The 57,671-nt window shown below is 48.8% G+C and carries 49 protein-coding genes and 1 riboswitch (1 of these 50 running past the window's edge); of the genes, 6 read left to right on the forward strand and 43 right to left on the reverse strand.

What is annotated here, in order from left to right; genetic code table 11:
* Positions 1-583 precede the first annotated feature (583 nt).
* From M3202_RS15580 to M3202_RS22715, 23 genes are all read right to left on the reverse strand, one after another.
* Positions 584-1,489: a diacylglycerol kinase gene (locus M3202_RS15580; RefSeq protein ID WP_251194483.1), complete on the reverse strand. Its 906-nt coding sequence runs from the start codon at positions 1,487-1,489 to the stop codon at positions 584-586.
* 440 nt (positions 1,490-1,929) lie between these two features.
* Positions 1,930-3,360, reverse strand: coding sequence for an Asp-tRNA(Asn)/Glu-tRNA(Gln) amidotransferase subunit GatB (gene gatB / locus M3202_RS15585; RefSeq protein WP_251224234.1), 1,431 nt, complete (start codon positions 3,358-3,360; stop codon positions 1,930-1,932).
* 12 nt (positions 3,361-3,372) lie between these two features.
* Positions 3,373-4,830, reverse strand: coding sequence for an Asp-tRNA(Asn)/Glu-tRNA(Gln) amidotransferase subunit GatA (gatA, locus tag M3202_RS15590; RefSeq protein WP_251224235.1), 1,458 nt, complete (start codon positions 4,828-4,830; stop codon positions 3,373-3,375).
* A gap of 17 nt (positions 4,831-4,847) precedes the next feature.
* Entirely contained in the window at positions 4,848-5,138 is a 291-nt protein-coding gene (gatC, locus tag M3202_RS15595; protein ID WP_251194480.1) for an Asp-tRNA(Asn)/Glu-tRNA(Gln) amidotransferase subunit GatC, read from the reverse strand.
* Between the two features lie 208 nt (positions 5,139-5,346).
* Positions 5,347-6,855, reverse strand: a complete 1,509-nt coding sequence (gene putP / locus M3202_RS15600) for a sodium/proline symporter PutP (protein WP_251194479.1) — start codon at positions 6,853-6,855, stop codon at positions 5,347-5,349.
* A gap of 393 nt (positions 6,856-7,248) precedes the next feature.
* Positions 7,249-8,214, reverse strand: coding sequence for an ABC transporter permease (locus M3202_RS15605; protein WP_251224236.1), 966 nt, complete (start codon positions 8,212-8,214; stop codon positions 7,249-7,251).
* Positions 8,214-9,272, reverse strand: a complete 1,059-nt coding sequence (locus tag M3202_RS15610) for an ABC transporter permease (RefSeq protein WP_251194784.1) — start codon at positions 9,270-9,272, stop codon at positions 8,214-8,216. Before M3202_RS15610 ends, M3202_RS15605 begins: the two co-directional genes overlap by 1 nt.
* The gene (locus M3202_RS15615) at positions 9,265-10,800 is read right to left on the reverse strand and encodes an ABC transporter ATP-binding protein (RefSeq protein WP_251224237.1); all 1,536 of its coding nucleotides are present in this window, start codon (positions 10,798-10,800) and stop codon (positions 9,265-9,267) included. The genes M3202_RS15610 and M3202_RS15615 overlap by 8 nt, the downstream gene beginning before the upstream one ends.
* 327 nt (positions 10,801-11,127) lie before the next feature.
* Positions 11,128-12,252, reverse strand: coding sequence for a BMP family lipoprotein (locus tag M3202_RS15620; RefSeq protein ID WP_251224238.1), 1,125 nt, complete (start codon positions 12,250-12,252; stop codon positions 11,128-11,130).
* Between the two features lie 454 nt (positions 12,253-12,706).
* Positions 12,707-13,642, reverse strand: a complete 936-nt coding sequence (locus M3202_RS15625; protein WP_251194720.1) for an alpha/beta hydrolase — start codon at positions 13,640-13,642, stop codon at positions 12,707-12,709.
* Between the two features lie 105 nt (positions 13,643-13,747).
* Positions 13,748-14,923, reverse strand: coding sequence for a CamS family sex pheromone protein (locus M3202_RS15630; protein ID WP_251224239.1), 1,176 nt, complete (start codon positions 14,921-14,923; stop codon positions 13,748-13,750).
* Positions 14,924-14,941: 18 nt separating this feature from the next.
* Entirely contained in the window at positions 14,942-16,966 is a 2,025-nt protein-coding gene (gene ligA / locus M3202_RS15635) for an NAD-dependent DNA ligase LigA (RefSeq protein WP_251224240.1), read from the reverse strand.
* A gap of 75 nt (positions 16,967-17,041) precedes the next feature.
* A complete protein-coding gene (gene pcrA, locus M3202_RS15640) occupies positions 17,042-19,240 on the reverse strand; it encodes a DNA helicase PcrA (RefSeq protein ID WP_251224283.1) in 2,199 nt (732 codons plus the stop codon).
* Positions 19,241-19,299: 59 nt separating this feature from the next.
* Positions 19,300-19,995 carry a heptaprenylglyceryl phosphate synthase gene (pcrB, locus tag M3202_RS15645; RefSeq protein ID WP_251224241.1) on the reverse strand — a complete coding sequence of 232 codons (696 nt, stop codon included), beginning with the start codon at positions 19,993-19,995 and terminating at the stop codon, positions 19,300-19,302.
* Positions 19,996-20,358: 363 nt separating this feature from the next.
* Entirely contained in the window at positions 20,359-21,678 is a 1,320-nt protein-coding gene (locus tag M3202_RS15650; protein WP_251224242.1) for a CitMHS family transporter, read from the reverse strand.
* Positions 21,679-21,910: 232 nt separating this feature from the next.
* The gene (locus M3202_RS15655) at positions 21,911-22,624 is read right to left on the reverse strand and encodes a response regulator (RefSeq protein ID WP_251224243.1); all 714 of its coding nucleotides are present in this window, start codon (positions 22,622-22,624) and stop codon (positions 21,911-21,913) included.
* Positions 22,617-24,278, reverse strand: coding sequence for an ATP-binding protein (locus tag M3202_RS15660; protein WP_251224244.1), 1,662 nt, complete (start codon positions 24,276-24,278; stop codon positions 22,617-22,619). Before M3202_RS15660 ends, M3202_RS15655 begins: the two co-directional genes overlap by 8 nt.
* 113 nt (positions 24,279-24,391) lie before the next feature.
* A complete protein-coding gene (locus M3202_RS15665) occupies positions 24,392-25,420 on the reverse strand; it encodes a ribonucleotide-diphosphate reductase subunit beta (RefSeq protein WP_251224284.1) in 1,029 nt (342 codons plus the stop codon).
* A 28-nt stretch (positions 25,421-25,448) separates the two neighbouring features.
* Positions 25,449-27,641, reverse strand: a complete 2,193-nt coding sequence (locus tag M3202_RS15670; protein ID WP_251224245.1) for a ribonucleoside-diphosphate reductase subunit alpha — start codon at positions 27,639-27,641, stop codon at positions 25,449-25,451.
* Between the two features lie 175 nt (positions 27,642-27,816).
* A riboswitch (cobalamin riboswitch) is annotated at positions 27,817-28,007 on the reverse strand.
* A gap of 110 nt (positions 28,008-28,117) precedes the next feature.
* Positions 28,118-28,690 carry a hypothetical protein gene (locus tag M3202_RS15675; protein ID WP_251224246.1) on the reverse strand — a complete coding sequence of 191 codons (573 nt, stop codon included), beginning with the start codon at positions 28,688-28,690 and terminating at the stop codon, positions 28,118-28,120.
* 165 nt (positions 28,691-28,855) lie between these two features.
* Positions 28,856-29,176 carry a YbjQ family protein gene (locus M3202_RS15680; protein ID WP_251224247.1) on the reverse strand — a complete coding sequence of 107 codons (321 nt, stop codon included), beginning with the start codon at positions 29,174-29,176 and terminating at the stop codon, positions 28,856-28,858.
* Positions 29,177-29,535: 359 nt separating this feature from the next.
* A complete protein-coding gene (locus M3202_RS15685; RefSeq protein WP_251224248.1) occupies positions 29,536-29,865 on the reverse strand; it encodes a helix-turn-helix domain-containing protein in 330 nt (109 codons plus the stop codon).
* The gene (locus tag M3202_RS22715) at positions 29,769-30,020 is read right to left on the reverse strand and encodes a helix-turn-helix domain-containing protein (protein ID WP_432805978.1); all 252 of its coding nucleotides are present in this window, start codon (positions 30,018-30,020) and stop codon (positions 29,769-29,771) included. The genes M3202_RS15685 and M3202_RS22715 overlap by 97 nt, the downstream gene beginning before the upstream one ends.
* Before the next feature lie 232 nt (positions 30,021-30,252).
* Between M3202_RS22715 and M3202_RS15690 the strand changes: the two genes are divergently transcribed.
* Positions 30,253-30,657, forward strand: a complete 405-nt coding sequence (locus M3202_RS15690; protein ID WP_251224249.1) for a hypothetical protein — start codon at positions 30,253-30,255, stop codon at positions 30,655-30,657.
* Between the two features lie 156 nt (positions 30,658-30,813).
* Here M3202_RS15690 and M3202_RS15695 read toward each other — a convergent pair whose 3' ends face one another.
* Genes M3202_RS15695 through M3202_RS15740 form a run of 10 tightly spaced genes read right to left on the reverse strand, consistent with a single transcriptional unit; the run spans position 30,814 to position 40,674 of the window.
* Positions 30,814-31,839 (reverse strand): ABC transporter permease, encoded by a 1,026-nt coding sequence (locus M3202_RS15695; protein ID WP_251224250.1) that lies wholly within the window; start codon positions 31,837-31,839, stop codon positions 30,814-30,816.
* Positions 31,832-33,337, reverse strand: coding sequence for a sugar ABC transporter ATP-binding protein (locus tag M3202_RS15700; protein ID WP_251224251.1), 1,506 nt, complete (start codon positions 33,335-33,337; stop codon positions 31,832-31,834). Before M3202_RS15700 ends, M3202_RS15695 begins: the two co-directional genes overlap by 8 nt.
* A 37-nt stretch (positions 33,338-33,374) precedes the next feature.
* Positions 33,375-34,376: a sugar ABC transporter substrate-binding protein gene (locus M3202_RS15705; RefSeq protein WP_251224252.1), complete on the reverse strand. Its 1,002-nt coding sequence runs from the start codon at positions 34,374-34,376 to the stop codon at positions 33,375-33,377.
* Between the two features lie 36 nt (positions 34,377-34,412).
* The gene (locus M3202_RS15710) at positions 34,413-35,504 is read right to left on the reverse strand and encodes a Gfo/Idh/MocA family protein (RefSeq protein ID WP_251224253.1); all 1,092 of its coding nucleotides are present in this window, start codon (positions 35,502-35,504) and stop codon (positions 34,413-34,415) included.
* Positions 35,505-35,530: 26 nt separating this feature from the next.
* Positions 35,531-35,854: an L-rhamnose mutarotase gene (locus tag M3202_RS15715; RefSeq protein WP_251224254.1), complete on the reverse strand. Its 324-nt coding sequence runs from the start codon at positions 35,852-35,854 to the stop codon at positions 35,531-35,533.
* A gap of 29 nt (positions 35,855-35,883) precedes the next feature.
* On the reverse strand, positions 35,884-36,723 hold the full coding sequence (locus M3202_RS15720; RefSeq protein ID WP_251224255.1) for an amidohydrolase family protein: 840 nt from the start codon (positions 36,721-36,723) through the stop codon (positions 35,884-35,886).
* Between the two features lie 17 nt (positions 36,724-36,740).
* A complete protein-coding gene (locus tag M3202_RS15725; RefSeq protein WP_251224256.1) occupies positions 36,741-37,187 on the reverse strand; it encodes a MaoC family dehydratase in 447 nt (148 codons plus the stop codon).
* A 20-nt stretch (positions 37,188-37,207) separates the two neighbouring features.
* Positions 37,208-38,365: a CaiB/BaiF CoA transferase family protein gene (locus M3202_RS15730; RefSeq protein ID WP_251224257.1), complete on the reverse strand. Its 1,158-nt coding sequence runs from the start codon at positions 38,363-38,365 to the stop codon at positions 37,208-37,210.
* 12 nt (positions 38,366-38,377) lie between these two features.
* Positions 38,378-39,520 (reverse strand): CaiB/BaiF CoA transferase family protein, encoded by a 1,143-nt coding sequence (locus M3202_RS15735; protein ID WP_251224258.1) that lies wholly within the window; start codon positions 39,518-39,520, stop codon positions 38,378-38,380.
* Positions 39,517-40,674, reverse strand: a complete 1,158-nt coding sequence (locus M3202_RS15740) for an extracellular solute-binding protein (RefSeq protein ID WP_251224259.1) — start codon at positions 40,672-40,674, stop codon at positions 39,517-39,519. The genes M3202_RS15735 and M3202_RS15740 overlap by 4 nt, the downstream gene beginning before the upstream one ends.
* Before the next feature lie 206 nt (positions 40,675-40,880).
* Between M3202_RS15740 and M3202_RS15745 the strand changes: the two genes are divergently transcribed.
* Entirely contained in the window at positions 40,881-41,588 is a 708-nt protein-coding gene (locus M3202_RS15745; protein ID WP_251224260.1) for a FadR/GntR family transcriptional regulator, read from the forward strand.
* A gap of 269 nt (positions 41,589-41,857) precedes the next feature.
* Positions 41,858-43,081 (forward strand): PucR family transcriptional regulator, encoded by a 1,224-nt coding sequence (locus tag M3202_RS15750; protein ID WP_251224261.1) that lies wholly within the window; start codon positions 41,858-41,860, stop codon positions 43,079-43,081.
* 241 nt (positions 43,082-43,322) lie between these two features.
* Here M3202_RS15750 and ade read toward each other — a convergent pair whose 3' ends face one another.
* Positions 43,323-45,038 (reverse strand): adenine deaminase, encoded by a 1,716-nt coding sequence (ade, locus tag M3202_RS15755; RefSeq protein WP_251224262.1) that lies wholly within the window; start codon positions 45,036-45,038, stop codon positions 43,323-43,325.
* 135 nt (positions 45,039-45,173) lie between these two features.
* On the opposite strand from ade, the gene M3202_RS15760 reads away from it, so the two are divergent.
* On the forward strand, positions 45,174-46,007 hold the full coding sequence (locus M3202_RS15760; RefSeq protein WP_251224263.1) for a metallophosphoesterase: 834 nt from the start codon (positions 45,174-45,176) through the stop codon (positions 46,005-46,007).
* A gap of 209 nt (positions 46,008-46,216) precedes the next feature.
* Here the strand turns inward: M3202_RS15760 and M3202_RS15765 are convergent, their stop codons facing one another.
* The 3 genes from M3202_RS15765 to M3202_RS15775 are packed head-to-tail and all read right to left on the reverse strand — an operon-like array spanning position 46,217 to position 49,370.
* Positions 46,217-46,528: a YerC/YecD family TrpR-related protein gene (locus M3202_RS15765; RefSeq protein ID WP_251194787.1), complete on the reverse strand. Its 312-nt coding sequence runs from the start codon at positions 46,526-46,528 to the stop codon at positions 46,217-46,219.
* Positions 46,529-46,554: 26 nt separating this feature from the next.
* Complete coding sequence (locus tag M3202_RS15770; protein WP_251224264.1) at positions 46,555-47,577, reverse strand: DUF3048 domain-containing protein; 1,023 nt, start codon at positions 47,575-47,577, stop codon at positions 46,555-46,557.
* 53 nt (positions 47,578-47,630) lie between these two features.
* Positions 47,631-49,370, reverse strand: coding sequence for an adenine deaminase C-terminal domain-containing protein (locus M3202_RS15775; protein ID WP_251224285.1), 1,740 nt, complete (start codon positions 49,368-49,370; stop codon positions 47,631-47,633).
* 134 nt (positions 49,371-49,504) lie between these two features.
* Between M3202_RS15775 and M3202_RS15780 the strand changes: the two genes are divergently transcribed.
* Together M3202_RS15780 and M3202_RS22585 are read left to right on the forward strand one after the other, a co-directional pair.
* Positions 49,505-49,762: a YgaP family membrane protein gene (locus M3202_RS15780; protein WP_251224265.1), complete on the forward strand. Its 258-nt coding sequence runs from the start codon at positions 49,505-49,507 to the stop codon at positions 49,760-49,762.
* An 81-nt stretch (positions 49,763-49,843) separates the two neighbouring features.
* Complete coding sequence (locus M3202_RS22585) at positions 49,844-49,954, forward strand: EYxxD motif small membrane protein (protein ID WP_349775627.1); 111 nt, start codon at positions 49,844-49,846, stop codon at positions 49,952-49,954.
* Here the strand turns inward: M3202_RS22585 and purD are convergent.
* The 6 genes from purD to purL form a co-directional block, all read right to left on the reverse strand.
* Positions 49,929-51,200: a phosphoribosylamine--glycine ligase gene (gene purD, locus M3202_RS15785; RefSeq protein ID WP_251224266.1), complete on the reverse strand. Its 1,272-nt coding sequence runs from the start codon at positions 51,198-51,200 to the stop codon at positions 49,929-49,931. The two genes, M3202_RS22585 and purD, sit on opposite strands and share 26 nt — an antisense overlap.
* Positions 51,201-51,517: 317 nt before the next feature.
* A complete protein-coding gene (gene purH / locus M3202_RS15790) occupies positions 51,518-53,056 on the reverse strand; it encodes a bifunctional phosphoribosylaminoimidazolecarboxamide formyltransferase/IMP cyclohydrolase (protein WP_251224267.1) in 1,539 nt (512 codons plus the stop codon).
* Between the two features lie 55 nt (positions 53,057-53,111).
* Positions 53,112-53,681 carry a phosphoribosylglycinamide formyltransferase gene (purN, locus tag M3202_RS15795; protein WP_251224268.1) on the reverse strand — a complete coding sequence of 190 codons (570 nt, stop codon included), beginning with the start codon at positions 53,679-53,681 and terminating at the stop codon, positions 53,112-53,114.
* Positions 53,678-54,715: a phosphoribosylformylglycinamidine cyclo-ligase gene (gene purM / locus M3202_RS15800; RefSeq protein ID WP_251224269.1), complete on the reverse strand. Its 1,038-nt coding sequence runs from the start codon at positions 54,713-54,715 to the stop codon at positions 53,678-53,680. The genes purN and purM overlap by 4 nt, the downstream gene beginning before the upstream one ends.
* 20 nt (positions 54,716-54,735) lie before the next feature.
* Positions 54,736-56,148 (reverse strand): amidophosphoribosyltransferase, encoded by a 1,413-nt coding sequence (gene purF / locus M3202_RS15805; protein WP_251224270.1) that lies wholly within the window; start codon positions 56,146-56,148, stop codon positions 54,736-54,738.
* Positions 56,124-57,671, reverse strand: partial view of a phosphoribosylformylglycinamidine synthase subunit PurL gene (purL, locus tag M3202_RS15810; RefSeq protein WP_251224271.1) — the 3' portion only. It continues 678 nt past the right edge of the window; the window shows 1,548 of its 2,226 coding nt (coding positions 679-2,226); its start codon lies off the right edge, out of view; its stop codon occupies positions 56,124-56,126. Before purL ends, purF begins: the two co-directional genes overlap by 25 nt.

Below are 57,671 nucleotides of genomic sequence, written 5' to 3' on the forward strand. Positions count from 1 at the left end.
CCTTGATAAGCTCGAGTCAAACCATTGGCGTGTTTGTCAAGGGCGATTGCGTGGCCTTCCCACTAAATTCATGGAAAGAATCTGAACCATCTACCGACTTTTCATAGAACTTTTGACAGTACCTTTTCAATTAAATGTTATTCGTTTCGACATTGATATGATAGGGAGTGGTGCACTGGCGTTTCTCCATCTCATTGATCCCCGAGGCTACATTGGAAGGCTGCACAGCTTTATTTCCCAGCTTATAGGCCGGAGAAGAAAAAAGCTGTCGCCCCGTGTAAAGGACGCTACCTCTTCTCCACCCCGATCCCTGATAAAATAATCACGTAAGAAAAAACATAGCATCCTTTCTTAGAAGTGGCTTTCGGGACGCTACAATCATTTAAGGATCGCTTGAAAGAACCCCGCTTTCAGCCATCCGCGTAACGCGCGAAGCCGACGCCCCGAATTATCGCGAAAAGGTCGCCCGTCGTTATTCTACAGACAGCTTCCCCGCTGCGTTTCATTTTGCCAAAAGGTATTTTTCCTTTCAGCAATCCGGAAAACGGGGGTTTGGAGTCAGCCCATCACTCAAAAGAGACATTTATTTTTTCTTCAGCTTTCTTTCCTTAGGGGTGAGCATGTGAAAGTGGTGATACATATTGACGAATTCAGCAGGTAAAATACCACCATATTCGCCGTCTAAATTCAGCTGCATTTTTCCTTCCACCTGAATCTTGATTCTGTTAGCTTGGACATATTTTACTTTCGGATGATGCAGATGCTCTCCCCGCAAAGTCAAGGTTGCGAGGCGTAAGAGATCTGGAAAGGATAGTTTCTCCACGATAATAAAGTCAAACATCCCGTCCTGAAGGGAGGCGTCGGGGGCGAGCTTTTCAAATCCGCCGACAGAATTCGTATTGGATACGAGAAAAATCATAATTTCACCCTCGTATAGCTTGCCGTCATATTCGATCCGGACGTTTGTCGGCGCGATTTGCGGCAGCTTTTCGATCCCTTTAATATAGTAGGCAAGCTGCCCGATCGCGGTTTTCAGCTTGCTCGGCACTTCATAGGTCAGCTCCGTCAGCGTTCCGCCGGCAGCAATATTAATAAAGTAGCGGTCATCAATCCTCCCGACATCAATCGGTTCGATATGCTCGCCGGCCAGCACATCACACGCTTTCTCAATATCGCGCGGAATGCCGAGGGCCCGGGCGAAATCATTTGTCGTACCCGCCGGAATGAGGCCAAGTAGCGGGCGCTCCTCTAAATCGGCCAACCCGTTGACGACTTCAAACATTGTTCCGTCCCCACCGGCTGCGACGACAAGGTCATAGCCGTTTTCACCGGCTTTGCGGGCGGCCCTTTTGGCGCAGCCTTCCCCGGTCGTCGCGTGAGCTGATGTTTCGTAGCCGGCTCCTTCAAGCCGGTCAAGAACATAGGCGAGATTTTTACGGATCTGTTCCCGCCCTGAGGTTGGATTGTAAATGAGCCTAGCTCGTTTCATGTCGCATCCCCTACTTACAAAAAGTTAACATGATCCACTTTTTGTCATTATTTTTCTGTCCTTATTGTACCGCTTTTCACGAGGAACGACAAATGAATAAGAAAACCGCAGAGCGGCTTTTCTTAGAAGCGGCGTGCGGAGCCGTTACCATCTTTTACGGAGGGTTGAAAACGGGCTTTCTTCAGCCCTCCGCGTAACGCGCGAAGCCGCCGCCCTTCCTAGAATCAGCCCAAAAATCTTATCCTTTCTTATGTTTAAAAAAAGATCCTGAGACAAAACTAGCTTTGGACCTACTGGCAATGGCTTCACACGCCACAAGCCCGTTGTGAGAAACCCACTCACAACGGGCTTTAAAAGAGCGTGGCGGTTCCGCTCATTGCTTAGAGAGGCTGGGAAAAAGGTAAAAAAACAACCTTTTGTCCCAGCCTCCTTCTTTTCTCTTATCGTTTCGCGATTTCTTCAAGCAGCAGCTTGTTGACCATTGGCGGGTTGGCTTTTCCTTTGGAGGCTTTCATAATCTGGCCGACTAAGAAGCCAATTGCCCGGTCCTTCCCGTTCTTATAGTCGTCGATCGACTGCTGATTCTGGTCGAGAACCTCGATGACCATTTTGCGCAGTTCGCCTTCATCTGAGATTTGAACAAGGCCTTTATCCTTGACGATTTGTTCAGGATCTCCACCTTCTTCAATCAGGTCCTTAAAGACCTTCTTCGCGATCTTCGATGAAATCGTTCCTTTTTCGATCAGCTGAATCATTTTTGCCAAGCCTTCCGGCGTGAGCGCGACATCGGCAAGCTCTTTTTGTTCAGCGTTCAAGTAGGCGGATACTTCACCCATCAGCCAGTTCGAGGCAAGCTTCGCATCCGCTCCCTTGGCGATCGTCTCTTCGAAGAAATCAGACATTTCCTTCGTTAGTGTGAGCACCATCGCATCATAGGCCGGCAGACCAAGCTGTTCGACATAACGCTGCTTGCGCTCGTCCGGAAGCTCAGGAATCTCGGCGCGAATGCGCTCCTTCCACTCCTCGTCGATGTGAAGCGCCACGAGATCAGGCTCAGGGAAATAGCGATAATCATCAGAGCCTTCCTTGACGCGCATTAATACCGTTTTATTCCCGGCTTCATCGTAGCGACGCGTTTCCTGCTCGATGATTCCACCGGAAAGAAGGACCTGTTCCTGACGTTTTTCTTCATATTCAAGCCCTTTGCGGACGAAGTTAAACGAGTTAAGGTTCTTCAGCTCCGTCTTCGTGCCGAACTTCTCCTGTCCGACCGGGCGCAGAGAAATATTCGCGTCACAGCGCAGCGAGCCTTCCTCCATTTTACAATCAGACACACCCGTATATTGAATGATCGACTTCAGCTTCTCTAAGTAAGCATAAGCCTCGTCTGGAGTGCGAATGTCCGGCTCGGAGACGATTTCAATGAGCGGTGTTCCTTGACGGTTAAAGTCAACCAGTGAGTAGCCGTTACCGGAGTGAGTCAGCTTGCCGGCATCCTCTTCCAGATGAAGCCGCGTAATTCCGATGCGCTTCTTCTGACCGTCAACCTCAATTTCAATCCAGCCATGCTCGCCAATCGGCTTATCAAACTGGGAAATTTGGTAGGCCTTCGGGTTATCCGGGTAAAAATAGTTTTTACGGTCGAACTTCGTGTCGGTTGCGACTTCACAATTCAATGCCATCGCCGCTTTCATCGCAAACTCAACTGCCGATTTGTTTAATACAGGCAATACGCCTGGATAACCAAGATCAATGACACTTGTATTCGTGTTCGGCTCTGAACCGAAATGGTTCGGACTGGCTGAGAAAATCTTTGATTCTGTTTTTAGCTCAACGTGAACTTCAAGTCCAATAATCGTTTCAAAATTCATCGTTATCCCCCCTTACAATGCCGGTTTTTGTTTATGATAGTCTGTCGCTTGTTCAAACGCATGGGCGACGCGGTAGACGGTGCTTTCATCAAAATGCTTGCCGATAATTTGCAGCCCGAGCGGCAGACCATCCTGGAAGCCGCATGGAATCGAAATTCCCGGTACACCGGCAAGGTTAACCGGAATCGTCAAAATATCATTGGCATACATCGTTAGTGGATCATCTGTCTTTTCACCGATTTTAAAGGCAGGTGTCGGCGTCGTTGGTCCAACGATAACATCGTACTTTTCAAATACATCCTCAAAGTCCTTTTTAATCAACGTCCGGACTTGCTGGGCTTTTTTATAATAGGCATCATAGTAGCCTGAGCTTAAGGCAAATGTTCCGAGCATGATCCGGCGCTTCACTTCATTACCGAAGCCTTCGGCGCGCGTCTGCTTGTACATTTCCATCAGATTCGTTGCATTGTCGGTACGATAGCCGTAACGTACCCCGTCAAAGCGGGACAGGTTGGCAGAAGCCTCAGAGGAAGATAGCAAATAATAGGTGGCCAGTGCGTACTTCGAGTGCGGAAGGGAAACCTCTTCCCATGTCGCGCCCTGAGCTTCAAGCACTTTAAGTGCATCGAGCACCGACTGCTTCACGGATTCCTGAACACCTTCACCTAAATATTCTTTAGGAACGGCAATCTTCAAGCCTTTTACATCGCCGGTGAGAGCCGAAAGGAAATCAGGCACTTCGACATTCGCCGATGTTGAATCCATCGGATCAATTCCAGTGATGGCTTGCAGCAAATAAGCGTTATCCTCTACAGTACGGGTAATCGGTCCAATTTGATCAAGGGAGGAAGCAAACGCTACTAACCCGTAACGCGAGACACGTCCATATGTAGGTTTTAAGCCGACGACACCACAGTAGGCTGCCGGTTGGCGAATCGATCCGCCCGTATCCGAACCAAGGGCAAATGGCACTTCTCCGGCGGCGACTGTCGCCGCCGAGCCGCCGCTTGAACCGCCTGGTACATAATCGAGATTCCAAGGGTTTTTCGTTTCCTGGAAAGCGGAATTCTCCGTTGAAGAACCCATTGCAAATTCATCCATATTCAGCTTTCCAATCGTGATCGCCTGAGCTTCGGCAAGCTTTTGAACAACGGTCGCATCGTAAATCGGGTCAAAGTTTTCCAAAATGCGGCTGGAGCATGTTGTCCGCAAACCTTTTGTGACGATGTTGTCCTTCACACCGATCGGCATACCAAATAAAAGCCCACGTTCACCGCCTGAGCTAAGTGCCTCGTCCAGCTCTGCAGCATAAGCGCGCGCCTTTTCTTCGTTTAATGTGACAAACGCTTTCACTTTATCATCGACTTCTGTGATGCGCTTGTATGATTCATCAACAAGATCAGAGACCTTCACTTCTTTCTTTTGAAGCATCGTATGAAGCTCTGTCATCTTATGGTCAAATAATGCCATCTTGCTTTTCCCCCCACCTATTCTATAATTGACGGCACCCGTACTTGGCCATCCTCATGGTCTGGTGCATTCTTTAATACCTCTTCAACCGGCAAGCCTTTTTCCGGCTTGTCCTCACGAAGGACATTCTTCATATCGAGAACATGTGAAGTCGGCTCAACACCAGTGGTATCAAGCTCATTCAGCTGCTCCGCAAATGAGATAATTGCATCAAGCTGCTTTGTGAACATTTCTGCTTCTTCATCAGTAATCGCAAGTCGTGCCAGATGCGCTACATGCTTTACTTGATCTGCTTGGATTCGGGACATTTCTTCATTCACCTCCGCGTAAATTCGAACGTATTGACAATATCATTAATGATACCAAATTCCGCCCCTCTAGGCAACAAAGCCCAGTAGAGGAGGCCGGAATTCAGTACGCTGTTTGACTCAGGTATACGTTGAGTCATTACATAAATTAAAAAACAGGGGACAGTTTTTGTTCCACTCGAACGATTCTGTTTGTCCCAGCCCTGACTTAAATAATCGGTGTTTTTGCTTGCTCGTATTCTGCCTCGATTTCTTTAGAAGGCGCTTTGTCGAGCAGGCTGAAAAGAATAATCGCGAGCGAGGCGAAGACGAAGCCAGGAATGATTTCATACAGCTCTAGCAGCGGATAGTGGGCGCGTTCAATTCTAAACCAGGTGTCAAGCTCGGCCCAAATAATAACCGTCATACCGCCGACAATCATTCCCGCCAGTGCTCCATTACGCGTCATTCGCTTCCAAAATAATGCCAGCAGCAGCACCGGACCGAAGGCGGCTCCGAAGCCGGCCCACGCATAGCCAACGAGATCGAGCACTGAACTCTCGGGATGATAGGCAAGCCAGACTGCTACAAGGGCGATGAACACGACGCCGAAGCGGCCGATCCAAACAAGCTCCTGCTGGGAGGCATTTTTGCGTACAAATCCTTTATAAACATCCTCCGCCAGCGCGCTCGATGATACGAGCAGCTGCGAATCAATCGTACTCATGATCGCCGACAAAATCGCCGCTAATAAAAAGCCGGACACCCACGGATCAAATAAAAGCTGACTAAATACAATAAAAACCGTCTCATGGCTACCCTCAGCAAGCGGTTGACCGGCGATGCCATTTGCTGAAAAATAAGCGATCCCGACAAAGCCGGTGAAAATGGCGCCAAACAGGGAAAGGACCATCCACGTCATCCCGACAGCCCGCGCCTTCGGAATTTCGCGTACCGATTTCACCGCCATAAAGCGGGTAACGATATGCGGCTGACCGAAGTAGCCAAGCCCCCAGGCAAGCAGGGAAACAATTCCGATCACCGTCGTGCCTTGAAAGGCATCTAAATACGATGGATCGATTGCGCCAACGGCCTGAACGGTTTCATTCCAGCCACCCATCTCAGCCATCGCCCGCAGCGGAACGATAATGAGAGCGAGAAACATTAAAATCCCTTGAAAGAAGTCGGTCCAGCTCACCGCTAAAAAGCCGCCTAAAAAGGTGTAGGAAATAATGACGAGCGCCCCAATCCATAACGCCTGCGTATAAGGCATGTCGAAGGAAGCTTCAAACAGGAGTGCGCCACCGACGAGTCCCGAGGATGTGTAAAAAGCAAAGAACACGAGGATGACGAGTGCCGAAATAATCCGCAATGCCTTCGTACGATCATGGAAACGGTTCTCAAGAAATTCAGGCAAGGTGATTGAATCTTTGGCGACAGCCGTATATTGACGGAGGCGTGCCGCAAGAAACTGCCAATTCAAATACGCCCCAATCGCCAGTCCGACGGCGATCCAAATTTCCGTCATGCCGCCGAGATACATCGCCCCCGGTAAGCCGAGCAAAAGCCAGCTGCTCATATCGGAAGCGCCCGCGCTTAACGCCGCCACACTTCCGCCAAGACGCCGGCCCCCAAGTACATAATCTGATAAATTATTCGTCATCCGGTAGGCAATGAAGCCAATTAGCAGCATACCGGCCAAATAAACAATAAAGGTTAACAGCGTTGCCAGTTCCATCTTATTCTCTCCCTCCTCTTCGTAATGTGATAAGTGATAAGACGATTAATAATGGCATCGGTACAAATAACAAAATCCAAGTCGCTGTCGTCAGCTGATAGTCCACTTTCCCTCACCTCCTGTTATTCCATATGCATGAAGAGTGTATCGTAGTATTCCCGGAGAACGAGCGGACGATTACCACGATAACACAATATTATTATCTGAACATTTTTTTATTTATTTACGATTTTATAAGATGTATAACTATCCATTTCTTGTATGTAAGCTTTGCGGGTCAAAAACACAAAATGAATAATCATCCATACATATCATTAATTATTCATTTCTTTTCCCGACAAAAAGGACGATGTTTCAAAAGGTCACATTCGAAACATCGCCACAAATTTGTTATTAACGGGAACCTTTTATATAAGGCTTGCCGATTGCCTTTGGACCTTCAGCGCGACCGACGAAGCCGGCCAGCGCGAGAATCGTCAGCACATAGGGCGCGATCAGGAGAAAAACGGGCGGGACGTTCGCCAGAAGCGGAATCTGCTGACCTGTTATACTCAATGCCTGCGCCAATCCGAAGAAGAGCGCCGCCCCGAGAGCGCCGAGCGGATGCCACTTTCCGAAGATGAGCGCGGCAAGACTCATGAAGCCTTGGCCGACAATTGTCGTCCCCGAGAAGTTTCCGGAAAACGTCAGGGCAAACACGGCTCCACCGAGACCGGCAAAAGCGCCGCTGAGCATGACGCCGATATAACGCATTTTGTTGACGTTAATCCCCATTGTATCCGCCGCCATCGGATGCTCACCGACAGAGCGCAGCCGAAGTCCGAACGGCGTGTAAAAAATGATCAGATAGACAATCAAAGCCAACAGAATCGCCACAAAGGATGTAATATACACATTTGAGAAAAACAACGGTCCGATAACCGGAATATCACTTAAAACAGGGACATTAAAACGATAAATGCCATTTTGCACGGAATCGGTTTGTCCTTTGTTGTAAAAAAGCCGCACAAGGAAGACACAAAGCCCGACTGCTAAAAAGTTCAGCGCGACCCCGCTGACAATCTGATCCGCCCGAAAGCTGATCGAAGCGACCGCATGAAATAGTGAAAAAATCATGCCGACGATAATCGCCGCAAGGAGGGCAAGAAAAATCGATGTCCACCATGCTACACCGGCTCCTTGCAATGTCAGCGTAGTTACAATTCCGGTGAAGGCTCCCATTACCATCAGCCCTTCAAGCCCAATATTGACAACGCCGGCCCGTTCGCTGAACAAGCCGCCAAGTGCCGTCAAGATAAGAGGAGCAGCTAGGTAAATGGCTGCCGGGATGACAGCAGCTAGTATTTGCATGAGATCCATCATACATCCTCCTTCTTCACACGGTTAATCACCCAACGAATCATATAGCTTGAGGCGACGAAGAAAATAATAAGCGCAATGACGATATCGATCAGTTCACTAGGTACACCGGCCTGCGACTGCATCGTCAGGGCGCCAACCTTTAAGCCCCCGAACAAAAAGGAAGCGAGGGCGACTCCTATCGCGGTATTCGCGCCGAGCAGAGCAACGGCAATTCCATCAAAGCCGACGCCGGAAAAGCCGGCAAGAATGCTCATATATCCATAGGTTCCAAGCCCTTCCATCGCCCCGGCAACACCGGCAAAGGCGCCTGAGACGACCATCGAGAGGACGATGTTCTTCTGCACGTTCATCCCGGCGTATTGCGAGGCGTGCTGGTTAAAGCCGACCGCCCGTAATTCAAAGCCTTTGGACGTTCGCCAAAGCAGAAACCACATAATGAAACAGCCGAGCAGCGCGATGAGAAAGCCATAATGTAAGCGAGAATAATCGGTAATGGATTGCAAAAACGGCGAAGCGAGCGAGGCTGTCGAATGGATTTCCTCCGTCCGCTCACCCGGCACGATCAAATACGTCCGAATAATCGCATTGGCTGTATGTAACGCAATATAGTTCATCATAATTGTCACGATAACTTCATGAACCTGAAAGCGGGCTTTAAGCAAGCCTGGAATAAAACCCCAAAGCGCTCCCGCGGCCGCCCCCGCCAAAATCGAAAGAGGTAGATGGACAATCAGCGGAAGTTCAACTGCCAGTCCGACGTAAACCGCTGCCAGCCAGCCAACGATCAACTGACCTTCCACCCCGATATTCAGCAATCCGGTCCGGAAAGCAAAGGCTACCGCCAGTCCGGCAAGAATGAGCGGTGTCATCGCCCGGATCGTTTCGCCAATATAATAGCTTTCCCCGAAAATTCCTTTTACCAATGCCGCATAACCGGCAATCGGATTATATCCGGTAATCAGCATAATCAACGCACCAATGAGACCGCCGAGCAGAACGGCAATCAATGGCACGGCTAACGACAGCAGTCTTCCTTTAGGAAGCCATTTAGCTATCACGTCTCTCACCTGCTTTCTCTTTCTTCGCGCCTGCCATTAGAAGGCCCAGCTCCTGTTCATTGGTCGTTGCCGCGTCGACAATCGCCACAATTTCCCCTTCGTACATGACCGCAATCCGGTCGCTAACATTCAAAATTTCATCCAGCTCAAGCGACATTAGCAGGACGGCCCGTCCTTTATCACGCTCCTGGACGAGCCGCTGATGGATCGTCTCAATCGCCCCGACATCCAGCCCCCTTGTCGGCTGAGCGGCAATTAACAGCTCAGGTGAACGATCAACCTCACGGGCAATGATTGCTTTTTGCTGATTTCCGCCGGACAGCGCGCGCGCCGGCGTCAGTTCCGTTGGCGTGCGTACATCATAATCCTCAATCAAATGACGGGCTTTCTGATAAATTTCCCCATATTGCAAAATACCATTTTTGGAAAACGGCTTTTGATAATAGGTTTGTAGCACGATATTTTCGCCAATCGTAAAGTCGAGCACGAGACCATGCTTATGGCGATCCTGAGGAATGTGGCCGATTCCTGCCTCCGTCACTTCCCGCGGCTTCAAATTTTGCAGCGGCTGACCTTTTAACTGGATCGTGCCTGCTTCCACTTTGCGCAGTCCCGTAATCGCTTCGATCAACTCCGTCTGCCCGTTTCCTTCCACTCCGGCAAGCCCGACAATTTCCCCAGCTTTAATATCAAGGCTGAGGTTTTTGACAGCCTCGACACCGCGGCCGTCTTTGACTGTTATTCCTTTGACATCCAGCACAACATCCTGCGGCTTGGCCGGAGCTTTCGTAACCTTAAAGTTGACCTCGCGTCCGACCATCATCGCCGCCAGCTTATCTTCATCGGTTTCAGCGACATCTACCGTCCCGATCCCCTTGCCACGGCGAATGACCGTGCAGCGGTCACAAACAGCAAGAATTTCCTTCAGCTTGTGGGTAATTAAAATAATCGACTTGCCTTCGGCGACCAATGCTTTCATGATCGCAATCAGCTCTTGAATTTCCTGCGGCGTCAACACCGCCGTTGGCTCATCGAAAATCAGAATATCCGCCCCGCGGTACAGCGTTTTCAAGATTTCAACACGCTGCTGCATGCCGACTGAAATATCTTCAATCTTGGCGTAAGGATCCACTTTCAAACCGTAGCGGAGTGAAATTTGCTGAATTTCTTTTGCCGCTTTCTTACTATTAACCGTCCCGAACATCGTCGGCTCGCTTCCGAGAATAATATTTTCGGTAACTGTGAACTTTTCAACGAGCATAAAGTGCTGATGAACCATCCCAATCCCGAGTCGATTAGCGACATTCGGATCGGTAATCTTCTCCTTTTTTCCACGGACGATAATTTCGCCTTTTTCCGGCTGATATAAGCCAAACAGAATATTCATTAAGGTCGATTTACCAGCGCCGTTTTCACCGAGAAGGGCATGGATCTCCCCTTTTTTCACTTGGAGCGTTATATTATCATTTGCGACGATCCCCGGAAACTCTTTGCGAATATGATTCATTTCAATGACATAATTCATCTCGACTCACTCCTTGCTTCTCAGACTCAGCCGTAGTTCTTCCCCGGACTCCAAGCCTTGATTTCTTGAAAAAAGGGGCAATGATGGATTGGGGAACAGCAATCCGTCATTGTCCCTTTTTCTCCATAATTCACATCCTGTTAAGGAAAAAGAGCAACCTATGCACCCTCACTCCTCGTTAGATCCAATAGCAGGCGACAGGATGCGACGCCCAGACTATTCTACAACTTAAGTCAGAACAGCATAAGTCACCCTGAGTGATGGTGCTCCGAAGATCGCCATCGACCTTCGGAGCAGTCTCTTGCATGAATGATTTCAGTCTGCTTATTACAGGGAAGAAAGATATTCCTCATATTCTTCATCCGTCTGAGGTACGCTAATTTCCCCATCCTGGATTTGAACTTTGTATTCGTCGACCGCATCAAGTGCTTCCTGCGGCACATTGTCAGTTGTCGGCGCAATTCCAACCGCATCCTCTTCCAAACCATATTCGAGGATCTCTCCACCAGGGAAGTCTCCGCTCATCGTCCGCTCAGATACAAGGTAAACAGCCGTATCAACACGCTTTACCATCGAAGTTAATGTAACAGACACATCGCCGGAAACACCTTCCTCATGCTGATCACGGTCAACTCCGATGACCCAGACTTCCTCACCGTTACGCGCTCGGTTAATCGCTTCCTGGAAGACGCCATTTCCCGCTCCTCCAGCGGCATGATAAATAATGTCCGCGCCTTGGCCGTACATATTATTGGCAATTTGCTGACCACGCGTCGCATCATTAAAGCTTTCTGTATACTGCGTTAAAATTTCAGCATCCGGGTTGACAGCCTTTACACCGGCTTTAAACCCGCTTTCAAACTTTTTGATCAATTCACTTTCCACGCCGCCAACAAAGCCGACTTTATTTCCTTTTGTTTGCAATCCGGCAACAACGCCGACAAGGAATGAGCCTTCATGCTCTTTGAACGTAACATTGGCAACGTTGCTGTAAGGATTGCCATCCCCATCTGTAACAACAGTATCGACAATCGCAATTTGAGCGTCTTCAACCTGCTCGGCAATGGTCTTGACAGCATCCTCCATTAAGTAGCCGATCCCCCAAACAAGGTTGGCCTCTTCACGTACAAGTGTCCGAATATTAGGCTCAAAATCGTCCATTGTAGCCGATTGCAAATAACGATAGCCTGTCCCTTCTTCAAGACCCATTTCTTCACCAAATGCTGTTAAGCCTTCCCACGCCGACTGGTTGAATGATTTATCATCAATTCCACCGACATCGGTCACCATTGCGACAGTGAAATCTTCCGCATCCGGTGTAGCTTCGTTTTCCGCGGGCTCTTCACTCGGAGCCGCTTCATCGGTCGTTCCCTCTTCTTCTCCAGCCCCACACGCCGTAAGGGCGACAACAGCCGCCGCCGTCATTGTTAATGTGCGTAACCACTTCTTCATCTTTCTTTCCCCCTTTTTTATTCTACAATAAAAATGCTTAACAAATGTACGCAATAAACGGTTTTCAAATCTGCTCATTCCTTTCTTATGGTTTTCGGCACTCTACTCTCCTATACCCATCAAGCAGCATCATTCATCCCTTATTTTGTACATCGTCAAGCCGACTATCACGCTCGTTAGACATCAGACCTCTGAGGACAGTCCATTGTCTTGAACGACATAAATATATCATGTAATGCGGCAATAATAAACACTTTTTTCATCATTTTTGTCGTATGTAACATACTAATTGTTGTACTTTTACAAGATTTTATTGATTGTACAGCGCTATCATCTTCGGCAGGAAAAAACAGAAATGAGAAAAGGCCGGGCCAAAAGATTGTTACCTTTTGCCCGGACCCTATCAAAGCCAGTTTTCTTTCATCCTCTTCAGCCCTACTGCCTCTCCTTCAGATTATTCACCCGCAGAACGCGCCAGTCTAGTCAGGGTCGCAGCAATTTGCCGATGCAGCTCACGGCTCTGTTCAAACAGCCGCGTCATCCGGAAAAAGCCGTGTATCATTCCTTCATATCTTGTTACTTCCACCGGAACGCCGGCCTCCCTTAAACGAGCGGCGTACAGCTCTCCTTCATCACGATACGGATCATACTCAGCGGTGATCACAAGAGCCGGCGGAAGCTCGGCGTGTGACGCCGCCAAAAGAGGCGAGGCGAGCGGATCAGTCCGCTCCTCTTCCTGTAAATAGTGATGACTGTACCAATCAATCGCTTTCTTCGTAAACCCGTAACCTTCGCCATTTTCCTCGTAGGACGGCTTCGGCTCCGAAAAGTCCGTTCCCGGATAAATTAAAATTTGATAGTGTATAGCCGGCCCTTGCTTTTCCCGTGCCATTAAAGTCACAACCGCCGCCAAATTTCCACCGGCGCTGTCTCCGCCGACGACAAGAATACCTGGATTGCCGTTATAAGCGGAAATATGTTCAGCCACCCATTTTACCGCCGCATAACAATCGTGCGGCGCGGTAGGAAAGCGGTACTCCGGCGCTAAACGATAGTCAACGGACACGATCAGATACCCTGATAGATTGGTAAGCGCACGAAGCGGACGGTCAACAACATCCAGATCACCAAGCACCCAGCCGCCACCGTGAAAATAAACGAGCACCGGAAACGGTCCCGCTCCTTCAGGCGTGTAGATCCGCAGCTGTATCGTGCCGTCCTCAACTGGAATGGTCACCTCTTCCACCTTTGCCACAGCTTGCGGCTCCCCACTGACATCAATCGTTTCTCTCATTCGTTGGCGGTTTTCTTCCACCGTTAATTGTTCAATTGATTTTTGGCCCGCTGCCGCAGTCTCTTCCAAGTATTTTTTCACCTCTGGATGTAGCACACTGTCTCCCCCTCTTTTACATGAATATTCAGTTATTTTGTAGTCTAAGAAGACCTTGAAGACAGACGACTGCCTCCAAGACTTCACTTAGGCTACATTTTGAAACTAGTAAACATGGATAAACGGTTCTTCATTCGGATTTAAAATGACGATACTTTCCGTCTTGCCGGATACAGAGGTGATCGAAACACTGACCTTGTATCCTCCTTGAAAGCGTTGCTGCAGCTGACTCGCCGCAAATTGCGACAGCGCGACAATTTCCGCTTTGCCCTGATAGCGGATCGGGATTTCAATTGTTAGCTCCTGAATTTGATTGTTTTCATAACGACCCCTGGCGACAACACCGATGTACGTATCAAAGAATTCCTGGATATCATCCTTGAAGCGCTGGAACTGGTCGGCTTCATTACGCGCCTCTTCATTCGCTTCATTGGAAGGGAATAAATAATAGCGCTGATTCATTCGCTGCCACCGCTCCAAATTGCCTCCCGGCTCAGCCTCAGCCTGGGCGATGAAGTTTCCAGGAATTACGGATTCCTGCGGCTGCTCACGGAACAGGGCGACAATAATTGGAATTTCATCAAAGGCGCCGTTCTCCCGTTCTTCTGAACGCAATCGATTGACCACTTCCTCCGCGATCCGTCTGCCTTCCTGTTCAATCATTGCTTCTGAAAGCTCGGTTTCGTAGAAGTAGTAGCGGCCCTGTTCATCCTCCACACGGAAATTATACACGCTGTTCATTGAAAGACCGATGACAATCCCGCCAAGATTCAGTTGACCATTCTCGCCTTCGACCATATAGTTATGCTCCAAAATGTGCGACAGAGCACGCGGTCGATCCTCCTCCTGCTCACGCAGCGTATTTCCTTCTCCGAGCGGCGGGTTCAGACCGAGCGGATTATCGGTTTCATCATAGCGCCTCAGCCAACTATTTAATTCTTCACGTTCAATGAATTGACCTTCCCGAAAGAAATAATTCTCCGGCTCAAAATATTGCTGGGCGATGCGGGTCAAACCAATTTCAAGTTCATCCAAATCAAGCCGGTTATGAACGACGGAATTGCCGAATCCGCGCGATTCCCCGTGCAAATAAGTTCCGTCGTAAAGCACGCTTTGATAATAATTATCCGGCGTAATGACTTGCGGTACGACTTCAACACTCGGCTCCCCATCATCAACCGCTTCCTCTACTTCCGCTTCTTCCTCTTCCGGAGGGGTGATCGGTAAGCACCCTGCCAATAGCAGCAGGGCAAGCGACAATCCTGCCAGACGTTTCAACATGTCAACCCCCTCTCCTTTCTATTTTTCTAAATCATTCTCACGGAGCACGGCAACGAGCTCCTCCTCATTCCAGACAGTAATGTTCAGCTCAACGGCTTTCTCAAGCTTTGAACCGGCCTCTTCTCCGGCAATGACAAGATCCGTTTTCTTACTTACGCTTCCCGTCACCTTGCCGCCCAGCTGCTCAATTCTTTCCTTTGCCTCGCCTCTCGTCAGTTGCTCCAGCTTCCCGGTCAGCACAACCGTCTTACCGGCAAATGGACTCTCCTCAAGTTCAGATGCCCGCGGAGCCTTTGGCCCTGTATACGTAAAGTTCACGCCCAATTCCTTCAGCTTGGTGAGCAAGGTCGTCACTTCCGGCTTTTCAAAATAGCGGACGACCGAAGCTGCCATTTTTTCCCCGATTTCATTGACTGCCATCAATTCCTCTTCCGTTGCCCGCTGAAGGTTTTCCATCGTCTCGAATTCCATCGCCAGCGTTTTCGCCGCTTTCGCACCGACAAAGCGGATCCCTAAGCCAAACAGCAGACGTTCGAGCGAGTTATCCTTTGTTTTTTCAATCGCCGCAAGCAGATTGTCAACCGATTTTTCTCCCATACGCTCAAGCTTCAACAGTTCATCGCGCTCCAGCCGGTAAAGATCGGCGACATCGCGAATGAGTTGATGATCGAAAAGTTGCCCGATCACTTTTTCCCCCAGTCCGTCGATGTTCATCGCGTTACGGGAAACGAAGTGAATCAGACCTTCCTTGATTTGCGCCGGGCATTTCGGATTGATGCAGCGCAACGCCACTTCCCCTTCGAGCCTGACGAGCTCACTGGCACAGGCCGGGCATTCCGTCGGCATCGCAAATTCACGCTCATCCCCCTTGCGCAACTCAGTCAGCACATTGACGACTTCCGGAATAATGTCCCCAGCTTTTTTGACGACAACGGAGTCGCCGAGGCGGATATCCTTCTCCCGGATCAAGTCTTCATTATGGAGCGAGGCACGCTGGACTGTTGTTCCGGCCACAGTTACCGGCCGCAGAAGAGCTGTCGGCGTAATGACGCCGGTCCGTCCGACATTTAACGTAATATCCTCTAAAATCGTCACTACCTCTTCCGCCGGAAATTTGAAAGCAATCGCCCAACGTGGACTTTTTGCGGTGAAACCAAGCTCCAGCTGCTGATCAAGCGAATCGACCTTAATGACGATCCCATCAATTTCGTATGGAAGCTCAGCCCGCTTTTCGACCCACTCCTCCGTAAAGGCAATGACCTCTTCGATATCGTGACAAAGCCGGCTTTCCGGGTTGATCCGGAAGCCAAGCTCCTGCAAATAGCGAAGGCTTTCATGATGTGACGGAATCACTTTCCCTTCCAGATGGTTCATCGAATACACATAGATCGAAAGGTGGCGCTTCGCGGCCAGCTTCGGATCAAGCTGACGAAGGGAGCCGGCGGCGGCATTGCGCGGATTGGCAAAGCGCTCTTCACCCGCCTCCTCCTTCTCGACATTGAGCCTTTCAAAGGACGGCTTTGGCATATAGGCTTCACCTCTGACTTCCAGATCAACCTCTTCCTTTAAGCGTAAAGGGATCGCCGGAATCGTCTTTAAATTAGCCGTAATGTCCTCGCCTATCGTCCCGTCTCCTCTCGTCGCCCCTTGGATGAAGCGGCCTTTTTCATATAAAAGCGAAACAGCGAGGCCGTCTATTTTCAGCTCACAGCTGTAGCGGACCTCGTCATCAATCAACTGCCGGACCCGGCGATCAAAATCCCGCAAATCGTCTGCGGAAAAAGCGTTGCCCAGACTGAGCATCGGATTGCGGTGCTCGACCTTTCTGAAAAAAGGCAATGGCTCGCCCCCGACCCGGACAGATGGAGAATCATCGCTAATGAACTCCGGGTACTGCTCCTCCAGAGCGATAAGCTCCTGCATCAGCCTGTCATATTCAGAATCGGGTACAATCGGCTGATCGAGCACATGATAGTGATAGCCGTACTCTTCCAGCAGGGATCGAAGCTCTTCAATCCGCTGCTTTGCATCATTTCGCTCCATTTCGTTCGTTCCTTTCTTAGTATCAACCCAAAATTTTTATCTTTATTATGAAAAAACCGCGCAGCGGCTTTGCCCCTATTTCTTCGTAATTGGCGCAAATTTGGCGAACAGCCGCTTAATGCCGGTCGGGTTCGGAAAGGCAATATCAAGCTCAACCGCTTCGCCTTCGCCTTTTATGCTGACGACCGTGCCAACACCCCATTTTTTATGCTCGGCTTTATCCCCGACCTGCCAGGAAATCCGCTCTCCTCCTGTTTCCGTCGTCTGCGGCCGGCGCGCTGACGCTGAGAGCGCGGCCGGCTTCGGCCGTGACGTCTTCATCCAGTCGGGAACCTGCTTCTCTTCATTAAGCGACTCCAGGCACTTCTCCGGAATTTCGGCGATAAAGCGGGAAGGTGGATTCGTATTCGTGCGCCCGTATAACGTCCGCAGTCTGGCGTTTGTCAAATAAAGCTGCTTTTCGGCACGCGTAATCCCGACATAAGCGAGACGGCGCTCTTCCTCCATTTCCTCTTCCTCAAACAGCGAACGGCTGTGAGGGAAAATGCCTTCCTCCATTCCGATCAGAAAGACGACTGGAAACTCCAGTCCTTTGGCCGAGTGAAGTGTCATCAGCGTAATCGCCTCCTTCGGCTTCCCTTCCTTCTCCTCATCGAGCTGGTCAATATCGGCAACTAAAGCGAGATCGGTTAAAAACGCGACAAGCGACTTGTCCTCATTCTGCTTCTCAAATTCATTCGTTACCGTTAAAAATTCATCAATATTCTCTAGCCGGCTTTGCGCTTCAAGCGATTTGTCATTGCGCAGCATTTCGCGATAGCCTGTCCGCTCAAGCAGCTCCTCCACAAGCTCGGAAACAGACAAGTATTCCTGCATTTGCATCCAGTGGCGCAGCTGCTCCGCAAAATCGTGGAGCTTCGCTACCGCCCGTCCGCTCAGGCCGATTTGGTCAACCTCCTGCAAGGCGGCGAACATCGAAATCCCCTGCTCGGACGCAAAGGCGCCAATTTTATCAACCGTCGTCGCGCCGATTCCCCGTTTTGGGACGTTAATGATCCGCTGCAGACTAATATCATCATCGGGGTTGGCGATAAGCCGCAAATACGCGAGCACATCCTTGATTTCTTTCCGATCATAGAACTTTGTACCGCCGACGATATTGTAATCAATATTTGATTTGACGAAATATTCCTCAATCACCCGCGACTGGGCATTCGTCCGGTACAAAATCGCAATATCAGAGTAGGAATAGTTCTCCTGTCTCGTCTTTTCTCTAATTTTCTCAACGACGAACTGCGCTTCAGACTGTTCCGTATCCGCCGCAAAATAGCCGATGCCGCAGCCTGCCTCGTTATCGGTCCATAGATTCTTCTTTTTGCGCTTGGCATTGTTCGCAATCACATTGTTCGCAGCTTCAAGAATCGTTTTGGTCGAGCGGTAATTTTGCTCAAGCAGGATCACCTTCGCATTTGGATAGTCTTCCTCAAAGGACAGAATATTACCAATGTCGGCCCCGCGCCAGCGATAAATCGACTGATCGGAATCGCCGACGACACAAATGTTTTTAAAGCGGCTGCTCAGCTGCTGCACGAGCATATATTGAGCGCGGTTCGTATCCTGGTATTCATCAACGAGAATATACTGGAACTTGCGCTGATAAAATTCAAGCACTTCCGGCACAAGCTTAAACAGCTCGATCGTTTTCATAATTAAATCATCAAAATCAAGCGCATGATTCAGCTTTAGCTGCTTTTGATAGTCAACATATACATCGGCGGCAATTTGCTCGTAAGGTCCCGTCGCCGTACTGGCAAACGCATCCGGTTTTTTTAATTCATTTTTCGCGCTGCTGATCATTCCGAGAATCGTCCGCGGCTCGAATTTCTTGGAATCAATATTGCGTTTTTTGACAATTTGTTTGATCACCGATAATTGATCAGTCGAGTCAAGAATCGTAAAATTCCGGCTGTAGCCAATCCGGTCAATATCACGGCGCAAAATGCGGACGCACATCGAGTGAAAGGTCGAAATCCAAATATCCTCGGCAATTGGTCCGACAAGCTGGGCGACCCGGTCCTTCATCTCCCGCGCCGCTTTATTCGTAAACGTAATTGCCAGCACACTCCATGGCGCGATCGCTTTTTCCCTTAGCAAATAGGCGATCCGATGCGTCAGCACCCGCGTCTTGCCACTGCCGGCCCCGGCCATTAACAGCAATGGGCCTTCCGTATGCGTCACGGCCTCCCGCTGTTCCGGATTGAGCCCGGCGAGCATTTTTTCAACAATTTTTCCTTGCACAAATCCCACCACCAAATATTCGTCTTGTATTTATTCTACTTTTGCGTACGTTTTACAGCTTCGACTGTCGCCAGCGCCGCCCCGACATCCTCATAAATCAAATTCCCGACAACGACTGTATCAGCAAGGCCGGCCATTTCCCGCGCCTGCGCCGGTGATTGAATGCCACCGCCGTAAAACAGCCGCGTCTTCTCCAGCACTCGTGACACGTCCTCGACGATGCTGACGTCGCCATACACGCCGCTGTATTCGAGATAGAATACCGGAAACTGATACAGCTTCTCAGCCATACGGGCATACGCGACAATATCCTCACCTGACAGGTCTGTGTTTGCTTCGGTCAACGCAGCGACCTTGGCTTCCTGATTCAGCACACAGTATCCTTCCATCACAACCTCGTCCCAGTTCATAATCGGACCGAATTCCTTGATCGCGGCGTGATGATGACCGAGAACCCACTCCACTTTACTACTATTCATCACAGAGGGAATGAAAAAATAATCAAAGCCTGGCGTGATGGACTCGACATTGGAAATTTCCAGCGCGCAGGAAACGCTGAAACGGCGAACCCGGGCCAGCAGCTGCAATGTCTTATCTAATGTCACTCCATCCGTCCCCCCGAGCAGAATCCCATCCGTTCCCGATTCACATACGGCTTCAAGGTCTTGATCGGAAATCTCTTTATTCGGGTCCAATTTAAATACATGGCGCCACTCTTGATAGTCAAGCATTTTCTCTTCCACCTCTGCTATTGTTCATGTCATTTTCTCTGAACGTCATTATACCAAAGATAAGAGCTGTTGTCGCTTGACGATCTTGTAAAATAACAGGCAACACTTCGCCTTTCCCTTACTGGACATTCAAGTAATGACCGCCTTATACAGATACGGAGGAAGGAGAAGAGATCATTACGATGAAAAATTTCCTCTTGCCTACGATAGAAGATCGAGCCGTTACCCGCGGTTCTGAGGAAATGCAAAAACGCCCCAGCTTGAAACTGGAGCGCTATCGTTTCCTATTAAATAGTCCCTGAGGAAGCGAGTACCTGAAAGAAACCCTCCTCCTCATGAACAGGAGCTGAAACATCATACTGCTTACAGCGTAACAATGCCAATCAGCATCGCAATGACAATTAACACAATACTGAATCCCCACACCCAGAAGAAGGAATAACGGATATGCTTTCCCATCTCAAGACCTGCCAGCCCGAGCGCGAGCCATAATGCTGGTGAAAACGGACTGACGAAAGTGCCGATAATATTACCGATAATCATCGCATAGGCGATCGATGCCGAATCGACGCCATGAGCACTGACAATTTGATCGATTAAAGGTAATAAAGCGAAATAATAGGCATCCGTACTTAAAATCAGTTCAAAAGGCACTCCAAGAAAACCGATGATGACATGAAGATACGGGATGACGAACGCCGGAAGATAAAGAACGATATCCGTTGCCAGTGAATCGAGCATTCCCGTGCCATCAAGAATTCCGAGGAACGATCCGGCAGCAAGAATGATCGCCGCCATCAGCAGCGCATTTGGCGCATGCGCTTTGATCCGTTCCATTTGATCATTGACCTTTGGATAGTTAACAAGCAGAGCCACACTGAGACCGATCATAAAGATAAATCCAGCCGGAATGATGCCCCAAACGAGCAGCGTAATAACCCCTAACGTTAAAAGGAGATTCAGCCACAGCAAGCGCGGACGAAGGAGGCTTTCGTCTTTTTCTTTGATCGTTGCCGTTTCCACGGTTACTGCAACTTCATCAGCCGCTCCGCCTTGCGCCTCCAGCTTGGCAATCCGCCGTTTCTCACGGATGCCGAGAATGACCGCCAGCCCGACAAGCAGCACGAGAGCAATGAGCTGCAACGGAATAAGCGGCCGCCATAAATCAGAAGGATCGCCGCCAATAACCGCCGCCGTCCGGCCAATCGGCCCGGCCCACGGCACCATATTCATGATACTTGCACTAAGTCCGACAAGCAGCAGCAAAAGATATGGATTCATCCGTAGCTTCTGATAAAGCGGAAGCAAAGCCGGAATCGTAATTAAAAACGTTGACGCCCCTGAGCCATCGAGATGGGCAATCGCCCCGATCAGCACCGTCCCGACTGTAACCGCTATCACATTCCCGCGTGAAATCGCAATCATTTTATTAATAATCGGGTCAAACAGACCGGCATCCTGCATCACGCCAAAAAACAAAATCGCAAAGATGAACATAATCGCGACCTGAATGACCCGGTCAATTCCTTCATTAAATAAACCGCCGATTTCAGCAAGACCGAAGCCCGCTAACAGCGCGCCGGCGATTGGCACAAGCACAAGGCCGATAATCGGCGAAACCCGCCCCCGCAGCAATAAAAATACAATAATAAATATCGTCGCAAAACCGATCAAACTTAACATCATACTTCCCCCTTTTTTCCAAACAAGACAGAGGGATTCAAGCTCTCCGAAAACCATAAAGCGCTTACAAGCACCAACAAAAACCCCTCTATCAAAATGCTATTCCAACGGTAGCATAATTGATAAAGAGGATGAAGCTTTTGGAGAAAAAGCGTATATTGCGCATTATTTGCTTTTTGTTCATTATGCTCACAGAAGAAAAACGCCACGCCACAGACGTCTTTTCTTTCATTCACCCATCCTTATCCTGCAAGCGAAAATAGCGGCGCTCCGGCCGGCCGACCTCTCCATACTTTTGTTCCGCGGCAATCTCGTTAGTCGTCACCAAATATTCTAAATACCGTCTCGCCGTGGAGCGGCTTGCGCCGATCGTTTTGCCGACAGCGGCTGCGGTTAAGCCTTCTTCTTTATCGTCTTTCATTACCCGTCGGACTTTTTCCAAGGTCAGGCGGTCAATTCCTTTCGGCAGCTCACTGTAGTCCGCTTCCTGTTCCAGCCTTTTCTGACGTCCTGCAAATAAGCCGTCGATCTCCTCCTGCTCCAGCTCCTCGTTCGTCATAAAGGTTCGCCGCTGGTGTCGGTAACGCTCCAATGTTTTCTCCAGCCGGGCAAATTCCACCGGCTTGATAATATAATCAAACACCCCGCCGCGCAAGGTCTCCTCGATTGTTTTTACTTCTTTGGCAGCCGTCATCATAATGACATCGCATTGTCTTAGACGACGGATTTCCCAGAACAACTCGAGTCCTTCAACATCAGGAATAAAGACATCAAGCAAGATCAAATCCGGCTTTGCCTTCCCGCTTGCCAAATAGGCTTTTGTTGCCTCCCCTGTTTGCAAAGTCGCCACCACCTCAAACTCTGGCACTTTTTCGACGAATTGCCTTGTAATCTCCGCCACCCGAAAATCATCTTCAACAATTAACACGTGAAACCGTTCAGTCATCCGTCTTCCCTCCGTCCCTTTCTTTCGCTATTGTCACGACAAAGCAGGCTCCACCAAGCTCGCTTTCCTCAAGCGTCAGTTCACCATCTATATCCTCCAGCAGCCGCCTCGTCAACGCAAGACCGATCCCTCGATCAGCACCGTCCTTCGTCGTATAGCCCTGCTGAAAAACCTTTTCGATCTCCTCTTCCGCAATGCCCGGACCCGCATCGTCAACTTCAAACACGACCACATCACCAATATCTGTGAAAGACAGGGCGACCTCGCGCTGTGCTGTTTTGTCCTTGACCGCTTCAATCGCATTGCCGATCAAATTGCCCAGTACGGTTACCAATGCATCGCGCTGCTGGTCAGACAATGGATGCTGCAGCTGACTGTCCGGGTCAATCGTTAACGTCACACGCTGTTCCAAAGCCTGATTCAGCTTTCCGAGTAAAATCCCGCTTATCATCGGATCGGGCACCTTTTTCATCAAAAAATGAATCCAGTTCTGCTGAAGTGTGCTCTCACGCCTAATAAAATCAACCGCCTCCTGCTGCTTATCGAGCTGAATTAAACCGAGAATCGTATACATCTTATTGGAAAATTCATGCGTCTGGGCACGTAACGCCTCCGCATATTGTTTCACGCGCGTCAGCTCCTGTGAAAGCTGCTCCAACTCAGTTTTATTCCGAAAAGTCGACACGGCCCCGATCAAATTCTGCTGGTAATAAATCGGCAGCCGATTGACTAACACGATATGTTTGCCGACAAGCATCTCCTTATCATACTGGCTTTCTCCCGTCTGCAGCACTTCATGCAGACGCGAGTTCGGCAGGACGTCCAAAATCGGTTTTCCGATAAACGGATTCGGCTCCTGGGCCTTTGCCCCGAGAAGACGCTGAGCCGCTGTATTCATTAAAGTAATCAACCCATATCGATTAACGGCAATAATTGCTTCATGAGTCGACTGTAAAATCGTCTCCTTTTGTAAGAAAAGATGCGAAATTTCCTCCGGTTCCAACCCAAAGAGCAGCCTCTTAATATAACGGGCGATGAGAACAGCCCCGACGATACCGACGCCCACAAGGGCAACTAAGACATACCAGAGCTTGCGATGATAATTCATGACAATCGTCTGGACATCCTGCGTTAGAAATCCGACACTGACTACCCCAATCACCCCACCATCGGCATCGCGCACCGGCACCTTACCGCGAATCGAACGCCCGAGCGATCCGACAGCCTCCGATACATAGGATTCACCTAACAGCAGCGCCCTCTCATTGTCTCCTCCGACCATTTGCTCTCCAAGCCGCTCAGGCTGCGGATGAGCGTAACGAATCTCCTCCCTATTGCCGACTACAATAAATTGCGCCCCCGTCGCCGCCCGAATCGGTTCCACAAGCGGATGAATGACCGCAGCAGGATCCTCCAGCTCGTACGCTTGCCGCAATTCAGGGATCCGCGCGACGCTTTCCGCTACGGCAAGCGCTCTTTCGCCTACTTCATGTTTAAGAGTATCCGAGAAAAAGGCATGGAGAAACAGCCCCATAATCGCAAACATGCTGATAATCAGCAGCCCGATGATCAACGTCATTTTCATTTGCAGCTTCAATTTCACATTAGGGTTGCCAATGTACTTAAGATAGTCACCCTCTTTTATCGTCAGCATTTTCGCCCCGGCTCCTTTTCCCTTTCTTGTTCCATCTCGTATTGTTTCATATTGCCAACAATAAGAAAAGTCTGGCGACATGGTTTTTCAACCTGTTTGCCAGACTTATTTTCCTACAATTCATCAAAGCCGTTATCGCTTGATACTTTCGCATATTGTCGTGATTTTTGCTCAAAGAAATCGCTTTTGGCGGCATTGACATCCTCATAGGCTTTGATCCATCTCATCGTATTCGTCCGGTATTCCGGGTAAATCGCTTCATAGCCGAGCTGTTTGATCCGTTTATTTGCCATAAACTTTAAATAGGCTTCCATTTCCCCGGGATCGATGCCGTCGATCCGGTCGCCGATAATATAGCGGAACCAGTTCATCTCCAGCTCGGTCGCTCTGTGAAAAGCCTGCTCGACAAACTGCTTCATCTCCGCTGAATCAAGCTCTGGGTTTTCACGAAGCAGCTCTTTAAAGAGATTCGTAAAAAAGTAGACATGGAGCTGCTCATCCCGGTTAATATAATTAATCATCGTCGATGTCGAGACCATCTTTTGATGGCGGGCGAGGTTATAAAAGAAGGCAAACCCTGAATAGAAATTCAGCCCTTCGAGAATCACATCATAGACAATCGATTTCGCCAGCGTTTCGGCGCTTGGACGCTCAGTAAAATCCTCATAGCCATCGACGATAAATTCATTTCGTTCCCGCAGCACAGTATCATGCTTCCAATATTCATAGATTTCATCCTGAACCGCCTTCGGCACGAGGCTTGACAGCACATAGGAATAGCTTTGGTTATGAACGACTTCCTGGAAGGACAGAACGCTCATCAGCGCCGCCATGCTTGAATCGGTTAAATAGTCGGCCACCCGCAGCGTGTAATCGGTTTGGATGCTGTCAAGAAAAGCGAGCAGGCCGATAATTTTTTTGAACGCCTCCTGCTCGTGCTCCGTCAGCGAGGTGAACTGCTTGGCATCATGGGTCATATTGATCTCGAACGGCGTCCAGAAATTGGCGAGCATATTTTTGTACAGTGGATAAGCCCATGAGTAACGGACATCATCCCAGTTCAGCACGTTCGAGCTTTTGCCGTTGATCAGCGCGGTCGAGGCATTCGGTGCCTCGACATCGTATAGCTTTCTTTTTTCCATCATCGTTGATTCTCCCTCTTGTTCCAATTTAGCTGGAGCAGCTCTCACAATCCTCGACCGTCACCGAGGTTGAACGGACATAATAGGTCGTCTTCAGCCCTTCCTGCCAGGCGAGCAGGTGAAGCTCAAGCAGCTCTTTTGCTTTCACCGTATTCGGCACATACAGATTAAAGGAAATCCCTTGATCGACATGGCGCTGACGGCGGCCGTTCTGGCGGATGCTCCATTTTTGGTCGATCAGGTGAGCCTGCTTATAGAGCCAGGTCGTTTCCGCCGTCAAATCCGGTGCCACGACAGGGATTCGGTAATTTTTCTTTTCTTCAACATAAAACTTCGCAAAAATCGGATCAATCGAAGCAGTCGATCCGGCAATAAGCGAGGTCGTCGCATTTGGCGCGACCGCCATCATATAGCCGTTGCGCACGCCGTACTCTGCCACATCCTGCCGCAGCTCATTCCATTTGTCCGACGTGTAGTCCCTCTTCGCAAAATAGTCCCCCGTATGCCAATCAGAGCCGGAAAACGCCGGATAGGCGCCCTTTTCCTTTGCCAACAGCAATGAGGCTTTCACGGTGTAATAATGAATTTGCTCATAAATCTCATCCGCATAGTCGACCGCTTCCTCGCTTTCCCAGCGAATTCCTTTCTTCGCCAGCAAATGATGCCAGCCGAACGTTCCCAACCCGACCGCGCGGTATTTTTCATTCGTCAACTGCGCCTGTTTCACCTCAATCTGATTGAGGTCAATCACATTATCGAGCATCCGCACCTGAATCGTAATTAACCGTTCGAGCACATCATCTTCCACGGCATTGGCGAGCGAAATCGAGGACAGATTGCAGACGACAAAATCACCCGGCGTTTTCGTCGTAATAATTTTCCCGTCCTTCGTATGCTCTTCTTCAATGATCGTCGGGCTCATATTTTGCATAATTTCCGTACAAAGATTCGAGCCGTAAATCATCCCACGGTGCCGGTTCGGATTCATCCGGTTCACCGTATCGCGGTAAAACATAAACGGACTGCCCGTCTCAAGCTGGGAGAGCATGATCCGCTTCATGATCTCAATCGCCGGTACTTCCACTCTCGAAAGCGCCTCTTCCTCCAGACAGCGGCGGTAACGGTCGCGGAAGCTTCCCTCACCCTTTTTCTCGTCATAGCTGTCCTCCAGCGAAAAGCCCATCACCTGCCGTACTTCATGCGGGTCAAACAACGCCCAATTCTCACGCTTTTCTACCGCCTCCATAAATAAATCAGGAACGGAAACAGCGGTGAACAAGTCATGCGTCCGCTGCCGTTCATCACCGTTGTTCAGCTTCGCATCAAGAAAGGAAAAAATATCGCGGTGCCACACATCCAAATAAACGGCAATCGCCCCCTGGCGCTGGCCAAGCTGGTCAACGCTAACCGCGACGTTGTTCAATTGCTTCATCCATGGCAGCACACCGGATGAGACTCCTTTAAAGCCGCGGATCGAAGACCCTTTTGCCCGGATTTTGCCAAGGTAGATTCCAAGTCCACCGCCATTTTTGCTGACGGTCGCCGCATCGGTGCAGCTGTCGAAAATCGCCCGAAGATCATCCGCGACCGTATCAATAAAGCAGCTTGATAATTGCCCTCCCTTCTTTCCGGCGTTCGCCAATGTCGGCGTTGCCGTCGTCATATATAAATGAGAGAGCGCCCAATAGCTTTCCTTCACCAGCTCAAGGCGACGTTCGCGCGGTTCCTTGACCATCAGCAGCATTGCGATCACCATGAAGCGCTCCTGCGGCAGCTCCTGAAGCGTTCCATCATAGCTTCTCGTCAAATAACGGTCAGCCAATGTCTTAATTCCAATGTATGTAAAGCGCTGATCCTGAGAAAGGTCCAGCACGCCGGCCAGCTCAGCGAGTTCCTGTGACGAATAGCTCGCCAGCCGCTCATCGTACAGTCCGTCCGCGATTAATCGACCGACCTGGGCCGGGAATGTCGAAGCCCATTGCTCCACTGCTGTGCCACGCAAGCCTGTGACTTGCTCATAAATCGAGTACAGATAGCATTGCGCCGCGACATAGGTCCAATCCGGCTCATCAACGTCGAGATGATTCAACGCTTCAAGCGCCCGCTTTTCCCAGGAAATGTCTTTATCCATTTTCTCCAGCCACTCGGCGATCGGTAGATCGCTAAATCGACTGATTAGCTCGTCTATCCCATATCGTTCCACTGTTCCTGCTTTGCTCATCTTTCATCACTCCTTCAAAAATTTCGAGGCCATCGAATTCCATCAAAAAACGCCCTTTCTCGGGCTGAGAAAGGGCGTAAAACGGCAGATTGAGAGTGTAATGTTCAGCTTTAGGCATGGAATATTCCACCGCTTTAAAAGCTGTGCCGTCTCACTTCTCAGTCCCCGAAGATAGCTGACTTTGGAAAAAATGGCAGGTCTCCTGACTCGTGCTTCGTCCTACAATGAGCCTTCCCATACAAGAGCGATCTACCTGCTTGCACAGTGGTTTTCTCATTTCGTCACACTTACAGTTGCGGGGACAGTTCTGGATTTTCACCAGATTCCCTATTAAGCCGTATATGGCGCCATTTATCCACATCAATATATAGTTGTCATTCTCGTGACCAATCACGATATATTGTATATAGTAATGGATTTCTGTCTGAGTTGCAAGATTTGTTTTTGAAGAATGATAGGAAAGGATGAGGGCAGGGTCAGCCAACTTGCTCCAGAACATCTTTCAGACTGCATGATTCCACCGAGGACAAATGCTGTGAAAAATATCCCTCAACCCGGCCTTCATAAAGGAAAACAGCCTGCTTGCAAGCTGCTAAGTCATCAGGTTTTACAAAGCAGGGAAGCTTCCCACCGACAGAAATTCCGCCTCTCTGCAATACCGTCGCAACAAATTCCGAGCAGAAAAAAGCATACGGCCGCTTGATTTCCTTCGCAAACAAAACGCCAAAAAGTCCGAGGAAGTTATACGTATAGCTTGTCTGCTGCGTCTCGATTTCCCGGACGTAGGACAGCATTTTTTGATAGCTTTCCTCCGTTACAGAGCAGCGATAAATCGCGCAATACGCTTCTCCAAAAAAACGGTCTCTCATATTCTCTTTTACAAATCCACCGATGAAAGGATTATTCATTCGTTTCCGTCCAAAGCTGCAGGTCATCTCCAGTTCTTTGTCAAAAGACAGGGACGCATGGTTCAAGCGCTTTTTTGTAAACAACCTGATCAACCTTGTAAAAACCGTTCCGGTATCGGTAAGTATAATATAAACATCCATCCTCTCGCCTCCATCTTCTGACGCAGCTAAAGCAGCATCATTCTTTATAGATCATCCTATAAATTTGAAGATGGAAAAACGCTCCGAGGTTGCAAATCCTATCCGTCTTAAGGCTGATTATTTGCACACGATTAGGGCGCCCCTTTGCCCGCCCTCTCTTCCTCATCACTCTGCTTCAATGACGACCGCTGTCCCGTAGGCGATAATTTCTGCAGCTGCACTCATCAATGTAGCCGACTGCAACCTCATGCCGACGATCGCATTGGCTCCTTTCGCTTCAGCTTCTTCGACCATCCGGTGGATCGCCAGCTTTCTCGCTTCCGCCATCATGTCAGAATATCCCTTTATTTCTCCGCCGACAATTCCTTTTAAAGCCGCTGTAATATCCCGTCCAATATGCTTCGTCTGGATCGTGCTTCCTTTGACATAGCCCTTTACCTCTGTTATTTCATAGCCGGCCACCTGCTCAGTAGTCACAATCATCATAATTGATTTCCTCCTTTTTTTCGATGCGCCTTTCTCTGATGAAAATCAGAAGCAAGGCGACCAATGAAATTCCGTAAACGCCAAACAAAAGCAACGCCGTCGACATCTCGATAAATAAGAAAACCGCACAGCGGCTTTTCTTAGAAGCGGCATGCGGAGCCGTTACCATCTTTTGAGGATGTCTGAAAGTGGGTTTCTTTCAGACAGGCGCGTAACGTGCGAAGCCGACGCCCTTCCTCGAATCAACCCGAAAATTTTTATACTTTCTTATCTTTCAAAAAAACGATTCCTGCGACCTGGCCGACAACGGCAATCGTAATCAAGCCATACTTAAGAGCTTCACCCATCACTTTCTCCTTTCAATCCTGTGGAATCGAGATCACCGCGAATGTGTGCGCCTGCCGCTCTTCAGATGGAGAAAAAGAAAGATAGCGTTCCATTAGTTCACTTAATTCCGTGCTGAACTGCTTCATTTCATCCAGGGATAAATGTAAAATAGTTTGAGTATAGCTTAACCCTTTTTTGCTCCTATCATGCTGGGGGTGACGCTCGACAAAGCGCTCCATCTCCTTTAATAGGTTTGCCTGATAGCTCATAAAATAGCGAAGATGCTCCTCGGGTGAGGCATCACCCAACTCCTGCTCCGACAATGTAATGCTCTCTCTTTTGACTGTATATACGTTTTCCATTGTCCCCCTGACCTTACGCGTGTGGACAACCTCGACAACATCAGCGTCCTTAACACCTTCAAATGACGGTACATCGTCGCCTGCGGAACATCCTCAAGCTTTTCAAGCAGCTGCTGCACCGTCATTTCCTTATAGGAATGCAGCGCCTGAATCATCCGCTTTCTTACCGGGTGAAGAATAACATCAGCTTTATTAATCAGTAGCTCTCCTCTTTATTATTATCATTCTATAAAAATGATAATAATGATAATGAATTCTATCATAATCAGCAAGTTCATATTCAACAAGTCCTCAAGAAAACTAAAAAATAGCATTCTCGCTGTAATATTATGGTATATTCTTCCTTTTACGTATATACTCATAGTAAAAATTGAAAGGAGTTAGCCGATGTTTTTTCTAAAGAAGATTTCCTACATAACCATCCTGATTTCCACAATCGTTATGTTTCTAATTGCATGCGATGATCAGACCCGAAACGAGGAAGACTATCAATTTGAAGGGTATGTCGTTTCCATTGAGCATATGCAGGACATTGATTTAAAGCGCGCTTTGTTCAATGTACTCATTGTTAACGGAATTGAGAAAGAACAGGCGATTGAATGGGACTATAAGGACGTGCAATTGAATGAAATAGAGCCTAAGAATGTCTTATTTGCCATCGTGGAACAGCCTCATGATTTCATCGAAGTGGGCGATAGAGTTGTTGCCAAATGGGGCAGCTTTGGAGATACACAAATATCAGAGCATGATTATTCTGTTTTTAGTGTGGATTCAGTTGAAGTGATCGAGTAGTAAGGCAAATGGACTGTATCTAACTTTCTTTATAAGCAGTCGCTTAAAGATGCTTGAGGTTACTCACATAGAGAGGAGGTACCCCACTCCCTCTATGTGATGTAGCGACTCCGTCCAACGCTTAGAACTATCGCCCAAACCAGCTCCCATGCATTTTTAAGCGATATCCTTTTGCTGCCCTCTCCAGCCATAGGTCTGCATCGCGCTCAACAGTACGGCGAGGACGATGATCGAGCCTTTAATGACTAATTGCATGTATGGAGACACACCGATCAGGACCATTCCATTTCCGAGTATCGCAATAAATAACGCACCTAAAAATGTGCCAATCAACGAGCCGCGACCGCCGAACAGACTCGTTCCACCGACGATCACGGCGGCGATGACATCCAGCTCCCAGCCATTTGCTACGGTTGGGGTGCTTGACATTAAACGGGAAGAGAGAATGATACCGGCGATCGCCGTTAAGACACCGGTGATGACAAAAACAGCGACCTTCACCTTCGTTACCGGAACACCGGACAATTGAGCCGCCTTCATATTGCTTCCAGTCGCGTACACATATCGGCCAAACGTCGTTTTATTGAGAACATAGTAAAAAATTGCAAATAAGGCGACCATAATAATCACCGTTACCGGAATCGGTCCGATAAAGCCCGATCCGATAAAAGAAAAGGACTCCGGATAAGGAGTGATCGGGAACCCGCCTGTCACGAGGTACGCGACACCGCGCCAGACCGAAAGCCAGCCGAGCGTCGTAATAAAGCTCGGAATGCCATATCGGTTTCTCAGAAACGCGACAGAATACCCGCTTAAACCACCGATAACCATCGTAATGATGATCGCCAGCCAAATATTCATGCTCGCCTGAATCGCCAAAAACCCTAAAATCGCACTGCTCGCCGCAACAAGTGAGCCGACAGATAGATCAATTTCTCCTGTAATAATAACAAAGGTCATGCCGATCGCGATGATCGCAATCATCGACATCTGACGCAAAACGTCAATAAAATTCCCGATCGTTAAGAAGTTAGGCGCGGCGATGCTAAAGAACATCATCAATAACAAAAGCGCTCCAAACAGCCCGAGAACACTGCGATTATTAGAGAAGTACTCTTTAATATCAACCGTTTTATCCCGATTTCGCTCTGTCGCTTCTTCTACTTGAATCTGACTAGACATGCTGTCCACCTCCTACAATATGTGCGGTTAACGAATTTAATGTTAATTCGTCATCATTAATTTCATGAGTCGCCTTCCCGTCCTCTAAAATAATGACCCGGTCACAAATTTGGACCAGTTCATCTGCATCAGACGAGGCAATTAAAATTCCAATCCCTTTTTCAGCAATTTGATGCAGCAATTCATAGATTTGACCCTTAGCCCCGATGTCAATCCCTCTTGTCGGTTCATCGAGTAACAAAATTTTCAGATGATCCATAGCCAACCAGCGTCCCAATACCGCTTTTTGCTGGTTTCCTCCACTCAAAAACTCAATCGACCTTTCCGGCAAAGGTGGGTGCAGGTCCGTTTTTTCAATCGCTTCTTTTACCGTTTTATTTTCAGCGGTTTTTTTAATGGAAAAAGCGTGCGTAATTTGCCGCATGACAGAAACGACGATATTTTCCCTGATCGCTCTGCCGGGAAAAATCCCTTCTCCTTTCCTGTCCTCGGAAACGAATCCGACTCCGTGGCGAATCATATGCTGAATCTCAGGCGCGGCTATTTTGTCGTCTTCAATATAGAAGGATCCACTTTTTATTTTGTCAGCACCGAACAAGGCTTTTAACAGCTCGGTTCTCCCTGCTCCCATCTGCCCGGCCAGTCCAACAATTTCTCCCTTATGTAGCGTCAGGGAAATGTCCTGTAAAAATGGGGTGGAAAGATTGTTCACTTGCAGAACGACATTGCCTGTTCTGTTTATTCTTTCGCGCTTTGCCGTTTCCCGTGCTTCTCCAAGCATCAGATCGACCATTTCGTTAATCGTCTTCTCCCCGATGTGATACGTGCCAATATCCCTGCCGTCTCTCATAATCGTCACGCGATCACAAATCATTTCCAATTCATTCATTCTGTGTGTGATGTAAATAATACCAACATCCTTCGCTTTTAGTACTCTAATTAAGGCAAATAAGCGCTCGATTTCTTTCGCGTTCAAGGCCGAGGTTGGTTCATCCAATATCAATACTTTCGCATTAATCGAGATCGCTTTTGCGATCTCGACAATTTGTTGCTCCCCTACAGACAGGTCACTGACAAGCCTTTTTACATTTAATGAGACTCCTATTTTCTGCAATGCAATTTCCGAATCAGTTCTCATTTTCTTACTATCAATGGAAGGAGGGAAAGACTGTTTTAACGGCAGTCTTCCCATAAAAATATTTTCGGCGATACTTAAATCGTTGATCAGACTAAATTCCTGATATACAATGGAGATTCCCAATTCCTGTACTTGTTGAGGGTTTTCCACCTTAATCTCGTTGCCCTGCAGGACAATTTCCCCTTCATCCTGCTTATACGCGCCGGCGATAATTTTCATTAGCGTTGATTTGCCGGCTCCATTCGCCCCTAATAAGGCATGAACTTCTCCTTTCTTTAAGGTGAATCCTGCACCTTGAAGCGCTTTTACATTGCCAAAACTTTTCCTAATATTCGTTAAATTAAGGAGATATTCTGTCATGTTCATCCTCCGTTTTCATTCGGCCTTGAGCAGCAGTTTACAAACCGCTGTATTCATCCAGATATGCCTGAACCTTCTCCTTGTCTTCCTTTGAATACATATCCAACGGCACGATTGTTTCCGCCTCTACTTCCTCTCCCTGTAATGCTTTCACAGCCGTAATCACAGCCTGGTATCCGATTTCATATGGCTGCTGTGTCGAAACGGCATAATAAGGGTTCGAATCATCAAGCAAATACTGGGCCGTCTGTAAGCTCATATCCGTGCCAAAAACCTTTACTTTGTCTTCTAAGCCAGAAGATTGCACCCCGACGATCGCTCCGACAGCGCCACCTTCATTTGCTCCCCAGATTAAATCAATATCCGGATTCCCCCGAATGATTGTCTCTGTCACATTTGCCCCATCCTCCGGACCGGCAGCATCCTGCTGGGCAACGATTTCAATGCCGGGAGCCTGTTCGACTTCCGATAAGAACCCTTCCGCTCTCTGTTTTCCGATCTCATACATCGACAGCGTAATCATTGCGACTTTCGCTTCGCCACCCATATTCTCCTCAACATATTCGACTAACGAGCGGCCGGCCTGAGCCCCTAATTCAAAGTTATCGATGCCGACAAAATACTCCTGTACGTTCAGATCAACTCCGGTGTTGTAATTAACAACGAGCACATCCTTTTCTTGAGCCCTTTTTATCGCTTCGGCGGAGGCGCTTGAATCAATCGCTGACAGGAGAACAGCATCCTTTCCTTGAGAAGAATACGTGTCAAGCAAGTTGGACTCCTCGGTAATATCTTCATTCGCATTTCCAATCGTTAAATTGACATTGTTTTCTTCAGCGGCTTTTTCCATCCCCATTTGAATGTATTTAAACCATTCAACATCTGACTGCATCAAAATTCCGGCAATTTCGATCTGATCCCCACCTTCGTCGGTGCCTTCCGCGGAAGATCCCCCATCGGACGCATTCGAATTACAACCCGTTAACAAAAGTGCCACTGTAACCATGACAAGGCCTGCAAGCATTGACCATTTTTTCAATTTTCATCATCCTTTTTTCGTTTAATTGTCGATCATTTACTCAATTTCAGCTAAATGCACCGGTCTGTTTTCTGCCATAGACTGATAGGCCGCGAACAGCATTTTTAACGTAAGCAAATTATCTTCCACACTATTCTCAGGCTCCCGGTCTTCTTCAATCGCCCGCATTAACTCGCCCATCGTTCCGATAAAGGCATGAGGAAACCACTTTCCTTCCAGGGTCGGCTTGAACCAATAGTGTTCATCAATCTTTTTCGAATAAAATTGCAGCGTGTCTTCTTCTCCGACAGGGTAATTGTATAGCGCACCATTTGTTCCTTTAACGATGCCATCGGTGCCCTCAAAGCGAAATGTTGCATACCAGTCATCATGGTCAGCAAAGTTATTATGGTTATCGTGAATCAGCGCGCGGGTTTCATCTTTAAATTTCATATGGATCATCGTTCTTGTCTCCCCGACCGGAGCCTGGCCGGGAAAGCGCGCACCATCGGCGTAAATATATTCCGGCGTGCCAAAAAGAAAGCGAATGGAGTCCATGTAATGAATACTGTGATACATAACTTCCAATGTTTCGACCTTTCTTAAAAACTCCCAGCTGGAAAAGTCAGTCTTGACATTTACTTGAATGGTCGCCTGCAAAAGCTCTCCAAGCCAGCCGCGCTCAATAATCGAATGACTTGCCCTTATTCCCGGGGCCCAGCGCATTTGCTGATTAATCGCGCCCTTCACGCCGGCCTTTTTACAAAGCTCAACGATTTTGACCCCGTCTTTATATGTGCTCCCAAGCGGCTTTTGGCAGAGAACATGCTTTCCGGCCGCTGTTGCCATTTCAACGATTTCGACCTGCTTTTCCGCCGAAACAGCGATATCGATAATCGTAATATCCGGATCAGCAATCAGCTCCTCCGCACTTTGATACACCTTCGGAATCGAAAACCTTTCAGCCAGCTCCTCCGCCCTGCTGATCGTCCGATTTGTAATGCCGACGACATGAAAGCCGGCCAGCTTGTAAGCTGGAAGATGAGCTTCCCTGACAATCTCCCCCGCGCCGACAATACCGATGCCCATGCTTTTATCAACCGGCAGTTTCGGCTTATAATCCAAGTCCAATAATTGCTCGTTCTTCATCCTGCATCTCCTTTCCTGATTAACCGTTAATCTAAATGAAACACTTCCTCCATCGACGCCCACCATTCGCCTTCTTTCCTCGAATCGAGTGGAATTTGACACGGCTTGCATACTGCCCACCACTTTTGCGTCGTTTCATCTGCCGCCATTTTTTCCATATCCTTGTCGTAATCATCCCCGACATACTCTAAATAGCTAAACAAGTACCCATCCTTATGATAGATGGAGTAATTTTGAATCGAGCACTCCTTGATGACCTCGGCAACCTTCGGCCATATGTTGTCGTGCAGCTCCTTATAGAGCTCAAGCTGATCTTCCTTCACTTTGATAACGCTTCCATATCTTCGCATCGTTAGAACCTCCTTTCCCTCTCTTCCTGCTACAAATTCAGTCGATAAAATGCGTTCGCCGTTTGCCCAAACAAATTGTCAACCTCTTCTTGCGGGCGACCTTCAACTGCTTTTACCGTTTCTTCATAAACTTTGCGATAGTCTCCAGCGAGGTTAGCTACAGGCCAATCGCTGCCAAACATCAATCGCTCAGAACCGAAAATCTCAAACGAAAGATCAATATACGGCTTTATATCTTCCCACGTCCAACTTTTGGGGTCAGCGGCCGTATTCAAGCCGGATACTTTCGCATAAATATTCGGATAGGCGGCGGCTTTTTTTATCAAAGTCGCCCATGGCTCCATCTCTCTTTCTTTGATTGGCGGCTTCGAAAGATGGTCAATTACGATCTTCAGCTCTGGAATTTCTTCAGCCAGTCGCGGGGCATGGACTAAATGCTCCGGCAGGACGGAAACGAGATCAAATGTCAGTTCAAATTCAGCCAGCACCTTCAGACCTTCGATCACATTGCTTTGGATAATCCAGTCCGGGTCGGCTTCCATATGAATCAGATGGCGGACCCCTTTAAAGTATGGATTTGCTGAAAACTCTTCTAATTTCCTGCGCGCTTCCTCCGGGCGATCCAACGGAACCCAGCCAACAACGCCGGCAACCCATTCATAACGGGAAGCAGTATCGAGCATATAAACGGTATCGGCATAGGAGTTATCCGCCTGGACGATGACCGTCTTTTCAATACCGGTTTGTTTGAGCAACGGTTCCAGCTCATCTGCTTCAATCGTGCGGTAAATCGCCTTTTCCTGCTCGGTAGGCCATGCATACGTAAACCAGTCAAAATTCCAAAAATGCTGATGGGCATCAACCTTCATGCGATATGCTCCTTTCTTTACACAGATTGCTTTTCTGTTAAAAGCAGATGTTCACAAACTAACACGAGCTCATCATGTTGATTTATGACCTCCACAAGTTCCACAACAAATCCGCTATTGGTTCTCTTTGGATGATCCCTTTTTTCTTTAATCGTCACTTTGGCATAAATCGTATCACCAATAAATACCGGCTTAATGAACCTTAGACGATCATAGCCGTATGAGAAGGCGACCGGGTTAATATCACCGGCAGTCATCCCGATTCCCACGCTAAAGATTAACGTACCGTGTGCGATTCGCCTCTGGAACTCCTGTGTTTTACACCATTCTGCATCCATATGATGCGGATAGAAGTCCCCCGTTTGCCCGGCGTGGAGGACGATATCTGCTTCTGTAATGGTGCGGCCATAGGCAGACCGTGTATCTCCGATTTGATACTGTTCGTAGTAGATCGGCTTGTTCAACATAACCACTCCTTTTCGTCTTACGTCAGCTCTGCGATGATCTGCGCTGTATTTTCTCCCAGAAAGGGAGCAGGCTTCGAAGATTGATAGATTTCGCCATCAATTCTTATCGGACATCTTGTCGTCAGCAGCTGAAAATGATCCTGTCGTTCCACCTTTTGAATCATGTTCAATGCGTGAAAGCCCTCATGCTCCAGAAGCTGATGCCAATTCAATACTTCCGCGCACCAATAATCCGCACGTTCAAGAGCGTGTAACCACTCTTTCGTCCTTTTCGTTTTCAAGTGTTCAACCAGAATTTGCTTAATCTTGTCGCGGTGAGTGGACCAGGTTACAGGGTTTTCATATTTCTTTAAAGCTTCACATTGTAACAGTTCACCCAGCTGCGTTACTGACCCCATCGCCAGCGCCAGATAGCCATCCTGCGTTTCATATATCCCGTACGGGGCCGCGATATACGGATGGGCATTGTTGACTTTGCTTCTGACAGGCAATTGATGATCATCCTGTAAATAAGTCGTTAGCAGCTCAAATTGCAAGTCTACTATCGCTTCCAGCAGACTGACTTGAACATAGGCTCCTTTGCCCGAGACAGCGCGCCTGACCATGGCGGCAAGAATTCCTTGTGTCAGCTGCTCCCCCGCGATCATATCAATGATCGACAAACCGAAGGGAAGAGGCGGATCGCCGTCGTTTCCATTGAGCCATGTTAAACCGGACAACGACTGAACGAGCAGGTCCTGCCCGGGCTTATCCCTCCAGGGTCCTTCATTTCCATAGCCCGTGATCTCCCCATAAATAATTTTCTCATGATAAGCTTTGACGCTTTGATAATCCAAGCCGAGCCGTTCCATCACTCCCGGCCGGAAGTTTTCAATCATAATGTCTGCTTTTTTAATCAATGCTTTGACGATTTCCGCGTCTTCTTCATTCTTTAAATCAAGCTCGATGCTTTCTTTGTTGCGGTTAATCGCGTGAAAAAGCGTACTCTCACCCTCCAGTTCCGTATTCGAAATATAGAGCGTTCGACAAATATCACCTGTTCCTTTTTTCTCGACTTTAATGACCCGCGCTCCTAAATCGGCAAGCCTCAATCCCGCCGAAGGTCCGGATAAAAACTGACTGAAATCCAGCACGGTCAATCCCTTTAACGGCTTCTCCTGTTCCAATCCTGTCATATGCATCTCCTTTTACAGCTGAAAATCGCCCTCGATCTGTTCATTATGCTCACCAACACGCGGCGCTCCGCGAGAAGAGATTAACAGTTCTTCATTGAAGCGAATCGGACAGCGCGTTGTTTTCATTTCTTTCTCGCTATTTGGACTGACGGTTTGAACCATCTGTAATGCCTGGAACCCCTCATGAGCAAATAATTCCTTCCAAGTGAGTACTTCTGCGCTCCAATAGCCGGCGGCGTCCAATTTTTCAAGCCAATACGCCGTTTTCTCCTGTCTTAGATGCTTCAGCAAAATCAATTTGATCTCGTCTCTTTTTTCAAACCAGCTTTTCGGATCTTCATACGTCAGAAGCTCCGGGCAGTTGACTATTTCGCCAAGCTCGGTGATTGAGCCCATTGCCAATGACAGATAGCCATCCTGCGTTTCATAGACACCATAGGGGGCACCTAAATAAGCATGGGCATTATTAATCCGGCTCCGCTGAGGAAGCTGGCGTCCGTCATTAAGATGGGTCGTTAAAACTTCGAATTGCACAGCAATGATTGACTCGATCAGGCTCGTCTCGACAAAGCCCCCCTTATTCGTTTTCTCCCGCCGAATTAAACAGGCCAGTATTCCTTGCACCAAATGAGCTCCAGTGAACATATCAGCTATAGCAAGCGGAAAAGGAACGGGAGGCTGATCGTCATTGCCATTTAAATAAGCTAATCCGGAATAAGCCTGAACGAGCAAATCCTGACCCGGCTTCCCCTTCCATGGTCCGACTCTTCCATATCCTGTAACACTGCCGTATACGATTCGCTCGTTAATTTTCCGGACAGTCTGATAGTCCAAATGTAATTTCTCCATCACGCCCGGACGGAAATTTTCAATTAACACATCCGCTTTTGCGATCAGCTTTTTTACCTTTTCTAAGTCAGCCGCATCCTTCAAATCAACAGCGTAGCTTTCTTTGTTTCGGTTGATCGTATGAAACAGTAAACTGCTGCCGTCTATCTCCTTGTTTTTCAACGCCAATGCCCGATTCGCTTCCCCGCTGCCCTTTCGTTCGATTTTAATAACCCTTGCTCCCAGATCAGCTAATCTCAAAGCAGCCGATGGCCCTGCGAGGTATTGGCTGAAATCCAAAACGACGATCCCTTCCAACGGCTTCATCGGCCTTCACCTTTTTTCGTATCACGGTACAGCTGATCTAATTTCTTTAACGTTGATCTTGCACTGCCCCCATGAATCAAATAGCTTCGGATTTCTTCTCCTGCCTGCTCCTGGAATTGCAAATAGCCCGGGTAGCGCGGTCTGACATAAGCCCGTTCAAGCGTTGGAAGAGTATCCTTGAAAAAGGCCAGCGATTGCCGGTTCACTTCTTCATCCTCCCAGGCCGCTTTATGGCCTGGCTGCCCGCCACTCTCAAAATAGAGCGTCCGTTGGACAGCGGGACTCAGGGTGTACTCCATAAATCTGACAGCGCTTTCGACGTTGCGGCTTTTATTGGAGATCGCCAATCCGGTCCCCCCTAGAGTCGAGCGAAGCAACGTTTGATCATCAAGCTTGACCAGATCGGTAAATTTCAACCGGTGTTTCGCATATCCACGTCTTGAATAATTCACATATCCATAGCAAAACGGCGAATAGAGTAGCAGATCATCATTCGCCGACATCTGCTCACATACATCAATCGGATTCCAGTCAAACATCTGCGGCGGACAAAGGCTGGCGAGTTCTCTCATCTGCTCTAAAGCCTTTTCTCCCACCTCGGCACTTACAACGATGTCCTCATGCGTGCCCGGCTCCTCTCCCTGGGAAACAACCATCATATAAAAATCCATTAAGAGATAAATCCCTTTTCCGGCGTAAGCCACTTTTTTTCCTTTTGCGACTTGCAGCAGCTCATTCCAATTGCGAGGAAGGGGGACTTCGTATTTTTCAATTAAGTCCGGACGATAGACGGCCACCGGGGCAGCGGCATCCAATGCCAACGCGCTCTGAAAGCCATTAAAGTTATAGCTGATATGAGAAGGGCCTACTGAATTTTGTTCCTGGTCTTGTAAAAATGGTCCGCTCAAGCATTCTTCCAGCCTGACAAGAATATTTTGGCTTGCTGCAAAGCCTGCCCACGGATGATCGATCACCATTAAGTCATACGTGCTGGCAAGCGTATCAATCGGAAAATCCTCAAAATCCTTTAAGGATCGTTTCTCCCATTCTATCTTTATATCCGGATTCAGCTCTGTAAATCGTTGCGATGCCGCTACGAGAGAAACATATCCTCTACTATGATCCCATGTAATCCCTTTCAAAGTTGTCGTCATGTAGTTCCTCCTTTACTACCATTGCATATCATCTGTCATTACGGTACACTGGTACTACCACAAAACCATAGTATCATCTGAATTTTCTAAATGCAATCATTTATTTGTTGATTTTTAGAATTTACGGTACTCTTACACTAGTTAAGAAAGCCAACCTTCAAAAAAACAAACTTGAAAATAAAGACGTGTGAAAGGGGTAATCTTTAATGGTTGATGTAAAAGCCGTCAAGAAAATTACCGTTACCGAACAAATAATGGAGCAAATCGCCACATTGATCACAACGGGTAAATTAAAGCCGGGAGAAAAGCTCCCTACCGAAAGAGTCCTGGCAGAAAAGTTCAATGTCACAAGAAGTCGCGTCCGTGAATCACTTCGCGCTCTTTCGCTGATCGGATTAATCACAATTAAACCGGGAGAAGGCAGCTTCGTTAAAGAAAGCCAGCTTGCCTTCCCGGCTGAAACGATCACCTGGATCTTTCATCGCGAGATTAATAATTTAAATGAGATCTACGCTGCCAGAAAGCTTATTGAATCAGAGGTTTACCTCACAGCGGCACGGAATGCTACCGATGAACAAATCGAACATTTAGAGCGTTTAGCTGAGAACATCGTGAAAATAAAAGGGGACGATCAACCTGACGTTTATCTTCACCATATAGATGAGTTTGATTTATATATGGGCGAAATTTGCGGCAACAGCATCTACGCGAAACTAATGCAGACCATTATTCACCTGCGGAAGGAAACAAGCTTAAAAATCCTTAGCGTACCCGGTTCGATTGAACAGAGTGTCGCGCTCCGCTCAAAATTAATCGAATCGATCAAAAAGCATGATTACGAACAAGTACAAGAAAACATTGACACCTTCTTTAAACATTCACGTGATTTTTACGACAGCATTCTTGACTCATAATTTCCTGGTGGTTGGGGCCGGACAAAAGGTTGGTTGTTTTTCTACCTTTTGCCCGGCCCTTTTCGCAGCCCTGCGGAAGCGCCATGATCTTGACCGGTGTGAAAGGATTTCCACACCGGTCTTGTGACGTGTAGAGCCATTGCCAGCAGGTCAAAGCTAGTTTTGTCTCCAGCTCATTTTTTTCTTATCCCTCTCCCCGTTATCTTTCCCCATAAAAAAAGATATGATATTCTAACAGAATAAAAGTTTATCAGACAAGGAGTTTGCCGATGCAGGATCATGCCCAAATGTTCAATCGTCCGTTTGATTCATTGGAAGAGTTTGTTGATACCATTAGTGAGTGCTTACAGTGTCCGGTTACGCTGGAGGATGCCAACCACTATTTGCTGGCGTACAGCTCTCATGACGATCAAACCGATGCAGCACGGATTGCGACCATTATTGGGCGGAGAGTCCCTGAAAAAGTGATTAACCGTTTTTGGAAGGAAGGGGTCATCCCGGCGTTAAATCAGAGCAATGAACCGGTGATTATTTCGGAAATGACGGAAATCGGGCTTGGGCGCCGCGTCGCTGTCTCGATTCGCAAAAATGAAGAAGTTCTCGGTTATATTTGGGTTTCTGAGTCCGGCCGCACGTTGTCAAAAGATGAGCTCGAGCTGCTGAAAACGGCAGCAAGCAAAGCGAAAAATGAGCTTCTTCAGCTTAATATGCAGCGGAAACGGAAGGAACGCAATTATCAGAATGTCCTTTGGCAGTTAATGACCGGCGATGTCCATGATTATACGGAGATGAAGCAGGATTTACAGGCGATCGGCATGCATCCGAAGATGGGCTTCTCGGTGATGATCATGCGCTTCCCGAAATTATCCGAGACGCTCTATCGGCAAATTACCTATGCAGCGAAAACCTCACAGAAAATCACGCTTTTCATCACCGCCCAGGATGGCGATCAAATTATTTTTCTGACCGGACTGCCGGCAAAAGATAAAGGCAGTCAGCAAGCGCTGACTGCTTTCAGTTCCACCCTTCAGGCTCAGATCGCGGAGCGTTTCAGCATTATTCCGGCTGCGCTTGGCTGGGGCTCTGTCTATCATGATTATGACTATATCAAAAAGAGCTACGAAGAAGCGCAGAAGGTGATTCAATTAAAACAAGCCTTTCCGAAAGAAACGGAAGGCCTGCTGTTTTTTCATGAGCTTGGCGTGCTGCGCTATGTTGAGTTTTTTCAGCGACACAAAGCGGCTGCGGCTGTCGGGAAACATCCCGCTCTGGCCATTTTGCAGCACTACGATAAACGACATCGCACGGAGCTTTTTGCCACACTAAGAGCCTTTTTGCTGACGGACGGCAATATGAATGAGGCCGCCTCTCTGCTCCATGTTCACGTCAACACGCTAAACTATCGCCTGAAACGCATTAAGGAACTGACTGAGATCGATCTAAAAAATCCGATCCAAAAGCTTGGTCTCTACTTTGATCTCCTTCTCGATTAAGGGGAAAAAACGAGCGCTTCACTCGCCAAAAGCCCGGTGCGAGAAACCCACTCACAACGAGGCCACTGAAAAACCTCTTTTTCCGTAACTCGAAGAAGAGTAATGGCTCCGCGCGTTGCACGCCTTGCTTCGAGACACCCACTCGTAGCAAGGCTTTCAAAATCAGGCAACGGCTACGCTCATTACTTCTAATATTTCCCGCTATCATTTTATCCGCTCAGCCGCACTTGAAATCAACTTCTTACAAATGCCTGAACGCTTCAACATCAAACAAGCCGCAATCGGTCAGCTTTAGCGCCGGGATGACCGGCAAAGCGAGAAAAGACAAGGTCAAGAACGGATTCCACCCTTCCTCCACGCCGAGCTCTTTTAAGCCGGCATCCAACGTTTTTATCGAGCGATAAACTTCTTCGTAAGGTGCTATCGACATCAATCCGCCAAGCGGCAAAGGAAGCCCGGCAATCAGGCTCTCCCCTTCAGCAAGCACCATTCCACCGTTCATCCGGATCAACTGCTCAATCGCAGTACGAATGCTCGCATCATCTGCTCCACACGCCACAATATTATGAGAATCATGGGCAATCGTTGCGGCCATCGCGCCTTTTTTGAGCGGAATTCCTTTGACAATGCCGACCCCGACATGGCCGAGAGCCCGATGCCGTTCAGCGACGACCAGCTTCAGCTGATTATTAGCAACAGATGGCTGAAAAAGCCCATCGCGGCTAGCCACAGGCTCCCGCAAATGCTTCGTTACGATCGAACCCGGTGTGACGCCAATAACCGGTTGCACCTCCTCTCGAACAGGCAAAGCAAACGCATCATCCGCCAGCGGCTTTACGTTGATGCTGTGTAAGAGAAAGTCCGGCGGTGCGATTGGCTCGCGTAACACCGTTTTCAGCTCGCCCTTTTCGGCGATAAGTTCCCCTTTCACATAAACACGCTCGATGTCCAGCGTCTTCAGATCACGCAGGAACAAAAGACTCGCTTCATAGCCTGGCGCGATCGCTCCTTTTTCCCGTAGGCCAAAGCACTCCGCCGCATTGAGGGTCGCCATCTGAATCGCCTGGAGCGGATCGAGGCCGAGCGAAACGGCCTTTCTCACACTGGCATCAATGCTTCCTTCATCGATAAGATCATCAAGATGCTTGTCATCTGTCGCGAACACGCATCGTCTCGCGTTGGCAGTCGTGACCGCCGGAAGAAGTGCCTCCAAATCCTTGGCGGCTGTCCCTTCACGAATGAGAATGTACATCCCTCGGCGGATGCGTTCCTCTGCTTCGGCGGCAGTGACGGCTTCATGGTCATTCGAAATTCCTGCCACACGATAGGCATTCAGTCCATCGCCATCCAAACCGGCAGCATGACCGTCGATTCCTTTTTGCCGCTTCCTCGCAGCCTCCAGCTTTGCGACCATCTCTTCTTCTCCGGCAAATACTGCCGGATAGTCCATTACTTCTGCCAGCCCATATGCCTGATCCTCATCAAACAGCTCCTCAACTTCTTTCGCGGTTAACGTCGCCCCATTATGCTCAAAGCTCGCAGCCGGGACGCAGGAGGGCACCATAATGTGAATATCGAGCGGTAAATCTTTCGCTGCTTCCAGCATATAACGAACCGCTTCCTTGCCTCCTACATTCGCCAGCTCATGCGGATCGGCCATCACGGTCGTCACCCCATGCGGGAGTACAACCTTGGCAAACTCCTCGGGTGTGACCGTTGCTGACTCAATATGGACATGACCGTCAATAAAGGACGGCACAAGAAATGCACCAGCCGCATCAATTTCGACTTCCCCCTCATAAGAGCCGACACCGACAATCACCCCACCGGTAATCGCGACATCTGCTTCATATGTGGTTAACGAAAACACATCAATAATTATTCCATTTTTAATAACCAGCTCCGCCTTCTCCCGTTTTGTCGCGGCAGCCAGTTTCTGCTTCAATGTTTGTTTCATAATCTATCTCCTTCTGTCCAGCTTTTTCATTCATTCAGTTTACCTTGCTTTGCGCGGAAATGCACGACGATCAGGAGATTATATCTGATACCTTTTTTTGCTCCCGCTGTGCTACTATCAAGATGAGGTGAGAAAATGAAAAAACGAATAACGAAGCGCCTGCTTGTAATAGTTGCAATCCTTATATCCCTGTTTTGGTTCTCACATTGGCAAAATAATTCGCTCGTCACGACTGAAGTAACGCTTCATTCCGAGCGTCTTCCGCTGAATTTTTCAGCGTACCGCATTGTGCAATTATCCGACTTACATAACAAACGGTTCGGCAGCGAGCAGCAGGCTCTTGTACAAAAAGTTGCCGACGCCCGGCCTGATCTCATCGTTTTTACCGGAGATCTTGTTGATTCCGCTAAAGGCGATGAAGAGGCAAGCTTACTCTTGATGGAAAAGCTGGTCGAGCTCGCTCCTGTTTACTACGTAACAGGCAATCACGAATGGTCATCCGGCCGCTTTTCATCGCTTGAACAGCAGTTAACGGCCGCAGGTGTCCACATATTGCGAAATACAGCATCGGAGCTCGCGATCGGAGAGGATACGATCCAGCTTGTCGGCATCGATGACCCGGCGCAAGGTGAGCAAACGGAGAATATGCTTGAGCAGGCTTTTCACAAAGTGGACGAAGAACGCTTCACAATTTTACTGGCTCATCGACCAGAGGAACTTGCGCTCTATGCCGATTATCCAGTTGACCTTATTTTCTCCGGTCACGCGCATGGCGGCCAATTTCGTCTGCCTTTCATTGGCGGACTCGTCGCTCCAAACCAAGGCTGGTTTCCTCCCTATACAGCCGGCAGCCATACACTGGGACGGGCAACGATGATTGTGAACCGCGGTCTCGGCAATAGCATCATTCCGCAACGGATCTTCAACCGGCCTGAGATTGTAGTCGTGACATTAAGAAAAACCGCGTAGCGGCTTTTCTCGAATCAACCCGAAAATCTTATACTTTCTTATCTTAAAAAAATAGAGCCACTCAAAAGGCTAACACCGGCCTTTAACGCCTGGCTTCGCTCGCTGGAATTCATGAGGACTTCACTCATGAATTTGAAGACCTTCCTGCGGCTCCGCTTTCAGGCTAAGAGCCACTCAAAAGGCTAACACCGGCCTTTTGAGTGGCTCTTTTATTCTTCGACTTTTAGTTCGTTTTCCTTCACGCGGTCAAGCGTCATTTTATAGCCGTCGTTTCCGTAGTTCAGGCACCGTTTGACGCGGGAAATCGTCGCGGTGCTAGCGCCGGTTTCGGTTTCGATTTTATGATAGGTAAAGCCATTTTGCAGCATTCTGGCTACCTCCAGACGCTGGGCAAGGGACTGGATTTCGTTTATGGTACATAAATCATCGAAAAATTGATAGCATTCCTCAAGATCCTTTAATGACAAAATCGCTTTAAATAGTTGATCGAGCTCCTTGCCGCGCAGCTTATCTATTTGCAATGTCATTCACACCTTTCCTTTTTCATTTAGTAGGTGACACTTGTAAGAGCAGGAACAATATTAATCCATGTTTGTCCAGGAGTCAGCGGGACTTGTGCCCCGTCCTTGACAGGTATAATTTGCCCATCACGATTTTCCCAATCCACTTCACTGGCGATCCCGCTTTGAAAGAGGATTCCTTTACCGCCGGAGGTAAGATCAATGGCACGACGTCCGACATCATCCAGCGTCCGGTGTTCAGCTTCGACAACGAACAGGTTCGCCAGGCTGATCGGCTCGTCCGTTTCGTCGTCAATCGTCTGTTCTTCCCCATTAAACCGATGGTAGAGACCCAGCTCCTCATCAAAGGCGTACTGAACCATATTCCGGTCATAATAATTAATTTCAATTGCTTTTCCGTCCGTACCCGCTATTTGAATCTCTTCATTTTCATAGAAATCAAGGCTTGGAACAGGCCCGTCCAGCTCATAATTACGAGATTCAAAGCCTTCCCAAATGTGCTCGAACGTAATATAGGAATTGTGAGGCGCCTGCCGCTCGGAAGAACGTTCAAAAAGCGTTCCATCATAATACAGCCCGTTTAGAAAATCCGCCGCTCCGCCATTCAACAATTGCTCGGCGTCCGGACTCCAGCCGTGAATGACGAGCATTCCGTTATAACCGTTGACCAAGTCAATAAAATATGGCCGGGCACTGCGCACAGGTCCGACGCGCTCCGGCAGCTGGCTGTGATACAAAGCGACAAAACGGGTCACTTCACCTTCCGCCAGCACTTCATAGACCACATCGGCGGAAGTCAAGCCCGATTGGGGCCTTGCCGCCGGATGATTGTTAATTGTCACTCCGACAACGCGGCGATCAAGCTGCTCCTCCGTTCCAACCCCTGTTAACGGATATGTATAAGGGAGAGAAGCCTCGACTTCTCCCGCATCTTCAACTGGTTCTACCTGTTCCTCTTCTTCTATGTCCACCGTCGGTTCATCGTTCTGACACGCGACCAGCATCGTCAAAGCCGCAACTGCTGCCATCCATTTGCTTCTTTTTTTCATCTCATGCACAACCTTTTCCTGAATTAACTCACTAAAGGATCTCTTTTTTTAGTTTACCGCATAATTGCAGGAAAGAGTACCGTTTTCTTTTTCACATCATAAATTCCACGCTGGGTGACACGAATATACGGCAAATGGGTAGAGGAAAAGAAGAGCAGGCTGTAAATTGGGTCTTCGTGCTTATATCCGCGCTCTCTTAACAGTGTAACAAATTTTTTCTCTTCTTCCATAATCTCTTGCATCGGTTTCGCTGATAAAACGCCAAATAGCTCCAATGTCATGCTGCCGATCACATTTCCATCCTCTACGAGCGTCATTCCGCCTCCCTGCTTTTTCAAAGCCCGGAAAGCAGCGATCATATCGGATACATTTTTCCCGATCAAAATAATATCACCGGTGTTCGAAAACGAACTGGCGAAGCCGAGAACGTGCGTGGCGAAGCCTTTAATCATTGTCGCAATAAGCCACTTCCCGTTTTTATCGATCATGACAAAAAAGCTTTCATCATGCGTCGTCGCCAATTCCTGGCCTGTCGGCTCCACCGAGATTTGATACGGCTTCAAAATAACGGCATTCGCCATTTCAATTCCCATCGGCATGGAAAAAGATAAATCACTTTCGGAGAGATCCCAATCAATTTCAAGCGGTCCGATGCCGAACTTCTCCCAAGGAAACGACTCAAAGCCTTCGCATTGTCGGCCTTCCCGTACTAGCCACTGGCCTTTTGCCAGCACCGCTTTCGGATTCGGCTGATCAATCGCTTCAAGAATGTTCAAATGCGCAATCCGGCCAGGCGCAATCATCCCCAGCTTCTGATCAAGCTGATAATATTTTGCGACGTTATAGCTTGCCATCGAATAAGCGTCAATCGGATCAAGCCCGCTATCAATTGCAATCTTAATCAGCTGATCCATCACGCCATTTTCGTAAAAAGAAGGCGGCGATCCGTCGGTTGTCATTAAGCATCTGTCAAAATAGTCAACGCCGAGCTCTCTCATTTCTTTTAACAGCTTCGGTAAATCCGGCCGGATCGACGAATGGCGTAAAGAGGTCATATAGCCCAGATTTAGACGTCGCACCGCTTCTTCTCCCGTCATCGCCTCATGGTCGCACGTGACCCCTAAAAGAGCCATCTTCGCCAAAGTTCGTTCAGAAGCCCCGGGCAAATGTCCTTCAATCCGCTTGCGCAGACGTGCCGTTTCCTGCATCCAGTGTAAAATCGAATCATCTCCGTTTAACACCTTCGGCCACGATGTCAGCTCTCCGCCTTGAATGACAAGAGGATGCTCGAGCCATTCCTTCATTTTCGAATGTGAAAAGAAGGCGTTGTCCAGCACCTCGGTCTGGGCATCATAGCGGCACCACCAGAACATCGTCGCCGGGAGCTCATTCAAGGCTTCAATAATGGAAAGCGCTTTCTTTTTTTCAAGATACAAAAAAAACACCATGTTGTCATTGATCAGCGTTGTCGTCCCCCGGGAGGACGCATATTTCGCAAAGCTGTGGGGATTATATAATTGAAACGGGTGGGCGTGGTGCTCTATATAGCCAGGTACCACAAAGGATTTTTTACAATCTACAATTTCTGTTCCCGTTGTTTTCGTAGGCATTTCATCGCCAACATAAACGATCCGGTCCTCGGTCACCCAAATATTGGCGGTCAACCACTTGCGGCGGGCATGATTTAAATAAGTTGCCTCCTTAAGGACCAGTGAAGGAGCCCTGTCTCCTTGCACAACAGCAAGCTGTTGCCTTAGTCGTTGTTTTGTCCAGCGATAAAGTCGCTCTGGCATTTCATCATCACTCATTTCATCAATTCCTATTTTTTCAATCGTAACATATTTTTATGGTTTACCTCACGAAAGATGTAATATCTTTTAACGAATTTTTTGTGAAAGATCAATTTTGACAGAAAGGCAGGCTGAATATGAGACCAAATATCGGAAGAGTTGACGCGCTTTGTCGAATAACTGCCGGATTCACCTTGTTGGCCTGGGCCACAGCTAAGCTTGCCCGCAACCCGTCCCATTCACTTCCGCTGCTGGGGGCTGTAATGGGGGGCATGAAGGTCGCAGAAGGAATCACCCGCTTTTGTCCGCTTGTTTACGTGGCTGAACAAAGGAATCCGTCTTTATCCCATGAGAAAAACGTCGCTCATCAGCAGCAGGCAGACCGTTATTCATGAATCATAAAAAGGATAACCTAAAAAGGTTTATTTTAACCTTCAGGTTATCCTTTTACATCCATTTTGTCAGGAGGATGAAGAATGTTTACAATACAAGAATATGCAACCGATACGCTCTTTGTGTATATGATGCTGATCGGTTCCATTGTTGCCGCCGTCTATTTTTTTATGAGGAAGAGGCGCGCAAAATAGCTTTATTGGCAATATCTGAACGGTAAAACAAACCGGCTGTGTCCAGCTGTTTTACTTGTTCATATACACGCTGCTGGGCATCAGCCAAAGATGGCTGCCTTGCAGCGAGCAATAGAACCCGTCCGCCGTTCGTTTTCCATGTTCCGTCTTCCTTCTTCGTCCCGGCATGAAATACGAGAACATCCTTCTCGATTTGATTGAGGCCGTGAATCGGCGTTCCTTTTTGGTATGCGCGCGGGTACCCTTCACTAGCCAGCACGATGCCAACGACCGCATCGTCCGACCAGGCCAATTCCGGCGTTTCTCCTGTAAGCAGCGCATCTAAAACAGCAAGAAGATCGGAGTCGAGGCGCGGCAGAACAACCTGCGTTTCCGGGTCGCCGAAGCGGACATTAAATTCAATTACTTTCGGTCCGTCCGCCGTCATCATCAATCCGGCATACAAAATGCCTGTAAACGGGGTCCCTTCTTTAATGAGTGCATCAGCTGTCGGCTGCAAAATGTGCTGAACAGCTTTTTCCACCTCATCGCTCGTAAATTGTGGAACCGGAGAGTACGCCCCCATGCCACCGGTGTTTGGTCCCTGATCTCCGTCAAAGGCCCGCTTATGATCCTGCGCTCCGACCATCGGCACAACCGTTCCCTGATGAACGAAAGCCATTAACGAAAGCTCTTCGCCGTCCAAATATTCCTCAATGACGACTTGATGACTCGCTTCGCCAAAAGCATGCTCCTTCAGCATGGAAGCCAGGGCGTCTGTCGCTTCCTGCTCCGTCATCGCCACGACAACGCCTTTACCTGCTGCCAGGCCGTCAGCTTTAATGACGATTGGTGCCCCCTTTTCCTTCACATAGGAAACAGCCTTGTCATAGTCAGTAAATGTTTCATAGCTGCCTGTCGGGATGTTGTATTTTTTCATAATATGCTTGGCAAACGACTTGCTTCCTTCAAGCAAAGCTGCTTCTTTTGTCGGGCCGAAAATTCGCAGCCCTTCTTCTTGAAAACGATTGACGATCCCGTCAAGCAACGGGGCTTCAGGGCCGACAAACGTAAGATGAATCTCTTTTTCCTTCGCAAACGCCACAAGCTGATCATGCTCTTTTTCCGCGATTGGGACAAGCGTCGCGACGTCCGCCATGCCATCATTGCCCGGCGCGACAAACACTTCTGTCACCTGAGGACTGTCGGCCATTTTCCAGGCTAACGCATGCTCGCGCCCGCCGCCTCCAATAATCAGTACGTTCATATCTTCCCCTCCTTTATGAATTGACTTTTAAAACCTTTGCGTCGACTCCGCGCTTTTTCAAAGCTATCTCATCAAATTGCAACGGCTCCGTTCGGCGCGCAGTCAGAAGGAAAGAAAACCCGCTTTCCTTCTGACTTTTGAAACCCTTGCGCCGACTCCTCGCTTTTTCAAGCTGTCTCATCAGCTTGCAATGGCTCCGTTCGCTACTCGCCTTGAGAGAAGAAAACCGCTTCTCTCAAGGCTTTTAAAACATGTAGCGACTCCGCTCATTGATTCGCTTTTAAGCAAAAGGAAAAAACGCCTTTTGCTTAAAAGCTTCAGTGTTTAAAGTGGCGGATGCCGGTCATGACCATGGCGATGTTGTATTTGTTGGCCATTTCGATTGATTCTTCGTCGCGGATCGAGCCGCCTGGTTGGATGATCGCGGTGATGCCGGCTTTTCCGGCTAATTCAACTGTGTCTCCCATCGGGAAGAAGGCATCAGAGCCCAAGACGGCTCCTTCGATTCGTTCGCCGGCCTGCTTGATCGCGATATCGGCAGAACCGACGCGATTCATTTGTCCTGCTCCGACGCCCACTGTCATTAAGCCGTTCGTGACGACAATCGCATTTGATTTCACATGCTTGACGACTTTCCAGGCAAGCTTTAATGCTTCCCATTCTTCTTCCGTCGGTTCACGTTTTGTCGGAATTGAAAGCTCAGCATCCTCCAGCCCGAGCAAATCCTCATCCTGCAATAAAAGACCGCCGTGAACGGAAGTGAGCATCGCTTCCGGCTCGATTTGCTTTTGAACAGGGACAGTTAATAAGCGCAAGTTCTTCTTCGCTGTTAAAATTTCCACAGCCTTCTCCGAGAACGATGGTGCGATGATAATTTCAAGGAAAATCTCCTTCATTTTCAAAGCAGTTGCTTCATCAATTTCACGGTTTGCGGCAATGATTCCGCCAAATATCGAAACAGAATCGGCTTCATAGGCACGATTGTAGGCTTCCTCGATCGTTGCTCCCGTTCCGACGCCGCATGGATTCATATGTTTGACAGCGACGACGGCCGGCTCTGTAAATTCCTTCACAATCGCTAAAGCGGCATCGGCGTCATGAATATTGTTATAAGAAAGCTCCTTGCCGTGAAGCTGCTTTGCTTCGGCAATCGAGCTTGAATCAGCAAGCGGCTTTTGGTAGAACGTCGCCCGCTGATGCGGGTTTTCGCCGTAGCGCAAGCCCTGCTTCCGCTCGAACGTCACAGTGAGGCTTTCCGGCTCTTCTTCCCCGACTGCCTTCGTTAAATATTCGGCAATTAGCGCATCATAGGAAGCCGTATGGCGGAATACTTTCGCTGCTAAGCGACGCTTCGTTTCTACGGAGACCGCCTGCTCCTGCTTCAGCTCGTCAAGCACGACCGCATAGTCAGCCGGATCGACGACGACGGCTACATGCTGGTGGTTTTTCGCAGCTGCCCGCAGCATGCTCGGACCACCAATATCAATGTTTTCAATCGCATCGGCAAACGTACAGTCCGGCTTGGCAATCGTCTCTTTGAACGGGTACAGGTTGACGACGACTACGTCAATCGGCGTAATTTGATGCTCCGCAAGCTGCTGCTGATGCTCCGCACGCTCGCGCATCGCTAGCAAACCGCTATGTATATTGGGGTGCAGCGTCTTGACACGCCCATCTAAAATTTCCGGAAAACCCGTCACTTCAGAAATTCCAATGACAGGAACACTGGCTGCTTCAAGAGCTTTCTTTGTTCCCCCTGTTGAAACAACTTCAAATCCGAGCTCAACTAGAGCCTGGACAAATTCAACGATCCCTTCCTTATTTGAGACACTGACTAACGCTCGCTTCTTACTCATTCTGCTCCAATCCCTTCTTCTGTTCTCCAATCAAAATATTGCCTGCAACACCCGTTTATCTAAGTTCTTCCACGATACGCTGTAACGTTCGCGGATATAAAGAGTGCTCGACTTTCTGCACCTTTTGCCGCAATGTCTCGATCGTATCGTCCTCTTCAATCGTCACCGCTTCCTGAGCAATAATCGGGCCCGTATCCATTCCCGCATCGACATAATGAATCGTTACCCCGGTAACCTTGACCTTCGCTGCAAAAGCCTGACCAATCGCGTCAAGTCCCGGAAAGGATGGCAAGAGGGACGGATGAATATTGACAATCCGTCCTTCATAGGCCTTGAGCAACGTTGTCCCGATTAACCGCATATAGCCGGCCAGCACGATAAATTCGATCCGCTGCTTTGTAAGCTCATCAACGATTTCCCGTTCAAAAGCCGCTTTGTTTGGATAAGCTTTCGGATCAAAGTCCATAACTGCGATACCGTGATTTTTCGCCCGTTCAATCACTTTTGCCTGCGGATTATCGCTGACAACAAGCACGACCTCCGCGTCAACCCGCCCCTCTTTTGTTGCGGCAATAATCGCCTCGGCGTTCGTTCCACTTCCTGAGGCAAAAACAGCGATCCTCATTCGTCAATGCCTCCGATCACAACACCCGCGCCAGTCTCCACGCGGCCGATGACAAAAGCTGACTCGCCTTGTGCTTCAAGCTCCGCAAGGACGGCATCCTGCTCCTCTTTTGGAACGACCATTACCATGCCGATTCCCATATTAAAGGTGGAGAACAGCTCTTTTTCACTTAGCTTGCCATATTTCTGCAGCAAAGGGAAAACAGGTGGGATCGGCCATGATCCGTGCTCGATCGCGACAGCTGTTCCTTCCGGAAGCATGCGCGGAATATTTTCATAGAAGCCGCCGCCGGTAATATGCGCCAGTCCGTGCACCGAATATTTGCTGAGACAGGCTAAAAGCGGCTTGACGTAAATCTTCGTCGGCGTTAACAGCTCATCTCCAAGCGTCTTTCCCAATTCCTCGATCTGATCCGTTAATGAAAAACCATGGTCGTTGAGAAAAATTTTCCGGACGAGCGAAAAGCCGTTGCTGTGAAGACCGCTCGACGCTAAGCCAATCACGACATCCCCCGGCTGAATCGCTTCCCCTGTGATCAGCTGCTTCTTCTCGGCCGCGCCGACCGCAAAGCCGGCAAGATCATATTCATCCTCGGCATACATTCCTGGCATCTCAGCCGTTTCTCCGCCGACAAGGGCGCAGCCGGCTTGCTCACAGCCGTCAGCGACCCCTTTTACAATCGCTTCCAGCCGTTCTGGTACCGCTTTTCCACACGCGATATAATCAAGGAAATAGAGAGGCTCCGCTCCCTGGACGACAATATCATTGACGCACATCGCCACTGCGTCAACGCCAATCGTGTCATGGCGGTCAAGCATAAAGGCAAGCATCAGCTTCGTACCAACGCCGTCTGTTCCGGAGACAAGCACAGGCTCCTTCAGGCCGAGCGTCGAAAGGTCGAACATGCCGCCAAATCCTCCAAGTCCGCCCATCACGCCGGCGCGCTTTGTCCGATTGACGTGCTGCTTCATCCGTTCCACTGCCTCATACCCTGCTTCAAGACTTACCCCTGCTTGTTTATATGCTTCTGACATTGTTCCTGCTCCCTTCTCCTTTATACCTTCGCATAAGGATGTAACGTATCCGGATAAATTTCAGTTGGGTACTTCCCTGTAAAGCACGCCAGACATTGTCCGCAATTCGGATCAGCGTCAGAGCGGCCAATCCCTTTCATCAGCCCGTCCGTACTAAGAAACGCCAGCGTGTCCGCTCCCATCATTTCACGCATTTCTTCGATGGAATGATTAGAAGCAATCAGCTCTCCCGTAGTCGACGTGTCAATTCCGTAAAAGCATGGGTGCGTGATCGGTGGTGAACTGATCCGCACATGGACTTCCACGGCTCCCGCCTCACGAAGCATTTTGACGATCCGGCGGCTTGTCGTTCCGCGGACGATCGAATCATCGATCATGACAACGCGCTTCCCTTCGACGACTCCGCGCACGGCGGAAAGCTTCATTTTCACCCCTTGCTCACGAAGCTCCTGAGACGGCTGGATAAATGTCCGGCCGACATAGCGGTTTTTGATCATTCCGAGTTCATAAGGAATTCCGGTTTGTTCGGCATAGCCGATCGCCGCAGAGATGCTTGAATCCGGTACTCCTGTGACAACATCAGCTTCAACCGGCGATTCAAGCGCCAGCTGCTTGCCTAAATTTTTGCGGGCGGTATGGACATTCAGCTCATCGACATTGCTGTCAGGACGGGCAAAATAAATGTATTCCATACTGCAAATCGCCCGTGAGGATGGCCCGGTAAACCGTTGCGAACGGAGGCCATGTTCATCAATCGTAATCAGTTCGCCTGGCTGTACTTCCCGCTCATAAGTAGCACCAATTAAATCAAACGCACATGTTTCCGAAGCGACGACATAGGCGTCGCCAAGACGACCAATCGAAAGCGGGCGCAATCCATTTGGATCAAGCGCGACAAAAAGCTGCTTTTCGTTCATGACCGCGAAGGCATAGGCTCCCTTCAGCATCGTCAAAGCGGAGTACAATTGCTGTTCAAGCGTGTGGTAGCCGCTTCGTTTAATCAGATGGGCAAGCACCTCCGTATCAGAGGTTGATTGAAAAATGCTGCCCTGACTCTCAAGCTGATGCTTCATATTATTCGCATTGACGAGGTTGCCGTTGTGGGCGATCGCCAAGCTTCCAAGCTGTGAACGGAACAAGAGCGGCTGCACATTCGCCAGCCCGCCGCCTCCTGCTGTCGCATAACGGACATGGCCGATCGCCGCATGACCGTTTAAATCTTTAAAATCATCTTCACTGAACACATCATTCACAAGCCCTAAGCCTTTATGAATCTTTAACCGTTCTCCGTCCGTTGCCACAATCCCGGCTCCCTCTTGCCCGCGATGCTGAAGACTGTGCAGGCCGTAATACGTTAAGTGAGCGGCGTCCTTATGACCCCAGATGGCGAATACACCACATTCTTCATTTAAGCCTTTGATTTCAGCAAACATGGAATGGCTCCTTTCCAAGCCTTGACAATTTCATTCTGTGTTGTCGTCAGGATCGTTTCATTGGCCTCATTTTTCACCGTCAGGACACGACCTGCACTTACTTCACCGATTTTTTGCGCATCGACAAGCTGTTCAAACTGAGCGGCATTCTCCTTAGTGACGGTGACGATAAAGCGTGATTGCGATTCAGCAAACAGCGCCGCCGTTGCTTCGCCGGCAAGCGTAACGCTTGCGCCGACCTCACCGTCTGTCATACACTCCGCCAGCGCGACAGCAACCCCGCCTTCAGCGACATCATGGGCAGAAGCAACAAGCCCTTGCTTAATCGCCGCCAACAGCTGCTCCTGACGCTTCTTCTCGACCGTTAAGTCAATCGCCGGCGCCTTTCCGGAAATCGTGCCGTCTGTCAGCTTTTGCAGTTCACTTCCACCGAACTCCGGCTTTGTCTCGCCGAGCAGGTAAATAGAGTCCCCTGCCTGCTTGAACGACTGTGTCGTAATATGATCGATATCTTCAATTAACCCGACCATGCCAATGACAGGAGTCGGATAGACTGCTACGCCATTCGTTTCATTGTAAAGCGAGACATTCCCCCCGATAACCGGTGTTTCGAGAATGCGGCACGCTTCACTCATGCCATCCGTTGATTTTTCCAGCTGCCAGAAAATTTCCGGCTTATCTGGACTTCCATAGTTAAGCCCATCTGTTAAGCCGAGCGGTGCGCCACCCGAGCAGACGATATTGCGTGCTGCTTCCGCAACCGCGATCTGACCGCCGACCTCAGGATCGAGGTAAAGATAGCGCGAGTTGCAGTCAGTCGTCATCGCCAATGCTTTCCGTGTTCCGCGAATGCGGACAACGGCTGCATCAGAGCCTGGTTCCACAACCGTATTTGTTTGCACCATATAATCGTATTGATCGTAGACCCATTCCTTGCTGGCAATCGTCGGTTGCGCCAATAGCTGCAAGAGCGTCTCTTTATAATCGCTCACAGCCGGAACTTTTTCTTTCTGCTGCTGGAAGGCTTCATAATAAGCCGGAACACGTGATGGCTTATGGTAAACAGGCGCTTCCTCAGCGAGCGCATCAACCGGAAGATCAGCGACAACCTCGCCTTTGTGCAAAAGGCGCAGACGCTTATCATCTGTCACATGACCGACTTCCGCCGAAAGCAGTCCCCACCGGTCAAAAATGTCTTTAATTTCCTGCTCGCGTCCTTTTTTGACGACAATCAGCATCCGCTCCTGGGATTCCGAAAGCATCATTTCATATGGTGTCATTCCTTTTTCACGCTGCGGCACGAGATCCAAATTCATTTCAATGCCTGAACCGGCCTTGCTCGCCATCTCCGCTGAAGAAGACGTTAAGCCGGCCGCCCCCATATCCTGAATGCCGACGAGGGCGTCACTTTGAATCAGTTCAAGACAGGCTTCAAGCAGCAGCTTCTCCATAAACGGGTCGCCGACCTGAACAGCCGGACGCTTCTCGTCGGAATCCTCACCAAGCTCTTCAGAGGCAAAGGT

This window comes from Halalkalibacter oceani (assembly GCF_023715605.1).
GTDB classification, from domain to species: domain Bacteria; phylum Bacillota; class Bacilli; order Bacillales; family Bacillaceae_D; genus Halalkalibacter; species Halalkalibacter oceani.

Excerpts from the sequence above, each read along its gene's own strand:
- M3202_RS15670 (WP_251224245.1), bottom strand. The coding sequence starts at position 27,641 with ATGAGCAAAGCAGGAACAGTGGAACGATATGGGATAGACGAGCTAATC.
- M3202_RS15745 (WP_251224260.1), top strand. The coding sequence starts at position 40,881 with ATGGTTGATGTAAAAGCCGTCAAGAAAATTACCGTTACCGAACAAATA.
- M3202_RS15715 (WP_251224254.1), bottom strand. The coding sequence starts at position 35,854 with ATGCGAAGATATGGAAGCGTTATCAAAGTGAAGGAAGATCAGCTTGAG.
- M3202_RS15580 (WP_251194483.1), bottom strand. The coding sequence starts at position 1,489 with ATGAAACGAGCTAGGCTCATTTACAATCCAACCTCAGGGCGGGAACAG.
- gatB (WP_251224234.1), bottom strand. The coding sequence starts at position 3,360 with ATGAATTTTGAAACGATTATTGGACTTGAAGTTCACGTTGAGCTAAAA.
- putP (WP_251194479.1), bottom strand. The coding sequence starts at position 6,855 with ATGGAACTGGCAACGCTGTTAACCTTTATTGTTTATTTGGCCGGTATG.
- gatA (WP_251224235.1), bottom strand. The coding sequence starts at position 4,830 with ATGGCATTATTTGACCATAAGATGACAGAGCTTCATACGATGCTTCAA.
- gatC (WP_251194480.1), bottom strand. The coding sequence starts at position 5,138 with ATGTCCCGAATCCAAGCAGATCAAGTAAAGCATGTAGCGCATCTGGCA.
- purN (WP_251224268.1), bottom strand. The coding sequence starts at position 53,681 with ATGAGGATCGCTGTTTTTGCCTCAGGAAGTGGAACGAACGCCGAGGCG.
- M3202_RS15690 (WP_251224249.1), top strand. The coding sequence starts at position 30,253 with ATGTTTTTTCTAAAGAAGATTTCCTACATAACCATCCTGATTTCCACA.
- M3202_RS15620 (WP_251224238.1), bottom strand. The coding sequence starts at position 12,252 with ATGAAGAAGTGGTTACGCACATTAACAATGACGGCGGCGGCTGTTGTC.
- M3202_RS15660 (WP_251224244.1), bottom strand. The coding sequence starts at position 24,278 with ATGCTGACGATAAAAGAGGGTGACTATCTTAAGTACATTGGCAACCCT.
- M3202_RS15665 (WP_251224284.1), bottom strand. The coding sequence starts at position 25,420 with ATGGAAAAAAGAAAGCTATACGATGTCGAGGCACCGAATGCCTCGACC.
- purM (WP_251224269.1), bottom strand. The coding sequence starts at position 54,715 with ATGTCAGAAGCATATAAACAAGCAGGGGTAAGTCTTGAAGCAGGGTAT.
- pcrB (WP_251224241.1), bottom strand. The coding sequence starts at position 19,995 with ATGCTTGACTATCAAGAGTGGCGCCATGTATTTAAATTGGACCCGAAT.
- M3202_RS22585 (WP_349775627.1), top strand. The coding sequence starts at position 49,844 with ATGTTTACAATACAAGAATATGCAACCGATACGCTCTTTGTGTATATG.
- M3202_RS15775 (WP_251224285.1), bottom strand. The coding sequence starts at position 49,370 with ATGCCAGAGCGACTTTATCGCTGGACAAAACAACGACTAAGGCAACAG.
- M3202_RS15605 (WP_251224236.1), bottom strand. The coding sequence starts at position 8,214 with ATGGATCTCATGCAAATACTAGCTGCTGTCATCCCGGCAGCCATTTAC.
- M3202_RS15700 (WP_251224251.1), bottom strand. The coding sequence starts at position 33,337 with ATGACAGAATATCTCCTTAATTTAACGAATATTAGGAAAAGTTTTGGC.
- M3202_RS15630 (WP_251224239.1), bottom strand. The coding sequence starts at position 14,923 with ATGTTGAAACGTCTGGCAGGATTGTCGCTTGCCCTGCTGCTATTGGCA.
- M3202_RS15710 (WP_251224253.1), bottom strand. The coding sequence starts at position 35,504 with ATGAAGAACGAGCAATTATTGGACTTGGATTATAAGCCGAAACTGCCG.
- M3202_RS15655 (WP_251224243.1), bottom strand. The coding sequence starts at position 22,624 with ATGACTGAACGGTTTCACGTGTTAATTGTTGAAGATGATTTTCGGGTG.
- ligA (WP_251224240.1), bottom strand. The coding sequence starts at position 16,966 with ATGGAGCGAAATGATGCAAAGCAGCGGATTGAAGAGCTTCGATCCCTG.
- M3202_RS15615 (WP_251224237.1), bottom strand. The coding sequence starts at position 10,800 with ATGAATTATGTCATTGAAATGAATCATATTCGCAAAGAGTTTCCGGGG.
- M3202_RS15740 (WP_251224259.1), bottom strand. The coding sequence starts at position 40,674 with ATGACGACAACTTTGAAAGGGATTACATGGGATCATAGTAGAGGATAT.
- ade (WP_251224262.1), bottom strand. The coding sequence starts at position 45,038 with ATGAAACAAACATTGAAGCAGAAACTGGCTGCCGCGACAAAACGGGAG.
- M3202_RS15760 (WP_251224263.1), top strand. The coding sequence starts at position 45,174 with ATGAAAAAACGAATAACGAAGCGCCTGCTTGTAATAGTTGCAATCCTT.
- M3202_RS15695 (WP_251224250.1), bottom strand. The coding sequence starts at position 31,839 with ATGTCTAGTCAGATTCAAGTAGAAGAAGCGACAGAGCGAAATCGGGAT.
- M3202_RS15770 (WP_251224264.1), bottom strand. The coding sequence starts at position 47,577 with ATGAAAAAAAGAAGCAAATGGATGGCAGCAGTTGCGGCTTTGACGATG.
- M3202_RS15730 (WP_251224257.1), bottom strand. The coding sequence starts at position 38,365 with ATGACAGGATTGGAACAGGAGAAGCCGTTAAAGGGATTGACCGTGCTG.
- M3202_RS15780 (WP_251224265.1), top strand. The coding sequence starts at position 49,505 with ATGAGACCAAATATCGGAAGAGTTGACGCGCTTTGTCGAATAACTGCC.
- M3202_RS15685 (WP_251224248.1), bottom strand. The coding sequence starts at position 29,865 with ATGGAAAACGTATATACAGTCAAAAGAGAGAGCATTACATTGTCGGAG.
- purF (WP_251224270.1), bottom strand. The coding sequence starts at position 56,148 with ATGTTTGCTGAAATCAAAGGCTTAAATGAAGAATGTGGTGTATTCGCC.
- purH (WP_251224267.1), bottom strand. The coding sequence starts at position 53,056 with ATGAGTAAGAAGCGAGCGTTAGTCAGTGTCTCAAATAAGGAAGGGATC.
- M3202_RS15675 (WP_251224246.1), bottom strand. The coding sequence starts at position 28,690 with ATGGATGTTTATATTATACTTACCGATACCGGAACGGTTTTTACAAGG.
- M3202_RS15680 (WP_251224247.1), bottom strand. The coding sequence starts at position 29,176 with ATGATGATTGTGACTACTGAGCAGGTGGCCGGCTATGAAATAACAGAG.
- purD (WP_251224266.1), bottom strand. The coding sequence starts at position 51,200 with ATGAACGTACTGATTATTGGAGGCGGCGGGCGCGAGCATGCGTTAGCC.
- M3202_RS22715 (WP_432805978.1), bottom strand. The coding sequence starts at position 30,020 with ATGATTCAGGCGCTGCATTCCTATAAGGAAATGACGGTGCAGCAGCTG.
- M3202_RS15720 (WP_251224255.1), bottom strand. The coding sequence starts at position 36,723 with ATGAAGGTTGATGCCCATCAGCATTTTTGGAATTTTGACTGGTTTACG.
- M3202_RS15735 (WP_251224258.1), bottom strand. The coding sequence starts at position 39,520 with ATGAAGCCGTTGGAAGGGATCGTCGTTTTGGATTTCAGCCAATACCTC.
- M3202_RS15650 (WP_251224242.1), bottom strand. The coding sequence starts at position 21,678 with ATGTTAAGTTTGATCGGTTTTGCGACGATATTTATTATTGTATTTTTA.
- pcrA (WP_251224283.1), bottom strand. The coding sequence starts at position 19,240 with ATGCTCGCCGGGCTCAATCCGGAACAGCGGGAGGCCGTGACGCATACG.
- M3202_RS15750 (WP_251224261.1), top strand. The coding sequence starts at position 41,858 with ATGCAGGATCATGCCCAAATGTTCAATCGTCCGTTTGATTCATTGGAA.